This is a genomic window from Lactobacillus sp. ESL0703 (assembly GCF_029433435.1).
GTDB lineage: Bacteria > Bacillota > Bacilli > Lactobacillales > Lactobacillaceae > Lactobacillus.
This window is the reverse complement of sequence record NZ_JAQTIB010000004.1, coordinates 1-57,671: the sequence shown is the minus strand read 5'-3', so window position 1 is coordinate 57,671 and position 57,671 is coordinate 1. Positions and strand designations below refer to the sequence as shown.

Sequence of the window (57,671 nt, the reverse complement as noted above, 5' to 3'; positions counted from 1 at the left end):
CTTCACCAGCAAAAGTAGCTTGGCCAATATCCATCTTGCGCGTTTTGTTATTTAAAATAACTTCAGCTGCAGCTGCAATGCTATCACGCGGAATATGCAATGCTCGAGCATAATCATTGGTTGTCCCTGCTGGAATAATTGCCATCTTCGGACGTTTTTCCAAAAAGGCAATGCCGTTAACCACTTCATTAATGGTACCATCACCACCTGCAGCAACAATCAAGTCAAAGCCTTCAGTTGCAGCCCGCGTTGCTTCTTGCTGGGCACTCTTTTTTTCTGGTGTAGTTCTAAAAGCGCTCGCCTCATAGCCAGCACGTTCTAAGACGTCTAAAATATCAGCGACATTTTTAGGCATCTGTTCGTGACCAGATACAGGATTATAAATCAATCTTGCTTTTTTAGTCATAGTTACTACCTTATTACTTAAAAATCAACATTAACGTTTGTTTAATTCTTCATTCAACAGCTTGTTAATGACCTTTGGGTTAGCCTTACCGCGGGTCTGCTTCATCAATTGGCCGACAAGGTAACCGATGGCACGATCCTTACCGTTCTTGAAGTCTTCAACTGATTGCGGGTTGCTATCAACAACTTCCTTAACCATTGGTTCCAAGACACTAGTATCAGATAATTGCACCATGCCTTGATCTTCAACATACTTCTTAGGATCAGTACCATTAGCAATAGTTTCAGCGAAGACCTTCTTGGCAATCTTCGAAGAAATGGTTCCATCTTTAATCAGCTTAATCATTGCAGCTAAGTGTTCTGGTGTTAACTTAATGTCAGCCAATTCAACACGGTTATCATTCAAGTAACCATTAACTTGCGTGTTCATCCAGTTAGCAGCTAATTGAGGATCAGCACCTGCAGCAACTGCTTCATCGAAGAAGTCAGAACTTTCCTTAGTCTGCAATAAAACGTTGGCATCATAGTCCTTCAAGCCAAAGTCGTTAACATATTGGTTGTAACGTTCTTCAGCTGAACGTGGCAAAGTTGCCGCAATTTCATCAATCCACTCTTGACTGATATGGTCTGGAGCAAGGTCTGGTTCTGGGAAGTAACGGTAATCGGCGTCACCTTCCTTAACCCGCTCAAGAACAGTCTTACCAGTTGCATCATCAAACCGGCGTGTTGATAATTGTACACGACCACCTGACAGCAACACTTGAGCTTGACGTTTTTCTTCATAAGCTAGTGACTTACGAACGTGTTCAAATGAGTTCAAGTTCTTCATTTCAACCTTGGTGCCAAGTTCTTTTTGACCGGCTGGACGAATCGAAATGTTGGTATCAACCCGCATTGAACCTTCTTCCATCTTAACGTCAGAAGCACCAGTAAACTGAACAATCTTACGCAACTTTTCAAGGTAAGCATAACCTTCTTCTGGGTCAGAAATTTCTGGTTCAGAAACAACTTCTAGTAATGGCACACCCTGACGGTTCAAGTCAACATATGAAAAGCCGTTAGTCCCGTGCGTGTTCTTACCAGCATCTTCTTCGATATGCATTTCGTGAATACCGATACGCTTCTTCTTGCCATGAACTTCGATTTCAACATAGCCATCACGAGCTAATGGTTGGAAGAACTGCGTAATCTGGTAGGCCTTAGGACTATCTGGGTAGTAGTAGTTTTTCCGGTCAAAGTGCGTGGTTGGCAAGATATGTGCGTGAGTTGCTAAGGCAACCATAATTCCCAAGCGATAAACATCTTTGTTAACAAACGGCAAAACTCCCGGCATTGCCCAGTCGATAACGTTAGTTTCAGTGTTAGCTTCAGCACCATAACTTACTGGAGAAGGTGAGAAAATTTTACTCTTTGTCTTTAACTCGAAGTGGACTTCGAATCCAATCGTTGATTTAAAATTCATCAGTTAATCCTCCATTCCTGCTGGTGTTTTTTCATAAAACTTGTTCGTGCGTTCAATAAAGTCAGCTGTCTTAAAAATATTGCCTTCATCGAAGCGTTTAGCCATAATTTGGAACCCAACAGGCATCCCGTCAACTAAGCCAGCTGGAACACTAGCTGCTGGAATACCTGCTAAGTTAGCAGAAATTGTCAAAATATCGTTATTGTACATCTTAATTGGGTCAGAAATTTCACTGCCAATGCCAAATGCTGGTTCAGTAGTTGTTGGCCCAACAATAACATCATTATTAGCGAAAATTTCATCAAATTCATCACAAATTAAGGTTCTAACCTTTGAAGCTTGTCTGAAGAAGCGGTCATATGAACCAGCTGACAAAGCAAATGAACCTAACATAATCCGGCGCTTAACTTCGGTACCAAAACCTTCTGAACGTGACTTAACATAAACATCAAGCAAGTTCTTAGTGTCGTCAGCACGGTAGCCGTAACGAATACCATCAAATCTTTGCAAGTTAGATGAAGCTTCACTTGAAGCAATGATGTAATAGTCAGGAACAACATATTTGGTTAATGGCAATGATACTTCGCTGATAATTGCACCAGCATCTTCTAAAGCATCAATTTGCTGTTGAATGACATCGTGCATTTCACCATCAACGGCATCCATGTATTCCTTAACAACGGCAACGCGCAAGCCCTTAACATCTTGACCAATAAATTGGGTAAAATCAGGGACTTCACGAGTTGACAAGGTTGAATCATGGTCATCGCTACCAGCAATAACATTTAATACTTCAGCAGCACTCTTGGCACGCTTGCTCATTACCCCAATTTCATCAAGTGATGAACCAAAGGCAATCAAGCCCCAACGTGAAACCCGGCCATAAGTTGGCTTAATCCCAAAAATTCCGTTAAAGGCAGCTGGCTGACGGATTGAACCACCAGTATCTGAACCAAGAGCTGCAACTACTTGACCGGAAGCAACAGCAACAGCAGAACCACCAGATGAACCACCAGGAACCTTGTCTAAGTTCCATGGGTTATGAGTTGCGCCAAAGTATGAATGTTCAGTTGAAGAACCCATTGCAAATTCATCCATGTTGGTCTTACCAACAAAAGTTGCTTGTGCCTTCTTCAATCTTTCAATAACCGTTGCATCATAAACTGGAATATAGTTGTCCAAAATATGACTGGCAGCCGTAGTCTTAACCCCATCAGTAATGATGTTATCCTTAACAGCAATTGGAATACCGGCAAGCTTATTCTTGGCAAAGTCTAAATCAGCAGCAGGCTTTGCATCTTCTTGAACAGTAATCCAAGCGTTCAGCTTGTCGTCAGTCTTCTTAATATTTGCAACAGTGTCTTGAGCAAGCTTTTCAGCTGACAAGTCGCCCTGTGCAAGTTTTTGGTTTAATGAGTCAATATCTTCATTTAAGTAGTTCATTACTCGTCCTCATCCTTATTAATAATTACAGGAACCTTAATGAAGCCATTGGCTTGTTCAGGAACATTCTTCATTAATTCAGCACGACTTTGCCAGTGTTCTGGCTTGTCTTCTCTGAAAACAGTGTCGCGATCAACGACCTGCACTGTTTCGGCAACACCATCAGTATCAACTTCTGATAATTGGTCGGCCATGTTGATAATTGAACTCATTTGTTCGGTAACTGTACCGATTTCATCTTCATTAAACTCAAGCCGTGACAAGGCTGCCACGTGCTTAATTGTGTCTTCTGTGATTTCCACTATTAGACCCTCCTTATTCACCGCCATAAATATGGACTTGATAACTACCATCTGCTGTTTCTTTAGCAACTAAAGCCTGAATATCATTAACAGAACCAATCTTAATTTCAACCGGCACGTTGTCTGGCAAGTACTTTTTGGCTGTTGATAAGACTAGCCGCGTAAAACTCTGCACTTGCTCGTAACCGTAAAACTGGGTGGTAATGGAAATATTTTCTTGACTTAACTTACCATTTTCATAGCGCAAAGTGGCTGTTACACCACTGATATTTGGAAAATAATCTTGAATTGATACCTTAAAACTGTTGAAACTCGAGGCATCACTACTATTAATTGCTTTTTTATTGCCAACAGTCGGCAACACTTCCGTTTGCGCGGAAATAGATTTCCATTTAGTTATTTTACTACTATTAGCAGCCGCTGTCCCGCTCAAAAAGTAAGTTCCGCCAACTAATGAGTCTTTAGCAGCCTTAGAAAAAAGACCAACGGTAATTGGGACATTTTTGAGTGCCTTGCGCTGACGCAGACGGGCAATAATTTGCTCAGCTGCCTTTTGCCCAGCTGCCTTTTGCTCAGAACGCGAAATTGCTGCTTGGTATTCAGCACCATCTTTAGTCTTTTGATAATAATCAACCGAGTTCATCGCCAGACCAATACTCATCCCATTAATATGGTAATTGGAACCTGACCCAGCCAAATAATCCTGCTCTAAGATTTCTTCTAAATAATACGGGTGGTAATTCTTCTTAGTACCTTCTTCTGGATTAAGGCCCAAGGGATTAGCCTTAGACTTGCGCCCCAGCCAATCATTAGCCGTTGCAGCACTAATATATTGACCTTCCTGAAAGACATTGGAATTAGTAGAATAGACGTCTTTTGAGATTTGAACTAGCCCGCGCTCAAGTTCACGTGTATCAACCGAATTATCATTATCAGTCGCCGTTAAGCCAGATATCGGGCTGGTAATGTAGTGACCGTTTTTTAATAAAACCGTATAGCCATTACTCCCCGTGTCAGTTGTTTGATAAGTCTTAGCCTTAGAATTAGACGAAGTTTTAGCATTATTGGCCAAGTCTGAATTTTTCAAATTACCACAGGCTGTTAAGGTTAATGCTGCTCCCAAAAGCGCTAAAATGTGCACATATTTTTTCAATTTAGTTATTCCTTCATTTGATTTGGGCAATTGCTTCTTCTTCCGTTAGAACTGGAACTCCAAGCTGCTGCGCCTTAGCAAATTTGGAGCCGGCATCTTTGCCATAAATCACGTAATCCGTCTTTTTAGAAACGGAGCCAGTTACCTTGGCACCTAATGCCTGCAGCTTCTTAGTAAATTCACTACGCGTAAAGTGGGCAAGTGAACCTGTCAGTACGACTTTTTTATCCTTAAAGTAATTATCTGGAATCTCAGCAGTTTCTTCTGCAGTTGCGCCCAAGTAATTCATATTGACCCCGCGTCTTGCTAGTTCCGCAATCAGTTCGTCAACTTCAGGCTGCGCAAAATAAGTCGTCAGTGATTCCGCAATCGTCATGCCTATTGTAGCGATTGCGGCAACATCTTGCACGCTAGCTGACATAATCTTTGTCATATTTTTAAACTTTTGGGCAATTAAGCGTGCAGCCTTGGCGCCAACATGGTCAATTCCAAGTCCCGTGAGCAGCAATTCCACCGAATTTTGCTTCGAATTAGCAATCGCCGTCAATAAATTATTAATGGACTTTTCCTTGAAATGATCTAACTTAGCCAAATCATCTGCGTCTAAGCGATAAAGGTCAGCAACATTATGAACTAAATCGTTCGTGATTAATTGCCGCACAATTTTTGGTCCCAAACCATCGATATTCATCGCCGGCCGCGACGCAAAATGCGTAATCCCCTCTTCAATCTGAGCCGGACATGACGGATTAACGCAGCGCAGAGCAACTTCGCCTTCTAAATGAATTAGCTTTTGCCCGCAAGATGGACAAGTTGTCGGAATTAGATACGGTTGTGAGTCCTTTGGCCGCTTAGCCAAGACAACTTGCGAAATTTCCGGAATAATATCGCCGGCCTTGTGCAATAGGACCGTGTCGCCAATGCGCACATCTTTTTCCTTTAACAAGTCGGCATTATGCAAAACCGCATGTGAAACTGTTGTTCCTGCTAATTGCACGGGGTCCATGATTGCTGTTGGCGTTACCACGCCAGTTCGACCGACTGTCCACTTAATCTCATGCACCACAGTTTCCTGCTCTTCTGGTGGGAACTTATAAGCAATTTCCCAACGTGGAACCTTGACTGTGTTACCCATATTTTGCTGCAGACTTAGGTCGTCAACCTTCAAGACAATCCCGTCAATACCGTATGAAAGTGTGTCGCGCTTGGCCGTATATTCATCAATAAAGGCAAAAACATCAGCCATCTTGGCTAATTTGCGACCAGTATCATTAGTATGAAAGCCCAGCCGCGCCATTTCACTAATGGCTTGATGCTGGCTAGTGATTTCTTCTGGCGGATTCACCCAAGTATAAATAAAGGTGCTCAAATTCCGTTCTTTAGTTACCTTAGCGTTTAACTGCCGCAATGACCCAGCAGCCGCATTACGGGGATTGGCAAAGGCCGCCTCACCTTTTTCATCGCGTTCAGCGTTTAACTTAGCGAAGGCCTCTTTACCCATATAACATTCACCACGCACTTCCGTCGTGATTTTTTCTGGTAAAACTTGTGGTATGTCAGCAATATAACGGGCATTAGCTGTCACATCTTCACCAACTCGGCCGTTACCCCGCGTTGAAGCCCGCACCAGCTTGCCATCTGTATATTCAAGGTCAATCGACAAACCATCGATCTTTAACTCAACATTGTAAGCAACTGGATGGCCCACTAGCTTTTGCACCCGATCATCAAACTCCTGCAGTTCTTTTTTGGAGAAGACATCCCCCATCGACAACATTGGAATTTCATGATCTACCTTAGTGAACTCAGAATCTACCTGCCCACCAACTTTTTGGGTAATCGAGTCAGGCGTTACCAGCTGGGGAAACTGCTGCTCGAGTTCAACCAGCCGCTGGTATTTTTGGTCATAAACATTATCTTCAACTTCGGGTGCATCCTTAGAATAATAGGCTTCTGCCCACTTATTAAGTTCTGCCCTTAGTCCCGTAACCTCTTTTTTGGCTTCATCAAGAGTTAAATCTGCCATTTTCTTCCTCCTGATTAATTCTTTAACTATTAATTTAATTATACCTTTTTAATTGGAGCGAATGCCGCTAAAAGCCGCTTAATTCCCTTACCATTGAAGGCAATATCAAGTTCCATATCCTCACCTGTGCCGTTGACCTTAGTCACGACACCGTGGCCCCAAGCCTTATGTTCAACTTGATCGCCGACATTCCAGCCCTTCTTCTCAGCACCAACAGCACCTGCTGGCTTAACCTTAGGTGTATAAACCTGTGCGCGAGCTCGCTCGTCGGCTTTGGCAAACGGCGCTGTCTGTGCTTGAAAGCCGCTGGCAATAATATTACCAGCGTTAGGATTTTCAACTTGCAGATCTTCGGCGTCAATTTCTTCCAAGAATCTTGACGGTGGATTGTTCTGCATCCGGCCAAACATCATGCGTGAATAAGCATTAGTCAAGAATAGTTCTTGTCGTGCCCGGGTAATCCCAACATATGCCAGACGCCGTTCTTCTTCTAATTGATCGTCTTCTAATAGTGCCCGTGATAATGGGAACAAGCCATCTTCCATCCCCACCAAAAAGACAACTGGGAACTCCAGTCCTTTAGCCGCATGCAGCGTCATTAAAGTAACCTGGTCATCATTATTGGCCAAATCATCTTGGTCGCTCAATAAAGAAACCTCTGCTAAGAAATCACTTAGCGGGTTGTTATCATCGCTTTCAGCTTCATACTGTTCATCAAAACGCTTAGTGACCGACAAAAATTCATCTAAGTTTTCTAAACGTGTTTCTGCTTCAATCGTATGTTCATTCTTAAGAGCTGCGGTATAGCCAAAGTCCTGCAGAACTTTTTCGGTTAAGCCAGTTACACTATGGTCTTGGGCAAACTTAATGGCATCACGCAATTTAGCACCAAAGTCACTTAATTTAAGTGCAGCACGAGTCGAAATTCCCGACATTCCCAAATGGTCAAACGTCTCAAGCAGCGATAAGTTGTTTTCTTGGGCAAGTGCCATGAACTTATCAATTGTTACCGCACCAATTCCACGTTTCGGTGTATTAACAATCCGGTTAAAACTCATGGCATCACTTGGATTGGCCACTAATTTTAAATAAGCCATGATATCCATAATTTCTTTGCGGTCATAAAACTTATGACCACCAACAATTTGATACGGCACATTGGACTTCACAAACGATTCTTCGACTGTTCGCGACTGCGCGTTTGTCCGGTATAAGACGGCAAAATCATGATAAGAACGATGTTTTGCTTTAACTTCTTCTTGAATTTTACCAATGATGAAGTGCGCCTCATCGTCACCGCTTTGAGCCTTATAATAAGTAATCTTGGCCCCTTCACCTTGGTCAGTCCACAAGTTCTTTGCTTTGCGGTTGCGGTTATTTTTAATTACGGCATTTGCGGCAGACAAAATATGACCAGTCGAGCGATAATTCTGTTCCAGCTTAACGGTCTGCACGCCAGCATCCTTGTAATCATGTTCAAAGTTCATGATATTTTCCATATTGGCACCGCGCCAACCATAAATTGACTGGTCAGCATCCCCAACCACACAAATATTCTGGTATTGCGCTGCTAATTCATGGCACAACTCGTATTGTGCCTGGTTAGTATCCTGATATTCATCAACTAATAGATAGCGGAACTTGTTTTGGTAGTAATGCAGTACGGTCGGATCTTGTTTAAACAATACCAGTGTCTGCATGATTAAATCGTCAAAGTCCATAATTTGATCGTGTTTAAGCCGGCGCTGGTATTCTGCATAAACTTTGGCAGCCATTTTTTCAAAGGGCGAACTTGCACTTGCCTTGTAAGCCTGCGGCGTTAATAAGTCATTCTTCGCATTTGAAATTGCCGACAAAATTCCCCGCGGTTCATACATTTTAGGGTTAATGTTCAGTTCTTTTTCAAGATGCTTAACTAAGGTTAACTGTTCGGATGAGTCAGCAATAGAAAAGTTATGGCTATAACCAATTTTATCGGCATCGCGGCGTAAAATACGCACACACAGAGCATGGAACGTTGACATCCAAATATCATTGGCACTTGGACCCAACAATTTTTGTTCACGCTCGCGCATCTCCTTGGCAGCCTTATTGGTAAAAGTAATTGCCAAAATATTCCACGGCAATACACCCTTAACCTCAACTAGATAAGCAATCCGTCTGGTTAACACCGAGGTCTTGCCAGAGCCCGCACCAGCAACGACTAACAGCGGTCCCTCAGTAGTCTTGACGGCCTTTTCCTGTTGCGGATTTAATCCTGCTAAAATTGATTCTTCGCTCATTCTAATTCCCTTCACAAAAATTTTTTCATAACTGTTTTATTGTACCAAAAATAAAGGCCAAAGCTGGAAGCCCCCGCCTTTTAATTATCATATTGGTCAAGATTGTACTGCTTAATTAGGTTAATCAGCTTATCCGCATAGTTAGGGTCCGTGGCGTAACCGTCTTGTACCAGAGCTTGTGCCTGCTTGCGGTAGTCTTTGGCCGCTAAAACATGGCGATACTGCTTATTATTCCAACTGGTACCCTTTTGGAAAAGTTCCGCATGTGCCCTAATTGACGCTTCATAGGAATCATAAATTTGAAAGCGTGCCTTAACAACAATCCATTCACCCTTAACATATTCCTTAGTTGTTAAAATCGCGGAGGTATTAGGATTAGTTCCCTTAACACCAAACAAATTATTATATTTTTGCGATAAACTACTCTGGCCATAGTCACTTTCAAGACAGGCTTGTGCAATCGTAATGCTCGGCAATAGGTCATAAGACTTGTCAACTTCCTTGGCAATTGGCCCAATTTTTTTAATAAACGCCTTATGCTGCCTGATAACCTTTTCGCGTGCTTCTTCACGGGCCAATTGTTCCTGCCGAATTTGTTCGGATTGAATGGCCTGCCTGCGATAATACCGAAAAGCAGCGAAGGCAATAATTAACAAAAATAAAATAATAAATGCCCGCAAAATAATCTGCCAGCTAGATTGTGCCTTGTGTTTACGTCGTCTTGCCATAAAATTTTCCTTACTTAAAATATTAGTACCCTAAGTATAACCTGTCTTGGTCGTAAATTTTGCAATGTAATTAATTTTTAAAATAAAAAGAGCTACTCTATCCAGAATAACTCTCTAAAACAAAAAATGGAGCCGTAGCTCCATTACTTAGTGCGGGCAAGAAGACTCGAACTTCCACGATCTAAAAACGATCACAAGATCCTTAGTCTTGCGCGTCTGCCATTCCGCCATGCCCGCGACACAAAGAATACTATAACGCAAAATTGACTTTTGCACAAGAGTTTTCTGTGTCTTTTTTTGAAAAACTAGTCAACCATTTGTTCCTGAACATAACGCGCATACAGTTTATGAGTTGCCATCAGTTCACTATGCGTACCATGCCCGGTAACCTGCCCATGCTCAACAAAGTAAATTTGGTCAGCGCCAACAATTGTCGCTAATCGATGGGCAATAACCAGCGTCGTTCTGCCGACCATTAGTTGGTCAAGTGCCTGCTGAACTTTGCCTTCGGATTCTGAATCAAGACTAGCGGTAGCTTCATCAAGCATCAAAATTTTCGGGTCCCGCAGAAAAGCCCGTGCAATTGCCAGGCGCTGCTTTTGACCACCCGATAATTTAATTCCCCGTTCACCAATTTCGGTTTCTAATTGGTGCGGGAATTCTTTAACAAACTGGTCGGCATACGCCAAGGATAACCCCCGCCATAAATCTTCATCACTCAAGTCTTTTTCTAACCCATACTGCAAATTATCGCGAATTGTTCCTGAAAAGATGGCACTGTTTTGCGAAACATAGCCAATCTGTGAGCGCCAATCACGCAAGTCAATCTCAGCAATATCTTGCCCAGCAACCGTAATTTGCCCGCTATCGGGTTGATAGAAGCGCTCAAGTAAAGAAAAAATTGTTGACTTACCAGCACCACTGGGACCAGCAAAAGCGACAACCGTATTCGGCTCAGCCGTAAAAGAAATTGACTTCAGCACTGGTTCTTCTGGAAGATAGCTGAACTGCAGATTGCTGGCAACTAAGGTCTTACCCTCAACATCAAGTTGCTGGTGCGTCAGCCCTTTTTCTGGCTGCAGCCGCAAAATTTCCTGAATACGTTCAGTTGAGCCCATTGCCTTTTGCAGCTGCGAGAAGAAGGTCGCAAAGCTGGCAACTGGAGCAATCACGTTAAACAAATAAAGAATAAAGGCAACCAAAGTCCCTGAAGTTAACGTGCCTTGACTGAGGCGGACAATCCCATAAGCCAAAATCCCCGCAAAAACACCCATCATCACGGTGGTCATAATCGGCTGTAAAATTGCTTCAACTCTGGCATCTTTAATTCCAATCGTAAAAATACGGCCGATAAAATTTTTACCGCGCTGTTCTTCGAATTGTTCCCCATTGCTTGCCTTAATCAAGCGAACCTCGGACAATTTTTCACTAACGTCACCATTAAAGTCAGCTGTCGCTGCCTGCATCTGGCGACCAAGACGGGCCATGATTTTCCCAATTGGAATCAAAATAATAACTACTACCGGCACACTAATAAACATTAACGCCGCCATGCGCCAATCCATGATAAACAAGATAATAACGGAAAACAGTAATTGAATCGCTCCGGTAATAAAATTAGGAAACTGTGAAGTAATCAAGTCTTTAATAATTCCCGTGTCATTAACTAGCCGTGAGCTGCTTTCACCAGCCTTATTCACGTCAAAATAAGAAACTGGCAGGCGTAACAAGTGGGTCCATAACTTTTCACGTAATTTTTTCACGGCACTCTCGCCAAAATAACGCAAAATATAACCGCCAATGGTTCCCAAAATCAATTGCACGACAAAAATCACTATTAAAATCAGCAACACTTGCATATTAAATTTTGCCAGACTGCTCGTATCCACCAATTGCTTGGTTAACAGCGGTAATAGTAGATTGGCACCGCTAGTAATCAAACTGAAAATAAGACCCAGGATAAACAATCCTTTTTTCAGGTCTAGTCCCTTTAACAGCTGAAAAAAGTCTTTCAGCTTAACCTCTTGTGTTTCATTCTTGCGTGATTTCGACGCCATCTAATTACCGACTTTCTCTTAAACTAAACAAAAAGTTTTTCACTCGCGGAAAAACTTTTAATCATTGTTTTTAATTATATTTCATTATCCTCATTATGCCAAAAATTACGCCAAAAATCGTGGTCATATTCATGCTTATAATGGTGGTCATTGTAGTCAAAATCATGGCAGCGCCGGTGCCAGCCGTGCATTTTGTGGCAAAATTCATCTCGCTCTTTTCGTGAATAATTACGCTCACGCATTTGCGTACGCCACTTATTCATCTCTTTCATCTTAGTCGTTGGGTCGACAAACTGTTGTGCCTGCTTTTTGAAAGAATCATCCCAGCCCGCCGCAATTTTTTCTAAATAATTACTAAACTTAGCTTGCTCCTCAACCGTTAGCCCAGCAAAAAAGTCAGTCTCAGTATTTTCTTGGGACTGTTCATTTAAATTTGCAACCCGCTCTTTGCCAGCAGCGGTCAAATAAACCCGCTTAACTCTACGATCATCAGGATCAGTTTCGCGCCTAATCTCGCCTTTTGTTTCCAGCTTTTTTAGCAGTTCCGCTAACGATCCCGGCTTAAGGGCCAGAACTTCTGCCAAATAATTTTGTGTCAATCCGTCTTCCAAATTTAAGACAGCCAAGACCCTTTTTTGCCCAGAAAACGGCTGTTTATTTTGGTACATAAAATAGCGACTGGCACGCATAATAAAAGTTAGTTGCTTCATTAAGTTTTGATTTGTTGCACTCATAATTAATCGTCCTTTTAAGTTTTGTTAGGTACCTAAACTTACTACTTTGAATTATAGTTTGGTGCCTAACAATCTGTCAAATAAAAAAAGCTATTGGCTGCCTAAGTCTAACCCAATAACTGTTTTACTAATTTTAGCTTGCCGCCGCACTTACCGCAGCCATAACGGCGCACGTTAATTTGCCGAACACGCCGATATTCTTGACCGCATTTTTGGCAAGAATACAGATACTTACGCTGCCGCCTTTTACCTAGACCAATATCCGGCGCAAAACGTGAACCGCCAACCTGATTTAATAGCTGTTTGAAGTCTTGGTCGCGATGACGATAGCCTCGACCAGATAAGTGCAAAAAATAATGCGTTAACTCATGCTTAATAATTCCAATTAACTCGTGGCGGTACTGCGGAACCAAAAAATGCGCATTAATCTCAATCCGATGGTCTTTCAACTGGTAACGTCCACCAGTAGTAGTCATGCGGTAATTGATTTTGACTTGATGCCTAAAGGACTGGCCAAAATATTTCACAGCAATTTCTTCAACCAGCTTTTGTAATTCTGCTTCAGTCATTACTACCTGAAACAGCGCGCATACAAGGCTGCTTCACGCCTCGTTTTAATCCGAACCTTTAGCGCCGTTACCAGTTTGCGCTTGAATGGTTTGTCTCCTTCCATCCAAGTCCCCGTGAAGACATGGATTGTCTTACTATTAGCTGACGGATTGCACAAAACACCATCAGGATAAACATGGATGCCGGTTTGCAGAACTTGCTCCTGATTGTTGGCAACCGCACCATACTTTTCTTTTAAAATATCAGCAACTGACACCGTATTAACACCAGCCATCTGATCCTGACTGTCAAAGGTAAAGTTGCGGTCATCATAATACGCCAGCATGTCTTTTAACAACGGATGCTTGGGTTCAGCGCCAAAAACCGCCGTAAACGGATTATCCTGATTTTCAAACCCTACAAAGGCATGATTATTTAATAATGAGGTCAAATCATCTAATACCAACACATCAGTATCTAAATAAATCCCACCCATCTCGTAAACGGCCTTTGCACGAATATAATCGGAAACAAAGGCCCATTTTTTAGCCTTGTAAGCCTGCTCAACGTACTTATTTTCGTGAATATCGAAATTCTGCTCGTTCCACTCAATAAGCTGATAGCCCTTAAGGTGCTTTTGCCAAGTTCGCATGCACCGCTGAATATTCTTGGGCTTCGGATTGCCGCCAACCCATACATAGTGAATAATTTTAGGAATCATCTTTAACCTCGTTTGAGAAAATTTTTAATTAACTGCACAATATCCTGATTAAAATCAAGCCGCATCATAAACATTAATGCCATGTAGAGTACAAGCATGATAACTGACTTAATCGTCATATTTAGAAAAGCCGACGACACCAGCTGTGGCATTAACATCCCTACCGCCAAAACAATCGCCGCAATCACAAAGTACTTCGGGATTTCCTTGAAAGAATATTTAAAATCATAGCCGTCACGGACAATCCACAACCGCAAAATCAAAACGACAAATTCAGTAATTAAAATTGCGACCATTGCACCAGTAGCCCCATAAAATTGGTCTAAAAAGAAGCTCAACGCCACTTCCAAAATCGCACCAACAATTACCGGCAGTGCATAATCGCGATCGCGGTGGTTGGCTAAGGCAAACTGATTGGCAAAGACCCCACCTGTGGGAATCATGACAATTGTTAACGTAAAAAAGAACATCAATGGCACCATCGGCGTAAACTTTGCGCCAAAAAAGAACGGTACAAATTCTCGCGTGTTAGCCATGATAATCACCGCAAACATGGTACCCAGCCAGACCGTCGCCTCAAGCGACTTTTTCAAGACAAGACGCTGCTCATCTTTACCCTCACTCGCCATTTTGGGCATAATTACCAGCGAAATACTGGTAATTACTCCCAAAACCATATTCGAAATCCGCTGTGAATTGTCATAGAACGCCACTTGAGTTGAATTTTTGAAAATTCCCAAAATTGGTTTATCTAATGACGTATAAATTTGCGTGGCAATCTGCGGAATTAGTAGGGTAATAATAGCCTTAATTGTCGTTTGGTACTTATAAAAATGCTTGACTGGCCCACCAACAAAGCGGTGAATATCAAACCAAAAGACAAATGATCCAAGCATTGTAGACACCGACATAATCAGCATATATTTCCACAAGTCACTGGGACTTTTGACCCAAAGCAAAATTAAAACTACCGAGACTAATTTAACCGCCGTGTTTTTCAAAACGACCCGGCCAAACGCCGCCAGCCCCTGAAAGAACCACGAAATATCCACTTGCGCTGAAATCAAATACGGCAGCATCAATAGCAGGTAATTCCAGTACTTAATATGGAATAAACTTGCAGCAATAACGACTATAGCAATTGTCACAACACTAGCTAATGCCTGAAAGTACCATAACCCCCAAAAAGCATCGGTTAATTCCTGTTTAGTCCCAAAGGCGCGCACTTGCGCAATTGTCCGCATACCAATATACGAAATCGATAATGTGCAAAAGATCATTAAGAATTGCATGATATTATTCACATTACTGTAAATGCCGTAGGTTTTCGGTCCCAAAATCCGTGACAAATAAGGCACCGTAATTAACGGTACCAAGACAAGGAAAATTTGGTAAACCGCATTATATAAAATATTTAAAAATGTTTTTTTCACAATTTTTCCTCTAATAGTTTTGGGTCATGAAAGTAAAAATTCTCTCGCAAGCTGATTGAGCAGAGACTTGATTAGTTAAACGGCGCCAATATTGTCGCTTTGGTTGATAATTGTCCTCACCTCGTGCCAACTGCCCCAGTGCCTTAATCAATTCTACTTGCTGATTAACACACTGCCCCGGCACAACTTCTTCATACGGCCCCATGAGCAGTCCCCGCGTTTGTTCATACTGCTTGAGATAATTAGTAATAAAAATCTCGGGTTTGTCCAAATTTAGATAATCAAAATAAATTGACGAAAAATCCGTTAGCAAAAAATCTGTCGCGCCAAGCAGCTCATACAAATCATAATCGTTTTGAACTAAATAATCATTATTTAAAAAGGCAATATTAGAGAATTGACTGCTTAAATGGTTAAACAGCTTCATCTCATAAGGATGCAGTTTCACAATTAAATATTGGTGCTGCTCTTTAAGCGCCGCATTTAAGGCCGGCGCATCAAAATCAGCTAAGGTCAAAAAATTCCCTGCCTTAATCTGCTCAATGACATTTTCATCATCTAATTCATAGCGAAAAGTTGGCATGTAAATCCCAACTTGGGCATGGTCAGCAACTGCCCCAAACAGGTCGCGTAGCAATTGCTTTTGACTGACTGCTGGATGCTGCAGGGCATCAAGGCGCGGAAAGCCAAGCTGGCGGTATTGGTTAGCACTAACTCCAATGCAGGCGCTCATTAAGGTTTCATATAAATCCGAACTTGAACAAACAATATCTGCGGTTTTGCGCCACAATGTCTGATTGCGCTTGTTATCTCTAGCCTTAGTATTGTTGGCCATAATGCCCATTCGTTTTAAAGGTATCCCGTGCCAAAATTGCACGTTAATCTGACCCTTGCGAACCTTAAAGGGCTGATGCGTCGTCAAAACAAATTTAGCCGCGCCGATTTCCCGCCAAGTTGCAAAAGATAAATGTGAAGACGGCCATGGCTCAACTAGTGTGACCGTGTAATCTGGATGGTATTTTTTTACATATTTAGCAAACAGGTAACCATTGGAACCTGAACGGCCTGCCCCGTTGAGCACGACAATCTTTTTGTTATTTATTCTGGTAAACCGTGCCCACAGCTTCATCACTTGCAGGTAAAGCCGAAACAAAAAACTTTTCATAATCAATCTTTCCTAAATAATCTCTCTTTAGCCTACAAAAAAAGCTTGAGCAAACTCAAGCTTTTTCGCGTTATTTTTTAAAAATTTATAGTTTAGAGCAATTACGACAGCCTCTTACCAATCTGATTACCAATCACTGACAACGTGAAGCAGACGATAAAGTAAAGCACGGCTAAAGCCGCAAACATCGGCAAGATATAGTTGGCATTTTGCCCATAAATAACTTGCGCGTGCTGCATCAATTCTGGCACCACAATAATTGTTGCTAGCGACGTATCCTTAATTAAGGATACAAACTGACTAATAATTGTCGGGATCATATTCTTATACGCCTGCGGCAAAACAACGTGCCACAATGCCTGCACAAAGCTCATCCCGGTTGAACGGGCACCCTCCATTTGACCTGGGTCAACTGACTGAATACCTGAACGCACAATTTCCGCAATCATCGTTGATTCAAAAACGGTCATTGCAATAATCGCCGCAGGAATTGTTTCGGGACGCAAGCCAAAGTTCGGCAATCCGAAATAGGTGAAGAAAATAATCAATAGCAGGGGCACATTACGGATAATATCAATAATAAAGCCGACAATTTTGGAAACAAATTTAATCTTAGAGTAGCGAATAATCCCCAAGATTGAACCCAAAATAAAACTCAGAATTACCGAAATTACCGAAATATAAATTGTCACCCAAAGGCCCATCAGCAAAAAGCGTACATTGAGCCACGAAAGAGCATTAATCCAATTTTGCATTTTTCTGCACCCCCTAGGCCAATTTCTTCTCTAAATGCTGCATGTAATAGCTAAGCGGCAATGTAATAATCAGATACAAAACGCCAACCACTAGATAGCTGTTAATCGTATCAAAAGTTGTCGAGGCAATTGAGTTGGCTTGATACATGAGGTCAAAGCCAGCTACAAAAGCCAATACCGACGAATTTTTCACCAAATTAACAAACTGGTTGCCAAGCGGCGGAATAACAATCTTAAAGGCCTGCGGCAAAATAATATAGCGCATTGACTGCCAATAGGTCATCCCAGTTGAGCGGGCACCTTCCATCTGGCCTCCGGCAACTGATTGAATACCTGAGCGGACTGTTTCCGCAATAAAGGCAGAAGTGTACAGCGTTAGTCCAATCGTACCAGCAGTAAAGCCGTTAATCTTGACCACATACATTGGAATTACAAGGTAAAAGAACATTGTAATTACCAACAACGGAATGTTACGGAAGATCTCGACATAAGCACGTCCAATTGTCCGCAAAACCTTGTTCGGTACAATCTCCATAATCGCAAAGACAGTACCAATGATTAGACTGAAGAATAAGGCAATCACGCTTGACAACACAGTCCAACCCAAGCCAACTAGCAGTTGACTACTAAAATGAGAGAAAATATTAATCATTTGCGATACAACTCCTTATACTTAAATCCTGGTACATTACCAAACCATTTTTTAATCAAGCGGTTGTATTCGCCATCGTGCTGCATTTCCAAAACCGCCTTATCAACGGCCTTAGTAAACCCAGTCTGACCCTTATTAACGGCAACACCATAAGGTTCCACGGTAAACGTGCCGCCGCGAACCTGATAGCCCGGGTTCTGCACTGCTAAACCAAACAAAATCCCGTTATCAGTTGTCAAGGCATCACCTTGGTGAGACTTAAGTGCGTTCATTGCCTGGGCATAATCCTGCAATTCGATTACGCGGGCCTTTGGGGCAACCTTCTTAATGTTAGCCACTGAATTGGCACCAACTACGCCAATAACTGTCTTGCCGTTAAGGTCCTTGACACTATGGATTGGTGAGTTTTTCGGCACTAATAGCGATTGCCCCGCGTCAAAGTAAGATTTAGAAAAAGAAATTACCTTTTCCCGTTCTGGCGTAATCGACATGGTTGCAATCACCGCGTCAACGTTACCGTTCTTCAATAATGGCACCCGTGATTGTGAGGTAGTCGTTGTAAACTCAGCTTTACCTGTTGGTCCTAAAATATGCCGCGTGATTGCCTTAGCCATATCGACATCGAAGCCCTTGGGTTGACCATCTTTAACGTCAATCAGACCAAACAGCTTAACATCACCCTTAACGCCCCAGCTAATTGTATTGGTCCGCTTAACATTGTCCAAAACTGACTGGTCACTTAAGCTGCGGCCACAACCGGTTAACAAGAGCAAACTAGCTAATAGAGAAACCAACCAAAATCTCTTTTTCATGATTGCTCCCTCCTTAGTGTGAAATAATTTTACTCAAAAATTGCTGTGCTCTTTCCGTCTTAGGCCGTTTGAAGAAACTTTCACTAGCGTCATCTTCCACAACTCTCCCTTGATCCATAAAGATTACCCGATTGGCAACTTCTTTAGCAAAGCCCATCTCGTGTGTAACGATCAGCGATGTCATGCCGCTATCAGTTGTAACCTTCTTGATAACCTGCAAAACATCATCAATCATTTCTGGGTCAAGCGCAGAAGTTGGTTCATCATATAAGATCAATTTTGGCCGCATGGCTAGCGTTCTAGCAATTGCCACCCGCTGCTTTTGACCACCAGAAATCTGTGACGGCATGTTGTGTGCCCACTTTTCCAGACCAACCATCTCTAATAGATGCATCGCCTGCTCTTTGTTTTCTTTTTCAGGCATATGACTGACAATCCGCGGTGCCAACATGATATTTTCTAACACATCTTTATTCTTATATAAATTGAAATGTTGGAAAACCATACCGACGTCCCGCCGCAAAATATTTAAGTCAGTTTTGGGATCGGATAAGTCATGATTATTAACAATCAATTGGCCTTTTTGAATCGATTCAAGGCCGTTGACGGTTCTTACCAAAGTACTCTTACCTGAGCCAGAAGGCCCAATTAAGACAACCGTTTCCCCCTGATCGATCTTCAAATTAATGTCGTGCAGTGCATGAAAATGGCCATAAAATTTTTGCACATCATGGAATTCTATCATCGACATTGTTATCGCCTCTTTCATTATCATTGCAATAAAATTTAATATATAACTAAGTCTATTTTACTATACCAATTAATTTTTTAGAAAAATTAAGCCTTATTTTAAGTTAAATATTAAATAGTTAATATAAATTTAATTATATTTGTAAAAAATAACTTTTACCTCAAATTAAAAGATAAAAGTTATTTAGTAGTATTATTTTTTAAGCATCAAGATCTTTACTTGGCGTTCTTGAACCAAAATTAATTCCCAATAAGACACCAACAACAGCTAACGCAAGGGTAAAGAACAAACCATAGTGGACTCCGTTAGTGAACCGAGCAGCACTATCAGCGCCTTGATAAGCTGCTTGTCCTAATCCGAGCAAGCTAGTTGCTAAAGCAGTTGCCAAGGCACCAACGATCTGTTGCATGGTATTCAAAATCGTACTGCCATCAGCCGATTCTTGCCCCTGCAGAGAATTCAGAGCGTAAGTTTGGGCTGGTGACATTGCTAGCGGACAGCCAACCATTAAAATGATGTGCGCTGCCACAACGTAAGCCAAGCTGGAATGACTGTTAGACATTAATAACATCACGATCCCAACAATAGCCAAGATAAAACCAAGTACCGCTGGAATTTTTGCGCCAAGTGAATCATACATTCTCCCAGCAAAAGCTGAAACAGCGGCATTAATAATTCCGCCCGGCAACATGATTAACCCAGTAATCGCAACTGGCAGTGATAACCCTTTTTGCAAATATTGCGGTAATAAGTACATTGCCGACAAAATAATAGCAAAATCGACCATTACACTTAATGCACCCAATGTAAAGGCACGTTTATTGAACACATGTAAGTTCAAAACCGGCTCGGTCAAATGCAATTGACGCTTGCCATAAAAGAACAAAACAATTAAGCCAAGAACGAGTAATCCTAAGACAACAGGTGAACTCCAGCCCAAGCCACTTGCCAAACTAACTGACATAACTAAACTTGAAAAGCCAACTACTGATTCGATTACAGATAAGAAATCAACGCGTGGCTTAGTAATTTGACCAACATTTTTTAAACCAAAGATGGCTAAAATCAACGCAATAACCAAGAATGGTACGAATAGCCAGAAAACATAGCTCCACGATAACTTGCCTAAGATAATTCCAGTTAAAGTTGGGCCAATTGCTGGTGCCAGCATAATAACCAAACTGCAGACACCCATTGCTGTTCCCAGCTTATATGGTGGGAAAATCAACATCGCAACCGTAAAGGTAATTGGCAGGATTAAGCCCGTGCCAATTCCTTGAATCATTCGGCCAGTCAATAAAATGGCAAAATTAGGTGCCATAGCTGAAATAACTGACCCAATAATAAAGGCCAATAACCCAGTAATGACAATTTTTCGTGTGCTAAACCATTTAGTTAATAAACTTGAAAATGGCAAGATAATCCCAATAATTAACATGTAGCCTGTTACTAAAAATTGAATTTGTGAACTGCTAACGCCAAAAATTTTCATTAATTGGGGCAATGCGATGTTCAATGATGTTTCTGACAGCATCCCCACAAAGGTGCCGATTAACATCCCTGCCATTACAAGCCAAGGTTTTTCCACCTTGACAATTGCGTCCATTTTTTTCATCCAAATTCCTCCTATTTCGTCCCTAATTTTTAGACGACTTATTTAGAATAGCAAAATAAAATTAGTTTCGTAAGTTTGTTATCGTTTTCAAATTTAACAAACTAGTTTACACTAACGTTAATGAGGAGAAATAAATGAATAAACAAGAAAATTATCAACTGCTGCTTGAGCAGGCCAAGAGCTTACTTACAGGTGAGCATGACTTAATTGCCAACATGAGTAACATTAGCGCATTATTGTTCAGCGGTCTGCCTAATGTCAGTTACGCCGGTTTTTACCGCTATCAAAATGGCGAATTAATTTTAGGGCCATTCCAAGGTCCTGTTGCCTGCATGCATATTAATTTGGGCAAGGGCGTTTGTGGTACGGCTGCTGCAACTCGGCAAACGCAAATTGTCCCAGATGTTCATCAATTTGCCGGTCACATTGCCTGTGATGCCGCAACTAATTCTGAAATTGTCGTTCCTATCATCAAGAACAATGAGCTGATTGCAGTTCTAGACTTGGACAGTAATGATTTCGCGACTTTTGACGAAGTCGACGCGGAATATTTAGCAAAAATAACGATGTTAGTAATCGCTTAAATCTTTCACCAGCAAAAAATCCCCCTTACAGAAGCAATTCTGCAAAGGGGATTTTTTCATGATTTTTTAAAACTTACTTTTCGCCCAATCTTCTTTCAAAGAATTTGACAATTTCCACAATTACAATCATGCAGATACCAGCTAACAGAACAATTAACCACTGCACGCCGTTCAATTCCGTTACGTCAAAGAATTTCGTCATGAACGGCAATTCTACTGCCGCCATTACCAATGCAGATACCAGGATTGCCCAGTTAAACCACTTATTAGCAAATGTCTGCTTCGTGAAGATTGACTGGTGAATGTACTTGGAATTAACCGCGTGGAACAGCTGAATTAATCCTAAAGTCAAAAAGGCCATCGTTAATGCATCCTCATGCTGCAGGGTACTATTAGCAAGATGTGGGCCAAAATTAAGTCCCAACTGGTAAGTTGTCAACACTAATATGCCTTCCAAAACACCTTGATAAACAATCGAACTGGCAACTCCGCCGCTGAAGAACGTCGATTTCTTCCCCCGCGGGCGCCGATTCATAATGCCCTTTTCCACTGGTTCAAGTCCTAATGCAATTGCCGGCAACGTGTCTGTTACCAGATTAATCCACAATAATTGCACAGGTGCCAAAATATCCCAGCCAAGCATTGTCATCATAAAGACAGTTAAGACTTCACCAACATTACAGCTCATCAAATATAGAATTGCCTTCTGAATATTGCTGAAAACTTTTCGTCCTTGCTTAACCGCTTCAACAATCGTGGCAAAGTTATCATCAGCCAAAATCATGTCGCTGGCACCTTTAGAAACCTCGGTTCCTGTGATCCCCATACCAATACCAATGTCAGCTTGTTTCAAACTCGGTGCGTCATTCACACCGTCGCCAGTCATTGCCACAATCTTGCCTTGTGCTTGCCATGCCTTAACAATCCGCACCTTGTGCTCCGGTGAAACACGCGCATAAACGCTATAATCACCAACATGCTCTTGCAAGTAGTCATCACTTATTTCATCAAGTTGGGCACCTGTAATCACTTGCTGGTCTTGCCCCGGCTCAATAATCCCCAGCCGTTGAGCAATTGCTTGTGCTGTTACTTGAAAATCGCCCGTAATCATTACCGTTCGTATGCCAGCCTGCTTGGCTTCCGCAATCGCCGCTTTAGCTTCTGGTCTTTCTGGGTCAATCATCCCAACCAACCCAGCAAAGATAAGGTCTTGCTCAACATTGTCAGTTGTTGGCTCATCATACGGCTGCTTGACAACTTTATAAGCCAATGCTAGTACACGTAATGCTTGTTCAGCCATAGTTTGATTAACTGCTAAAATTTCTTGCTTTTGGGCCTCAGTAATCGGAACAATTTGCCCATCTTTCTCAATCTTAGTGACCCGTTTTAATAATTGGTCAGGTGCCCCCTTAACAGCCACCAAAAAATGATCGCCATCTTGATTAACAGTACTCATCAACTTACGTTCTGAATCAAAGGGAACTTCCTGCACACGTTGATGTTGTGCCAACAATTCTTGGACATTAATTTTTTGGTTAATTGCATACTGAACCAGAGCCGTTTCGGTTGGATCGCCCAAAAGCTGCTTATCACTAATTTGCGTATCATTTGCTAGCAGCATTGCCAACAAAGCATGATTTTTTGGAGTAATTGCTTGTTCAGCCTGATGAACTTGACTGTCATAATAAACTCGTTCAACTGTCATTTTATTCTGCGTCAGTGTTCCTGTTTTATCAGAACAAATAACGTCTGTTGCTCCCAATGTTTCCACAGCGGGCAACTTGCGCACAATTGACTTGTGCTTAGCCATCACTTGCGTGCCTAATGCCAAAATAATGGTAACAATTGCTGGTAAACCTTCCGGAATTGCCGCTACAGCTAACGACACAGCTACCAAAAACATGTCAATCGCTAACTTGTCGACTGGCTCTGTACCTTGCTTGGTAAAGAAGCCAACAGCAAACACAATCGCACAGATTACCAAAATCATAATCGTCAGTGTTTTTCCCAGCTGATTCAGATTTTGCTTCAGCGGCGTATCAGTTTCATCGGTATTATTAAGCAGCGTCGCAATTTTACCAACCTCGGTATGCATTCCCGTCTGGGTAACTATCCCTTCGGCGCGGCCATAAGTAACATTGGTATTTGCAAAGGCCATGTCGTCTTGGTCAGCCAGAGCAACCTGCGCGTCTTCTAGCGGTGTGTCCTGCTTGTCAACTGGGACAGATTCGCCCGTTAATGCCGATTCCTCAACCTTTAAGCTGTTGACGCTTATTAAGCGCAAATCAGCTGGGACCACATCACCGGCCTCTAATAAAACAACGTCCCCTGGTACCAATTCAGTGCTGGGAATTTCCACAACCTGACCATTACGCCTGACGTGCGCGCTTGGCGTTGCCATTTTTTTCAACGCATTAATTGCTTCTTCTGAACGTGCTTCTTGAAAAACGCCCAAAATTGCGTTCAATAAGACAACAATCATAATTATTGCCGCATCAGTCCATTCTTGAGCAACAAATCCTGACAATAACGCCGCAATAATCAAGACAATAATCATAAAATCTTTGAATTGAGCTAAAAAACGTTGCCAAAGGCTAACTTTCTTCTTTCCAGCCAAACTGTTAGCACCGTATTGCTCTCGGCGCTGCTTAACTTGACTTGCAGTCAATCCTTTGCTTAGTGACGTGTCTAATTCACTGGCTACTTCTTGAACCGCTTGTCTGTAATAATCTTGGGCCATTTTTACCTCCTAATAAAAAAGAGACTTATATGCATACTGCACACAAGTCTCACTAATTAAGATAAGTCCAGAAAGTTTCACTTTCGGCTGTTGGGCTTATCGCAAGTAATTGCTGTTACTCCCTTATGATTAAGCTAATTATAAATAATTTATTTTATTTTAACAAGGAAAATCAATTAAAAATTAATATTAAATTGCAAAAGGCATCGCTTGTTCACAATACTAATCCCATGCTATAATATCCATGAGTAATAAAAGACGATCCTACTATCAATAAGATCGCCAGCACTCAGAATCATCGCTTATTAGCGGTGGCATTACATTAATTATTTCACAAAATAACCGTTGCGATGCGAACGCTTAGCGGTTATTTTTGTTTGGTAAAAAATTTTACCAAACTCATTAGCAGATCATGCAAAATCGCCATTTCAATCAGATCAGATAATAAAATATTAATTTGCTTAATAATTATATCGATCATCACAATTAGCGATATTATTGACCAGCCAACTCTCAATAAAGTACCCAGCAAGGTACTCGGCTCCTCCCTTCTTTAACAAGAATTCTGCTGCATGGTTTTGTTACACCATACGCATCATCTCCTTAGAATCAGGATTTGCCACCGCGTTCAAGCTATCTGAATGTTACTTTTATTATATGTCAATGCACATTATAATTCCATAAATTTATTAAACGTGTATTACATTTTTATCAAAAAGAACCTAGTTTCAATTGAAACTAGGCTCTTCTCTATTTAGAGGGATATTTGATTAGTTAAATTATTTCAAACCGGTCCATTGCCATTCGGTAACTTCTGGCATATCTTCACCATTATCACGAATATATTGGTGGTGCTTAGCAAGCAGCTTGTCCATCTTAGCTACAAAGCCAGCACTCTTATCAGCCAGCCGTGGTACGCTCAAAACAGCATCTTTAGCTAAGTGGAAACGATCAAGTTCGTTCACTACCCGCATATCAAATGGCGTGGTAATGTCGCCTTCTTCTTCGTAGCAGTGGATATGAATATTATCACGTTTACGACCAAACCAGATTGATTGCATCATTGCTTTAAAGCCGTGCCATGCAAAGATAACTGGCACATCACTTGGGAATAAGCGATCAAATTCTTCATCAGAAATTGCATCTGGATTATCCTTAGTATTCATTAACTTCATAATATCAATGATATTAATGTAACGCATCTTCAAATCTGGAAATTCCTTGTGCAAGATATCAATCGCAGCTAACGATTCCATTGTTGGTTCAGTTTCAGTCGAAGCAAAGACAACATCTGGCTTAGCATTTTGGTCAGTTGAAGCCCAATCAATGTATGACAAACCATGTTGTGCAATCTTAGTTGCCTCATCAATCGAGAACCATTGTGGCCGCGGCTGCTTAGAAGTAACCAAAATGTTGATACATTCACGGTCAGTAAAGGCCTTTTGCGAAATTGCCAATAATGAGTTAGTGTCTGACGGCAGATATTCATGAATCAAATCTGGCCGGTTCTTTTCGTACATATGGGTCAAAATACCTGGGTCTTGGTGAGTATAACCATTGTGATCTTGTTGGAATACAGTAGAAGTAGCAACAAAGTTTAACGATGGGTAATCATGACGCCAATATTGTTCTTTGGCCTTACGCAACCACTTCATATGTTGGGTTAACATTGAGTCAACAACACGACCAAAGGCTTCATAAGTAGCAAAAAAACCGTGACGACCAGTTAGAACATAGCCTTCAAGCCAACCTTCATCTTGGTGTTCTGACAATTGTGAGTCAATAATTCGACCACTTGGTGCCAAGTTTTCATCATTTGGCTCATGAATTTGCTCACCCCATTGCCGCTTTTGGTCATCAAGCAACTTGAACATTCTGTTGGATTTAGTTTCATCTGGACCAAAGCCGCGGAATGTATCTGGGTTCATGTCAGCAACTTCACTCAAATATTTTGCCCATTCAGCCATGTCTTGAGCTTCAACTGAACCTGGCTTGTCAAACTTCAACGCATACTTACGATAGTCAGGCAAAGCCAAACGCTTAGGATTTTTACCACCGTTGGTAATTGGGTTCATTGCCATTCTTTGGTCGCCATGAACCATATTCTGCTTAACGATTTCAGTTGGTGCACCATTTTCATCAAACAATTCTTCTGGTTTGTAACTCTTAAGCCAATCAACCAGCATGTCTTTGTGTTCCATATCATCTTGTTCAACAGGAATTGGAATTTGGTGTGCTCTAAATGAGTTTTCAATTGGATTACCATCAAGGTCAAACTTAGGACCAGTCCAACCCTTAGGTACTCTAAAGATAATCATTGGCCAATGTGGCAAGGTAGCATCATTATTTTCACGAGCATGCTTTTGGATTGCCTTGATTTCTTCAATCACAGTATCCATTAACTTAGCCATTTCTTGGTGAACTTGCATATGGTCCTTGTAACCATCAAATTCGCCGCCATTATAAGCAGAAATAATGTATGGGTGCCAGCCCATGCCTTCAAAATACTTAGTCAGTTCTTCATCAGTCATCCGTGAAACGATGGTTGGATTAGAAATCTTGAAGCCATTAATTTGTAAGATTGGTAAGACGGCACCGTCTTTAATTGGATTGATAAACTTATCGCTGAACCAGCTAGTTGCCAATGGTCCAGTTTCTGATTCCCCATCACCGATTTCAACGGCCGCAATTACGTCTGGATTATCCAAAATCGCACCTGTACCGTGTGAGAGTGAATAACCTAACTCGCCGCCTTCGTGCAATGAGCCCGGTGTTTCAGGAGCAGCGTGTGAAGCTGAACCACCCGGAAAACTGAAGCGCTTGAACAACTTAGCCATGCCTTCTTCATCCTGCTTGATGTCAGGGAAGCGCTCGGTATATGAACCATCAAGATAGGCATTAGAAACCATTACTTGACCACCATGACCTGAACCTTCGATATAAAACATGTCCAAGTTGTACTTCTTAATTACCCGATTTAAATGAGCATAAATGAAGTTTTGTGGTGAAATTGTGCCCCAGTGGCCAATTGGCTTAGGTTTAACATCACTAGCTTTTAAGTCATGCTTTAATAGTGGATTGCTCATTAAGAAAAGCTGTCCAACAGATAGATAGTTAGCTGCGCGCCAGTCAGCATCGACACTCTTTAAATATTCTTGTGAATCGTAATCAACTGCCATTTTATTTCTCCTTTAGCAATTACTTACTTAATTTCTCTTTACACAATATATTATAGCAAGTTTTTCTAAAAGTTCAACCATTTAAAAAATTGGTTCGTTCCAATTTTAAAAATCAGTATTTAAAATACTTAATAGTTGCTGCATCAAGCTTTATCCAGTTAATTATTTTTATTTATCAGTATTTTATTGCCAAAATACTGATAAATGCTGATAAAAATTCTGACTTATTAATTAAAATATTTATAATAATCTCTAAACATGATAAATTTATTTTTGGAGGAAGCAGAATGACACAGGAGCAACGATTACATGAAATTAGACAAATGCTTGTTAGGCAAAACCATCTGGTTACCCGTGATTTGGCTGAGCACTTCAATATTTCGTTTGATACTGCTAGACGTGACGTAATTCGGTTAGTTGCCACTGGCCAAGCAATTCGCGTCCACGGCGGATTAATTAGAAACACTGATGATGAAGGTCTGCCATTTTTAACCCGCAACCAGATTGACTCGCCAATTAAAACCCAAATGGCACAAATGGCACAGCACTTCATCCATACCAGACAATGCGATTTTATTGGACCATCAACGATCCTTAAAAAGTTGTGTCAGTTAATCAGTGGTACTAATTTACAAATCGTTACCAATTCAATTGATAATTCGCTTGAACTAATGCGGTCGGAATTTCCCGAGGTTTTACTTTTAGGCGGGATAATTAACAAAGAACACCGGTTTAATTACTCCGTTCACGCACTTGACTTATTAAAAGGAATTAGTTTTAATAATGCTTTTGTTGGTACGGCTAGTGTAAAAAGCGATGGTATCTACCTACCTAAAATCAACGATGCCGAATTAATCAAAGTCGCAACTTCGCGGGCGAAAAGAATTATCGTTGTCGCCGAAAAGCATAAGTTTAACAATCCGAAAATTGCACCTTACATGGCTGTTCCTCTTAGTCAGATTGATGTGCTTATCACTGATGAGCCATTGCCTGACGAGATTAAGCAAAACTTTGCGCCAACAACGCAAATTATTTCAGTTATAAAGAAAAAAGTTAGCTAAACAATAATTTTCTTCTTTAAATAATATGTATCCTAGCAAAAAGAGCAAGCTCAGGCTTGCTCTTTTGTTATTTATTCAAATTAACGAACGTATTAAAACGCATGTACTGATAATGAACTCGCATTGTTGAAAATTCAAACGGGGTACCATCATCTAAAAAGAAAATTCCTTCCATGACGCCAACTGGCTCAGTTGCCTTCAATTGCATCTGCTCTTGATCGTCAGCACTTGATGGATCAACAGTAATATTCAAAAATGCCTTGGTAACAACCTTATTTTGAGTATCTTCCAAATAATTAAACAGTGAACTCTGTAAATGCTGCGGCTTTAATTCCGGCACAATTTTGATTGGCAAATAGCCAGTTTCAATTAAAAATGGCTGTTCATCCATTAACCGCAGCCGCCGAAATTCATAAACAAAATCATTTTTGCTTAAAAATAAGTCTTGTGCAATGCTTTCGGGGGATTTAACAACGTGAAAATCAAGCAGCTTAATTTTTTGCTGTTTGCCAGGGACTTTTAAACTATCAGTCAAGCCTAGATTAGAACCCTCATAACGAAATAAGGACTGATTTTTCAAATAAAGTGGGTTAATAAAAGTGCCGCTGCCGCGTTTTTTAAAGACAATTCCTTGTTGCGACAACAATTCCATTGCCCGCTTCATCGACGAACGACTAACCTGGTAGTGTTCGGCCAAGCTGCGCTCATCAGGCAATCTCATCCCATCATACTTATTATTTAAAATATTCTGCTTAATATCGTGCATCACAGTCCGATAAACAAAATCTGCCATTTACTGCCTCACTAATTTGCTTGTTTAATTGCCTGAATAATCCAATCAGAAAATACGTCTTGATCTATCTTAACACCAACTTGGGCATTAGCAGGTTTACCAAAGAAGTCATTGAAGTCCATGATTGACGCACCATACGCATGTGGGCTCTTGGTATCAACCACAATGTAAGCTGGCTTAAAGGTGTACATCTTAGGATTTAACAGCATCCCTGCAGCCAGGGCATCATAAATCTCGCGGCCATCAGTCTCGGTTTCATCATGCAGATTAGTTAAAATACGATACAACATATCACCAGTTTTACCCAAAACTTTTATCTTCTGCAGCGTTTCTTGGGTTATAAATGCTTGGTGGCCCAATTCTAGTGGTGCAACCTTGATTGGTACGCCGCTGTCAAAGACAATCTGAGCAGCTTCAGGATCACCGGCAACATTATATTCACTATATGGTCCCCAATTGCCGCGGCCAATTGCACCGCCCATAATGACTAATTCCTCAATCTTAGCTAGGTCATCAGGATATTGTCTGAAGTATAAGGCAAAATCTGTCGCTGGACCAATCTGCATCAAAGTTACCTTGGTCTCGCTCTTAGCAACTACTTCATGGATTGCCTTGGCAGCTAAACCTGGCACCAATAATGTCTCGTCAGCTTCAGGAAAATCATAGCCAGCCATGCCGGACTTACCATGAACGCTTGAAGCATCAATTGCTGCCCGCAGCAGCGGCCGCGTTGCCCCAGCGACAACTGGTACCTTAGTTTGCAAGAAGGCTTCTAATTTTAAAGCATTCTGCAAGGTTTTGTCTAAAGTCACATTACCCCAAGTTGCCGCAATTAACTTGACGTCTAATTCTTTGGCAAATAAAGCAATGGTAATTGCCACTGCATCGTCAATTCCGGGGTCTGTACTGATAATCAAAGGTTTTCTTGTCATTAAATTTCCTCTTTTAAAAAGTTTATATGTCAATCATACCAAATCTCGACACCAGTTGCTTCTTTTAAAAGAAAAAATGAATTGTCAATAACCAATTTATCAACAATTCATCCCTAATTTTATTTTTTGCGGTCTTCAATCTCACCATTGCGATGAGCAATAATAACTTCATCACACATATCAAGGAATAAGCCGTGTTCCACAACCCCCACAGTGTGGTCAAGATAATCAGCCAAACCATGTGGCACAGGAATACGGTCAAGGTCTAAGTCAATAATGTAATTAGCGTAATGGGTGACGAAGCGTTTGCCAGCAGTCATTCGCCACTTGGGCTTTAGCCCTTCTGCTTCAAAACGACGGAAAGTTTGTTCACATGAAATCGGCAGAACTTCCACAGGCAGTGCAAAACCACTCAAGTGGTCGACAACTTTCGATTCATCAACTATCCACATTACTTTTTTCGAATTAACGGCAACATTTTTTTCTAGTGTTAACGCGCCACCGCCGCCTTTAATCCCATCAAAGTTAGTCGCAAAACGGTCTGCGCCGTCAATTGTTAAGTCAAGCTGGTCAATTTCAGCAAGCTGGTTAACTTTAAAGCCCCAACTCTCCATCTGCTTTTTGCTTCTACTAGAAGTAGTGGCAATGGCAGCTAGCTCCAAGCCTTCTTCTTGCTTGCGTTTACCTAAAGCATCAATCAAAAAGGCTACGGTTGAACCAGTACCAATTCCTAATTTCATTCCCGGCTTAACCAGGCTAGCAGCTTTAATTCCAGCTTTTTGCTTTAATTTATCCTGTTCTTCTTTATCCATCGTCATACTTTCCCACTATTAAATCATTACCAACTCATCAATCAACCTTATTATAGCAAAATTTTCTATAAGTAATCACAATAAAAAAGAGTAGTTTAGCAAAACTACTCTTTAACAATTATTTTTTATTCTGGATCAATTCCTGGTGCCTGATTAATCTCTGCAGACATCATCCAAATACGCTTTTCAACTTCTGTGTGACAAGTGGTGAACATATCATTAGTTGAATAATCGCCTTCTTCATCGCTGACTTCCAAGCCCTTTTGGTAGTCTTGCTCCAATTGACGATAACCAGCAATAATCTTGCTGTAACGCTCATCAATTGTCTCGTTCCAGTTTGGTTCTTCGTCCTTGATGTTAGTCATTTTAGCAATGTCGCTAAGTGTTGAAACTGGTGAACCATCTAAAGTAATCAATCGCTCTGCGACTAAATCTTGTTGGTCAGACAATTCATCCATTACTTTATCAAGGTATGGGTGCAACTTCAAAAAGCGTTCACCGCGCATGTACCAATGGTGTTGGTGCACAATCATGTGCATTTGCGTCAAATCTGCTACTAATTGATTTAAAACTTCTTTTGTCTTAGGATATTTCATAATAAAATTCCTCCTATTCAAACACTCTTGGTTACATTTTTATCATAACAAAAAGTGAGTTGGATTACTTAAAACTTGTTTGTGAAAAAATGAGAGCCACTGTAATTTTTTAAAACAAAAAACAGTTAGTACCAAACTAACTGTTTTTATTCACACACTAACTTCTAAGCATTTTCTTGTGCAGCAGCTTCTTTTTCTTGCTTCAATAACATATTATCGTAATGTTTAATAAATGGATACCATATTACAAATGCAACAATTGCACAAATGATTGACAAAACTCCACCTTGCCAACTTCCCGTTGCAACCAGTCCGCCTAAACCAACTGGTGATGGCCATGGTTGTTGCGCAATAATTTTCGGTACCATGTGAGTGGCAATTCCTAAATATGCAACTAAGCTCGAAGCCATTGGTGCTAAGATAAATGGAATCATTAAGTTAGCATTGTAAACTACTGGTAAACCAAAAATCAATGGTTCATTAATATTAAAGATTGCTGGAACAATTTCTACCTTACCAATTTCCTTTAACTGTGCCGAACGAGCCCGCAAAACTAGCCAAATGGCAACACCTAAAGTTGCGCCAGAACCACCAATCGTAACAAACGCATTGGTAAACTCACCAGCAAATACATGGTAAGCACCTCCATGTTGGTTAGCTTGCAAGTTAGCCAATACAATTGGAGTATAGAAGGAACTGATAATTGTTGCACCATGAATACCAAACCACCATAAGAAGTGAATCAAGAACATGATAACTAGGATACCCCACCAACTATCAGCAATATTACTAATAAATGAGAATGGTACAAACAATACCTTAAATAAGTCTGTCCCCATTAATACCAATACCATATTAATTGCAGCAACAATAATTGATACACAAGCTGTAGGAATTAATGCACTAAATGAGTTTGATACCCCGGCTGGTACTGATGCTGGCATTTTAATTCGCCAATTATGCTTAATGGTATAGCGATAAACTTGAACCGTTAACCACGCAATTACCAATCCGATAAAGATCCCAACGGCACCAATCCGATAAATACCTGCAGTTTGTGAAGCTTGATAACCACCTGCTAGCATTTTATCTTTAGTAAACATGGTCACAAATTGAACTGTACCATTCTTCCAAATTAATTCTGGTACGGTAATAAAGAAGGCCATCAAGAACATCATTAGTCCATTAACTGGAACTAAATTAATGTGCTCTTCATCACGGTATATCTTAGTATATGAGTATGCAAAAGTCCCAGAGAAGACTAATGCCAAAATACCCATTGTGGCGTTATAAACAGCCTGATATAAATTATCAAAACGGCCAATCGTACTATTATAAAAACTAGTAAATCCAGGATTTCTAACTACATCAGGTAAAACTGTCAAAATTAAGAAAAATGCTCCGACAATAGTAAATGAAATTACACTGTAACCAGCATCCATGATTGCCCGTACAAATCTAGTAGCCGCAAACTTACCAATTAATTTAGATATTCGGTCTTTCATCGGCTTCTTCTCTTCTTCAGCCATAACGTTCCTCCCCTAACAGTAAAGTCCTTAATTGGCTTTAGTTATTCTTTTTAAACGTTGCAATTACTTTGGTATAACGATCTTTTCCGTTAAGAATATTTTTAATTCGTAGTTCACAACAGCCAGCAAGAACAATTCCAACTAATAAAATCGTTAAAATCAGCACTTTACTGCTTTGATCTGAGACAAATGGGAAAAGATACTTTCCAATTGGAAGCTGTAACAAAATAATCAACAAGATATTCACAACGATTTGAATCAAAAAATAAATTCTAGTTATCGGCACATCTAAGTCGCGATTGTGCATTTTACTTAGCTGCTCAATCGCTGCTGCCGCCGCAAAAATTGTCATTATTGCGGCAACGATAATCCCAGCTATTCTTTTGTATGGTAATGAAAATATCAACCAAAATATATTTGTAAATAAGTACGCAGAAACCGAATACCTTAACATTAGATAGCGACTAAAATAAAGATATTTCAGATTATCTTCATATTTTTTACGAGCTATTTCATCCTTTTCATCGGCCATTTATAATGCCCCTTAACCGTTAATTAAATCTTCGGCTTGTTTAAGGACTTTTTCGCCATTCATCATGCCATATGCTTGCATATCAATTACGGCAACAGGAGTATCGGCACCATCTTTACCCTTGCCTTTAACCTTGTCCTTCATATCGTCTTCCATATAACGAACTTGTGGCCCTAGCAATACACAATCAATGGTCTCTTGATCCAAATGTTGTGGTGCTTCTGAAGCGGGACACGCAAAAATCTTCACATCAATGTTCTGCTTTTTTGCAGCTTCCTGCATCTTAGTAACCAACAAAGATGTGCTCATCCCTGCCGCACAATTCAACATAATTGTCTGTTCTGCCATAATATATCCTCCTAAAATGTATCCTATAGAGTTTGTTCTATGCAATACATTATAAAGCGCTTTCAATAAAAGTGCAAATAAATGTTAATTTTTTATATATCTTAAAAATCTTACTTGTGATAAAAATCCATTGTTATAAAATGTTAGTTGTAAACGTTATCAATGCTAACAGATTTTATAAGTGAGGTTTTTTATGTATTCAGCAAAAATGCCAGATGACTTTTTATGGGGTGGTGCCGTTGCCGCTCATCAATTAGAAGGTGCTTGGGACGAAGACAATAAAGGTGTGTCAATGGCCGATGTCATGACTGTTGGTTCCGCTACTAAACCCAGAGAAATAACTGATGGCGTTATTCCGGGAAAAAATTACCCTAACCACAGTGCAATTGACTTTTACCACCATTACGATGAAGACATCAAATTAATGGCTGAAATGGGCTTTAAAGCCTTTAGAACCTCAATTGCTTGGACTCGGATCTTTCCTAACGGCGACGAAGCAGAACCAAATGAGGCTGGACTGAAATTTTACGATAAATTATTCGACACTTGCCATAAGTATGGTGTTGAACCAGTCGTTACTTTATCCCACTTTGAAATGCCGTTTCATTTAGCCAAGAAATATAATGGCTTCACTAATCGAAAAGTAATTGATTTCTTCTTACGCTTTGCTACAGTCTGCTTCAAACGTTACCAAAATAAAGTTAAGTATTGGATGACTTTTAACGAAATTGACAATCAATCCGATTTCGGCAATGACTTCTCAATGGCCACTAATTCAGGCATTCTATTCAAAAAAGGAATGACGGATCAAGAAAAAGAAGCAGCCATGTTCCAAGCAGCTCATTATGAATTAGTTGCTTCGGCTCTAGCTGTCAATGTTGGTCATAAAATCAACCCTAACTTCCAAATTGGCTGCATGATTAATTACTCACCAGTTAGACCGTTAACGCCATCTTCTGACGATGTTTTACTAGCTGATAAATTTGAACAACGGCGTAATTGGTTCTCAGATGTTCATGCTTTTGGTGAATATCCTAAAGAAGTCGAAGCCTACATTGAGCGTCATGGTTATCGTCCTGACATTACGGATGAAGACCGTGTCGTTCTAAAAGAAGGCACTGTTGACTACATTGGTTTTAGTTATTACCAAACAACGACAGTTTCTGCCAAGAAAGTTAAGCCTGATGAACTCAGTAACTTGGCACAAGCAGTTGACGTTAACCCAACACTTGAACGCAGCGACTGGGGCTGGGAAATTGACCCAGAAGGTTTGCGGATTGCTCTCAACCACTTAACTGACCGCTATCATTTGCCATTGTTCATTGTGGAAAATGGCCTTGGTGCTTATGATAAAGTTGAAGCAGATGGTTCAATCCATGATGATTACCGTGTTGACTACTTACGCAAACACATTTCAGAAATGGAAAAAGCCGTTGCCCTTGATGGTGTTGACCTAATGGGTTACCTGCCTTGGGGACCAATTGACTTGGTATCTGCTGGAACTGGTCAAATGGATAAACGTTATGGCTTTATCTATGTTGATAAAAACGATGCGGGCGAAGGAACTCTGAAGCGGTCACGCAAGGATTCATTCTATTGGTATCAAAAAGTTATTAAGTCAAATGGTCAAGATTTAGATTAATAATTTAAAGCACACAAAAAGGTTTCTACAATTAATGTAGAAACCTTTTTATATTGTAATTAACAAATGTCAATAATAATTATTAAGGCATTGGACAACATGTGACCAAAAATAGACATTTTAAGATCATTGCTTTTATAATATATGTATCCTAGTCCTAGACCTAGAGTGAACCATTCCATGAGCTTCCAATTTATTATTCCTTCATGCATAAATGCAAATAAAAATGCAGTTATAGGTATTTTTATCCAAGCAGGAGTATCTTTTAAAATACCATTTTGTAATATGCCGCGAAATAAGAATTCTTCTAAAATAGGTCCAACAATAACATTTTCTATTAAAAAGAAGGGCTGTAATGGAAAGCCGATTGAAATCGATATTAAATAATTAGTAGTAGCAGCACTATTCTTTGACAGAAGATTAATTAATATTTCTATCAATAATGCCCCAATAATAACGATAATCGTAAATATAATCCATTTTAACTTAAAAGAAAAAAGCCTAATAGCTGCGCCATTCACCTTTCTATAAACATAAAAAACACTAAAAAATGCTATAAGTATTCCAAAAATCAATACTACTAAATGATTTACTAAATTAATATTGTACTTAGTTTCATTGGAATACAAAAACTCCGAACCTGCTGGAAATTGGATAATAAAGGCTAAAGGGAGAAGTAGGATAATTTTTAATAAGGTTAAGATGTATTTTCCGAATTTCTGTTTGTACATTTTTATTCCTCACAAAATAAACTAGTTATCGTAAAAGATAACTAGCTTACTTTATCTATAATTATATTCTCTACTTACAATACCGCTTTATTCAAATATCTATTCACTATCTTTTTCTAATGCATTAGCCTGGTATAATTTTTCATACAAATCTACCATTTCGCCTGCCAAATCTCTAAAAGTAATGGCATTCATCAAATGATCTTGTGAGTGAACAACTAGCAAAGTAACTTGGGTATGCTCACCCTGCGCTTCTTTGGTTAACATATCTGTTTGTGAATTATGAGCTTGAAGCAAAGAATCGTCAGCTTCTTTTAGCTTAGCTCTAGCAGTATCAATATCACCTTTTTTAGCAGCGCGAATCGCTTCAAATGCTAAACTCTTAGCATTACCACCATTGGCAATTAAGCCCATCGCTGCCATTAACGTTGCTTGTTCCGGATCTTCTGGAGTTTCTTCTTTAGCTGTGTTTTTTTCTTCAGTCATATTATCAATCTCCTAAATGTAATAAACATTGAATTATATGCCTTAATTATAGCGCTTTCATATAATAAGTAAACTTTTTATCAGCAATTTAGTACTATGCTTTTAACAGCCGCTTAGCCAAAGCAAAATTACCAACAGTCGCTGACCCATTATCGGCAATTGCCGGCATCACAATATATTTAGCTAAGTCTGGCACTTCAACATAACCATTTAACATCTTGGCAAAATCTCGGCGTACTTTTTGTAAAAATGCTTCACTAGTCACACCCCCGCCAAAGACAACCTTATCTGGTCGTAAAATCAGAGTTACTTGTAAAACGGCTTGTGCCACATAATAACTCATAATATCCCAGACAGGATTAGTCAATGGCACGTCCTTGCCCGCTTTGCCTAAGCGAGCTTCAAAAGTCGGCCCAGAAACAAGTCCCTCAAGGCAATCCTGATGATATGGACATACACCCTTAAAATTCAAGTCGTCTGAATGGCGCTTGAGTAAGACATGTCCCATTTCAGGATGCCCCAGAGAGCCAACCAGCTTGCCGTCAATAATCGCGCCACCGCCGACACCAGTGCCAATTGTGTAATAAACGAGTGAATCAATATCTTCATTGGATAATAATGACATGACATATTCGCCATATGCAGAGCCGTTAACATCCGTTGTAAAAAAGATCGGCACATTAACCTGCTGTTTAATGAAGCCAACAAAATCTGTATTTTGCCAGCCCTTCTTAGGAGTTGTAGTTATATAGCCATAATTAGCTGCTGTCTGGCGAATTTCAATTGGACCAAAAGAAGCAATACTAATTGCTGTTACCGGAAATTGCTTAAAATAATCTGCAGCTTTTTGCAAAGTTTCTTGGGGTGTGGTTGTCGGAAAAGTTATCGTATCTTTAACCTGATAATTTTCATTACCCACCGCACAAACAAACTTAGTCCCGCCAGCTTCAATTGAACCTAATAACATACTTTATCTCCTTCATTTACCAAACAGCAAACTTATCGCGTCTGTTAACAATTGCACTTTCATGTTACCTATTTTATAAAGCCCTTTCAAGTACAGATTTTATCTTTTATTGCAAAAATTATTGACCAAAATCGCAAAATATCGCCTGTTTTAGTGGTATTACAGCAAAAACTACAGTAAAATATTATTTGATAAAAAGGAGAGTCTGAATGTCTAAACTTGAAAAACCCGTCGTAATTGGGATTACCGGCGGTTCGGGTAGTGGTAAAACAACGATTGCCCACAAAATTGTTGACCAAATGCAAGAAAATGAACACGTCCTAATTATGACGCAAGATTCATACTACAAGGATAATACCGGTATTTCAATGAGCGAACGGATGAATATCAATTATGACCATCCTGATGCCTTCGATATTCCATTACTTAAAGCCCAAATCAATGACTTGCTTAACTACAAGCCAATTGAAATGCCCGTTTACGACTTTAAGGAACACACCAGAAGTGATGAAACTATTCACATTGAACCTGCTGATATCATTATTCTTGAAGGAATTTTGGTTTTAGCAAATGAGGAAATTCGGGACTTAATGGACATCAAAGTTTACGTTGATACCGATGACGACATTCGCTTTATCAGACGACTTGAACGAGATATTGATGAACGCGGGCGCTCAATTAACTCCGTAATTGAACAATACTTAGGCACAGTTAAGCCAATGTACCATCAATTTATTGAACCTACTAAACGTTACGCTGACATTATTATTCCCGAAGGCGGCGAAAATAACGTTGCAATCGACATGTTAACCACTAAGGTTCACGCAATTTTAAGAAAAGAAGCAGCTATCTAAAAAGGCCGAGGTAATTATCCTCGACCTTTTTGTTTAAAATCATGCTACTTTCGGCTTTAATGCGCGATCAAACAGGTTAGTAATTAACTTAACTAGTACCCCATCAAATAAAACTGACGAAAGGATACTGACAAAGAACATCACAATTTGCACCTTAACGGCAAATTTATACCAGCCATACATCAGATAACACGGAATAAAAAAGCCAAAACTAGCAAAAAATGAACCTGTCAGAACACTTCGCCATGAAAATCTTTGGTAGCGGGACTTTTTCGGGAAAAAGCCAATTTCATTGGTTAGTCCCTGCATTAGTCCCGAGACTACAGTGGTAATCCCCCATTGTCCACCGCAAGCCATCTCCACTATTGAAGCGAGCAGCTCTCCTACTAATCCTGAACCTTTTGTGGGGACAAAATACATTGCAAGAGGCGCGGCCATTAACCACAACCCTGCAAAAAAGGCGTCGGTTGCCGGGGCGTACCCTGTCGGCAGTAGTAACATTTTAACTAGGTTATAAAGGTCATTAGTGCCATAGGTATAAAAGATACCCATGAGAATACCAATCAAAGCAACCAAAATTACCGACTTAACATTCCATTTTGATGATCGTGTAAACATGATTTACCTCAATCTATGCCAGTCGCGGCTTCAATGTGCGATCAAACAGATTAGCGATTAATTTAACCAGTACGCCGTCAAAGACAAGCGCCGAAACCATATTGGTAATGAACATTACAATCTGAACCGTCATGTTAAATTTGCCCCAACTGTAAAGAATATATGACGGAATAAAAATTCCTAGTCCTGCAAAGAAGGCACCAATCATAACACTCTTCCAAGAAAATGCTTGATAACGTGAATTCTTGGGGAAAAAGCCGATTTCGTTAGTTGCACCTTGAATAAGCCCTGAAATAACAGTAATCGCGCCCCATTGACCGCCGATTGCCATTTCTACGATTGAAGCTAACACTTCGCCAATTGTCCCAGAACCAGCCGTTGGTACAAAATACATTGCTAAGGGTGCTGCCATTAGCCATAGGCCCGAAAAGACCGTGTCGGTCACTGGGGCGAAACCCGTAGGGACCAGTGCCATTTTTATAATGTTGTAAGCCCAATTAAAGCCGTAGGTATAAATTACCCCCATAATAATTCCAATCAACGCAACCAAAATTACCGATTTAACATTCCATTTTGATGATCTTGTGAACATAAAAAATACTCCTAACTAACTATTAAGTCAGAAGGAGTACAGTTAAATGCTTATTCAAACACTTCCCTAACGCAGGCATTGTCCTGTTCAGGTTCCAAGGGTAATTCTCAGCTAAGCGCACCCCTAGTGACTAAAATCTATTTATAGGTAGTATACCACAATGATAATTATTATAAAACCATTCTTTTACTTCACTAATTATTTGCCAGCTTTTTCAATCCAGGCAAGCTAATCATAATTATCAAGCTGATAATGTATAAACTTGATAAGAAACCCATGACAACCGTTAAGTTGTAGTGATCCATCAAGATACCAATCACAACTGATGAAAACCCGCCAATTGCACGGCCAATATTAACAATAATATTGTTCGCACTCGAGCGAATTTCTGTTGGGTACAGCCGGCTAATTACCGCACCGTAACCACCGAACATCCCATTAGAAAAGAAGCCGACAATCGCCCCAATGATAAGCAAAGTTACCATGTTGGTGGCCAAACTTAAAGTATAAACCATAATGGCTGAACCAATTAAGAAGATACCGAAGGCCCGCCGCGGACCAAAATGATCGAAAATGGTGCCGAAGGTCATCATTCCAATGCTCATTCCAATAATCGTTGCAATCATCCATAAACTTGAATTGGCAACATTCAAATTTAATTGCTTCTGTACGATTGTTGGCAGCCAGTTCATTAAACCAAAGTAACCAGCAATTTGGACTGTCATCATAATCATCAAGCCAATACTCTGCCAAGCAAGCCGCGGTGTTGCAAACATCTTGCGGGCAACATTGGTTAACAGTGAACCCTTTTCTTCTGCCTTAGCCGTTAAAAATTGCTTACTCTCATGCAGGTGTTTTCTAATGAAAACCGTTAAGACTACCGGCACAATACCAACTAAAAACAACATGTGCCAGCCAGCAGTTGGAATAATCCATGCCGCAATTAGCGCCGCGAAGATTGCCCCCACCTGACCGCCAACTGCTGCAATTGAGGTCATTTTACCAATTTCCTTCTTCGGAAAAGCCTCGGCAATTAATGCAATCCCAACACCATATTCACCGCCAGCACCAATTCCGGCCAAAAAACGGAGGGCATAAATCAAGTAGATGTTATTGGCAAAGGCCATACAGGCTGTCGCTACCGCAAAAATAATCACGGTATGGCTGAAAGTTTTAACGCGGCCGATTTTATCGCCCAACATACCAAAGGCAATCCCGCCAAACAACATCCCCAAATTAGTAATCGACGAAATTAACCCTGCAGCACCACCAGATAGGTGCAGGTCAGCAATCATCGAACTCATCGCAAACGATAGAAAAAGCACATCCATGTTCTCTAACATAAATCCCGATGAAGTCGACGCGATGGTCCACTTCTGATCTGTAGTTAGTGCATGACTGTGCTCATTAGTTGTATCCATATTTAATTCCTCCGAAACAAGCGCTCTCTGTCGCCTAATTATTTCTTTGGAACATTATTTTACTCGTTTAATAATTTTTTGCAACTAAAATATTAAATTTACTTAAAATTGGCTGAAACTAGCTAATTTTTCAGTAGTTAAATCACGAATAATTGCCACTGTCATTTCAACAGCTGCCTTGAAATCTTGGTAGGCACTAAAGCAATACGGTGAATGCTCGTAACGAACTGGAATACCAATTACAATTGTCGGTGCCCCATTTTCATAATAAATTGCGGCACCATCTTGGCCGCCACCAGTTCTAACTGACCGCGTATAAGGAATGTGATTCTTATCAGCTACATCACAAGCATATTGCTGGAACTTAGGATTAGGCAAGAATGACGTATCCATGTCACGCATCATTGGTCCGTGCTTTAAGGCAGTTTGTGAAAGCCAATCAGGAGTAAAGGTATCATCAGCTGGACAAGATTCCAGCACGATACCCAAGTCGGGCTTAACAGTGCGAGCTGTAACATAAGCTCCGCGCAAGCCAACTTCTTCTTGACTTGACAGTGCAGCGACAACGTTAAATGGCGTTTCTTCGCCATCTAATGTTTCCAAAACATCAGCCATGGCTGCAGCACCAAAACGGTCATCAAAGTCCTTGCCAAAAAACAAACCCGACTTTTCGTTATATTCACACTTAACATCAACAAAAATTGGACAACCAGTGTCAATCTTATAGTCGTTCAATGTTTCTTCACGTGAACTCGAACCAACATCAATCGACATATCAGCTACATCGGGCACATTATTGCGTTCAGCTTCCGTCATAAAGTGTGGTGGCTTAGTGGCTACAACGCCGGGGATATATTCACCATCACGATTTTTAATTCGAACCCGCAGTGCTGGAATATTATACTTAACCCAGCCGCCTAATGGAACAAACTTAATCATGCCGTTAGGTCTAACTGCCTGAGTGATAAACCCGACTGAGTCTGAGTGGGCATCAAGCTGAATAACGGGCCGCCCCGCCTTATTTTCCTTCTTAGAAGCATAAGCATTTAACATGCCGTCAACCTTAACGTTGGCAAAATCTTTGACTGTTTCGGTAAACAACTTAACAAACTCTCCTTCAAATCCTGAAGTTGAATTTGCATCCGAAAAAGCTTTTAACATTTTTATTTCTTGTTCTTTTTCCATTCTGCTTAACCTTTCATGCAAAAAATATTTACTTATATTGTAGCAAAAATAGTCACGTAAAATTAAAATATTTAAGTTATTTTTCAGATAAAAAGCGATTTTTTAATTTAAGTAAAATATTAGCAATTAAATCCGCGCAAACCCCCGTAAAAAGTGTAAATCTAGCTACTTTTTATGCAAAAGAATGATATAATCGAATCTATTAGGAATCTTGAATTAGTTGAAGTGAAGGGTAGATAAATGCCAAAAAACGACAATATTAATAGAATTATTGACCATAAATTATTTACTGAAGACGATATTCACCAAATGTGTGTCCGCCTAGGCAAACAATTGACTGAAGATTATGCCGGCAAGAAGCCGCTGATTGTTGGGGCACTTAAAGGTGCGATTTTCTTTTTAACTGATTTGGTCCGTGAAATGGACGTTGAAGAAGAAATCGACTTTATGGACGTTTCCAGTTATGGCGATGGTTTTGTTTCTTCAGGTAAGGTTGATTTAATTACCGACCTGACTACTGATGTTAAGGATCGTGATGTCTTAATCGTTGAAGATATTGTCGACACTGGGCTTACCTTAAAATATATGAAAGACATGCTTAAAGAGCGCGGCGCTAAGAGTGTTAAGTGCTGCGTGCTTCTTAACAAGGAAGCTAACCGCGCTACTGATGTCGAAATTGAATATTACGGCTCAAAGGTTGGCAATGAATTTGTCGTTGGTTATGGTCTAGACTTCATGAATGCCTTTCGCAATATCAAATATATCGGCGTTTTAAAGCCCGAAGTAATCAAGCTAGCTGATAACAAATAATTTTATAATAAAAAAAGCGTTACTTAATCAAAGTAACGCTTTTTTGTTAGCCTAATTTTATTCTTCTTTATTCATTGCAGGCTCTTTAGCTAACCGTTTGACGATAAACCAACGCATAAAGCCCTGTTCAATATTATCTAGTGTGAACGAAAATCCTTCAAACTCAACAGATTCATCCTTTTTTAAGTCTGGATAATGTTCCATCATATAACCACCAATAGTGATGATATCACTATTTTGAAAACTCTTTAAATCAGTTCTGAAATAGCGTTCAAAATCATACAAGGTCGTTTTCCCAGAAACATGAATATTGCCTTCCGCATCCTTAATGATGTAATCATCGGAAACGTCATCAATCTCATCCTTAACTGTACCGAATAATTCTTCATAGATATCTTTATCGGTCACAACGCCGCTGGTACCGCCATATTCATCGACAACCAAGACAATCGGCGTGTGTTTCTTAATCATTAAATGCAAGACATCCTGAATTGGCATCGACTCCGGCACCGTAATCATTGTCCGAATAATCCGCGTCACTGGCACGTGGGCATCAATGCGGCTCTGTTGAACCACATCAAAGGCATAAATATAACCAACAATATCGTCCTTATTATTATCACGAACTACCGGCAGCCTGCTTGCGCCTTCTTCAAGATACATTTCTAACGCCTGAGCAATTGTATCACTCGAATCAATCACAATTAACCGTGTCCGATCCGTCATAATGTCCTTAGCGACCTTATCGTTTAGTTCAAAGGCACGTTTCATGTAGGTTAAATCATTTTTATCAAGAGAGCCGCCGTGCACGGCTTTACGCGATAACTTGATAATTTCGGATTGTGAATAAACCTGATTTTCTTCATCAGCGGGTTTAAAACCCAAAACCTTTAACAAGCCATTCGAGCTAGTATTAAGCAGCCACACGAACGGATAAACCAAGGTATGAAATGCCTGCAGTGGCGTCGCTAATTTCAGCAGCATTTTAACCGGCATATCAATGGCAATATTTTTAGGGACGATTTCCGTAATGACAACCTCTAAATATGTCAGTAGAATAACGCCTAGCAGTGCGCTTACCGACCTGACAAGCGAAGGGTTTAGATGCGCTAGATTTAATAAATCTGCAAACAAAGTTGCGAATGTATCAGCAGAAAACCAACCTAAAACAACCCCCACAAGCGTTGTCCCCACCTGCGTGGTTGATAAGTATTCATTTAAATTGTGAACCATGTGCAACGCGCGCTTTACCTTGCGGCGATTGCCGGTATTATTTGTCAGCATATCTTCCAGCTGACTTGATCGAGTTTGGACTAATGCAAACTCTGCGGCAACAAAGAACGCCGCAAAGACAAAAATCACCAAAGTCGCTATTAAGTAAGTAATTATTTGGGCTATACTCAAAATTTGTCACCTTTTTGTCAAAAAATTCTATCCTTTATTTTAGCATCAATAGCGCACTTTTAATCATCAAAATTAATCTTACTTGACAAACTTATAAATCTTTTCGAATGGCAATCTTGCTGGGTAATACTTCGGATCATTAACTTCCGCCGCATTATCTTTATAACCTAGACCAATAGCCATGCCCACAAGTTCATTTTCCGGAATTTGTGCATATTTACGCACCAGTTCTGGATAAGCAACCATTGAGTGCGCCGGCATCACTGCCAGTCCCTCATCAAGTGCCAAAAGCATGATACTTTGAGCAAAAATACCTAAGTCAAACACCGACCATGCAGGCGAAGTCCGCGGAATTGTCATGAATGCTACATCCTGAGCGTTAAACATCGTGTCATTAGATTGGGTAAACAATTCTATCTTATTATTGTAAAAGTACGGCTGCGATGCACCTACCGTTGCCAAACTTTGACTTGGATAAGCATCCCAGTTGAGCGACAAAATCGTAGCAAAATCTTCATGCGGGTCAACGCCTTCCTTAATCTTTTGCATGACTTCTTCTTTCAAGTTGCTCAAGGCATCACCGGTTACCATATATATCCGCCAAGGTTGTGAATTAAGTAATGACGGTGACAGCTGGGCCTTTTTAATAATTTTCGCAAGCAGCTTCTCGTTAACCTTCCGATTGGAAAACTTACGCGTCACGCGTTCATGATTATATACGTCCTTAAATTCCATTTAAAATTCAAATCCTAACATTTTAGTTTATTAAACATTATTTTCTCTAGTGAAACAACATAACTCTATTATACCACCGCTAAAATTTGGCTTAATCCAATATTCAACTAAAACAATTTAACAATCTTATTGCTTAACTTATGAGCAATATATACAATGACAATATTAACAAATGATACATGATTATGCCAAAAAATAACAGTCACAAAATAATTTTTTTGGTAATTGAATAATTACAATACCTGCTTAAAATCTAATTGTAGTCGTCGAACTAGCTATTAACAATATCTTGCCATATGCAAAAAGAAGTTTGATTAGTATAACTAATCAAACTTCTTTTTAAACTTTATATTGGCGTCGAAGCTCACGCTCCTGATCGCGTTTTTTAATTGTTTCGCGCTTATCATATTGCTTCTTACCCTGACCAACACCAATTAGAATCTTAGCAAAGCCGTGTTTCAAATACACTTTAAGTGGAACAATTGTTACCCCACGCTCAGCTTGCTCTTTAGCTAGTCGCGTTAATTCTTTTTTATGTAAAAGCAACCGGCGGCTGCGCAAGGGTTCATGATTATAACGATTGCCTTGCTTATACTCGCTAATATGCACATTTTCTAAAAAAGCAGAACCATTAATTACCTGCACGTAGCCGTCACGCAAACTAATCCGCCGCGCACGCACCGACTTAATTTCTGTTCCCGTCAGTGCAATCCCGGCTTCGTATGTTTCCTTGATGAAATAATCATGATGCGCTTTTTTGTTTTGCGCGATTAAATTTTCATTTTTTTCTTTCATCGGCTTGTGGTCCTAATGCTTGTACTTACTAAAATGCGGATGGTTGCCATTCTTACGGAAACCATTCCGGCTGCTGCCGTTATGACCGCCGCGATGGCCGTGGTCGTTATGGAAGCCGCGGCTGCCGCGACGCCGATTATTGTTACCTCGATCATGATGTGGATGCTTTGGCGCATTTGGATCATAAACTTCAAAGTCTAATTGATGCTGCTCAATGTTGGCATTAATTAAGGTGACCTTGATCGGCATCCCAACACGATATTGCTTATGCGTGCCACGCCCAGTTAAGGTTAAGCTCTTCTCGTTAAAGCTATAAAAATCATCATTCAAATTCGAAATATGAATCAAGCCTTCAACCGTATTTGGCAATTGGATAAACATCCCAAAACTTGTTACCGAAGAAACCACCGCATCAAAATGTTGGCCAACTTGATCGGCCATGAACTCGGTCATCTTCAAATCATTAACTTCTCGCTCGGTATCAATCGAAACTCGTTCTTGAGTTGAAGTTTGATCGGCAACATCCGGCAAGTAGCTAGCAAAATGCTGCTGAACTTCCTTACCAGTTCCTTGGTCGCTGTATGCATGGATCATACGGTGAACCATCAAATCAGAATACCGTCTGATTGGCGAAGTAAAGTGGGTATAGAATTTCGCAGCCAAGCCAAAGTGGCCTAATGCTTCTTCTGAATAATGTGCTTGCTTTAAGCTGCGCAACATCATCATTTGAACGACTGCTTCCTCAGGTGTTCCCATTGTCTTAGCAACTACCTTTTGCAAGTCAATTGGCTTGATGTGGTTCGGGTCAGCCTTAATATCCAACCCAAAGGCACTACAAAATTCAAAGAAGTTCTTAATCCGTTCACCATCAGGAGTTTCATGAACCCGGTACAAAAATGGCACGTGCTTTTTGAAGAAGTCTTCAGCTACAGTTTCATTGGCCACCAGCATGAATGATTCGATCATCTTTTCAGCAGTACCCCGATTATGCAAAACGATGTCTGTTGGCTTGCCTTGCTCATCAACAATAATCTTAGCTTCTGGCTCTTCAAAGTCAATCGCACCGCGTTGGTGACGCTTTTGATATAACGCATTGTGCAATTCTGCCATGTCTTGCAGCATCGGCCACAATTTAACATATTTTTCTTCTAACTCGTCAGTGTTATCAGGATCAAGTGCTTGGTTAACCTTGTTATAAGTTAAGCGACCATGTGACCGCATCACGGATGAATGGATCCGGTAATTTACCCGCTCACCTTCTGGGGTAAATTCCATTTCACAGGATAAAACCAGCCGGTCTTGGTCTTCATTAAGTGAACAAATCCCATTTGATAACCGGAATGGGAGCATCGGGATTACGCGGTCAACCAAATAAGTACTGTTGCCACGCGCAAAAGCTTCCTCGTCCAGCGGCGTTTTTTCCTTAATATAATGAGATACATCGGCAATATGAACACCCAAATGATAATTGCCGTTAGGTAATTTCCATAAAACTACCGCATCGTCGAAGTCCTTAGAATCATCACCGTCAATTGTGACAGCTGGCTGATCGGTAATATCTTCGCGGTTATCCCATTCCTCTGGCTCAATATGGTCAGGAATAGCATTAGCCTGATCCATTGCATCTTGAGGCCATTCAGTGCGAACATCATGTGCAGAAACAATGGACATAATATCAACGCCGGGATCGTTCTTGTTACCAATAATCTCAATTACCACACCAGCCATTGAGTCCGGATTGTCTTCACTCGGATAGTTAGCAATTGAGACCTTAACCATGTCGCCCATTTGCGGGTGCAGGCCATTTTCACCAACATAAACGCGATACTTATGCAGCTTCTTATTGGTACTCAAAACATACCCTAAAAAGTGACTAACCTTAACTTGCGCATCAGTTATTGGGTGAAATTCACCAACTAATGTATCCAGACTGCGCTCAATAATTTCCTGAACTTGACCTTCTGGTCCCTTGCCATTCCAAGGATTACCACCAGCCGTAATCTTAACGCGGACCTTGTCGCCGTCAACAGCGTACGCGGTATAATCGCTGGCAATAAAAATATCATCGGCTTCTTCATCTTCTAGTTTGACAAAGCCAAAGCCCTTATCATTAGCCCGAAATGACCCTTCAACAATGGTATTTTCTTCGGCTAATTGATAATGACCATTACCGTCAGTAATAATTTTCTTTTCTTGTTCCAAAAAGGAGAGTGCCTTGACAATATCAGAAAAACTGCCGAGGCGATCACGCCGCAGCATTCTGTCAATTTGCTCTACTTGGTATTGTTTTTTGGGATTATGGCGAAAGATTTCTAAAACATTAGCTAAAATTTTTTCGTTTTGTGCCATGCACTAATCTCCATTCCTTATTAAAAAATATAAAAAAAGTCCTCCCCAACACACTTGATCGGGAGGAACTAAAACTTACTTTGAAGACAAATAAGCTAACACAATAGCAAAAGCGAAAAAGAGAACCAACAAAACTGCTGTAACTTTTTCCATAAATGCTTCAAAACCACGTTTCTTCGTTTGGCCACTAAAAACTGCGCCGCCTGATAGGGCATTCAATGCATCCTGCTGCTTTTGCGGCTGCATCATTGTTGCAATAACAATTAAAATTGAAACAATAATTAGTAGCGTCATAAATAAATTGTACAATGCGCTGCCTCCAATATACAGATCGATTACTTACAAAGTTTATCATAAAAGACGGCTTTTTTCGAGTATTTATTTTTCAAGTTCCGGCGCATCCGTCTTAAATTGTTTCTGCGTCGTCTTCTTATGATTTTGGTACCACAAAGAAGTTTTGTTAGGACTAAATAGCTTCTTTAGTGCCTTGTCCTTATTATAGTCATAATCATTAGCTTTGACCTTTTTAAACCACTTAGGCTTATAAAAGCGCAGCAAATTACCATCAATCACTCGATCAGACAAGGATAACTGCGTGGTTACCCGATTAGAAATTGCCATCAAATGCAACTTCAACTTCTTATCAGGGTCCACAATTTCCATGCCCGTCTTAGTATCATAATAGGTCCCGCCAACTTTAGCGTATTGCGGCGTAATGAAGTCGCCGTTACGCTGCGCCACAATCTGTGGTGCCTGCTTGCTAAGCAAGTCATGGCCAAATTGAATCGTGCCTCTGTCATTAATTCCTAATAGGTTAAGCAGAGTTGGCAAAACATCAATTTCACCGCCATAAGTCTTATCAATGCCACCTTTAAGTCCCGTCATATGAAACATCAACGGCACCCGTTGAAACTTCAAATTGTCAAAGTCGGTGAATTCATCCTGCTTTAACAATTGGGCACTAGCCTTATGGTGGTTGCCGGAAATACCGTAATGGTCACCGTACATCACAATCAGGGTCTTTTTATCAAGCCCTGTTTTCTTCAGCCAATGCATTAACTGACCAATTGCTTGATCCAAATAATGCGCGGTCTGAACATAACCATCAACGGTTTCATCCCCCGTATCCGTTTTATCAATCGACTGGTTTTTCTTGTCAATCTCATACGGATAGTGGTTCGTTACCGTAATCATCTTTAAGTAGAACGGCTGCGGCAGACGCTCAATGTACTTAATCGACTGGTTAAAAAAGATCTTATCCTTTAACCCATAACCGATATAATACTTTGGTTTATTTTGATAATATGACAACGGCATAAAATACTGGTAACCGAACTGCTTGTAGGCGTTATTCCGATTCCAAAACGAACCTGCGCCGCCATGCATCACGGCTGTCGTATAACCACCTTGCTGGTTTAAAATTGCCGGCGCACTTTCAAAGGTGTTTGACGTGCCGTAACTTGACATTGCCGACCCTGACTGCAGGCCATAGAGTGAATTTTCCAACATCATTTCCGCATCTGATGTCTTCCCCTGACCAACTTGGTTATAAAAATTAGCAAAGCTCAAGGTATCTTTGGCATGATACAACTTGTTCAGGTTAGGCGTAACTGCCTTGCCCTTCCACTTGTAGCCAATTAAAAACTGTTGAAAACTCTCAAGGTGGATTACTAGAACATTTTTGCCCTTAGCAACGCCGGTATACTGCGAATTAGGCTTCACATAGTTGGCCTTCAAATATTTTTGGACGGAGCCAAGATCGGAAACATTGGCCTTGGCCATCTGTGCGCTTGTTTGGGCAGTTTTAAAACCGTCATAAACAGCATACTCGTTCATTCCCAGATACTTAACAATGTAGTTATTGTCAAACGTCCTTGTTAATAATCCCGACCGGTCTTTTTGCGCCATTTTTAGGTTTAGACCAATCATCATAATTGCCAAAACCTCAACTAACACGTTGAACCTAAGTTTAAGCGGCCGCAAATCATACTTAATGACTTTACCGCATAACAACCCAATAATCACTGCAACATCGAGTAAGGCTAAAAAGTCGGTTGCATGGGTTATCCCCACGATACTCTTCCCTAAGTTATCCGCGGTCGAGCCTGAAGTCTTAATAATTGATAAGGACAAAAAGTTGGAAAACTCACGGTAGTACAAGATGTTGGCAAACAGCCACAGACTTAATACCAGGTCAATCACAATAATAATCCAATACGACTTGCGTCCCTTAAAAAACAGGCCGATCCCTAATAATAATAGTCCCGCTGGCAGCGGATTAAGCAGGAGCAAAAAGTTCTGCATTGAGCCAACTGCACCCAAGTTGAATTTCGTTAAGTAAATTGCATATGTTTTCAGCCAAAAGGCAACTAAAACAGTAATGAAAAAGCCTAGCTTGGTTTCTGTCAGCCATTGCAAAAAAGACTTGATCCGTGTCATTCTATTCTCCTCTCACCATGCTAATATACTACGCTAAAGCTTGATTAAACAAAGTGATTTTAGCAAAAATTAATTATTTGGGGGACTTGGAATCTTCCGTGGTTTAAAAATCCAGCCAAAGATTCCCAATATCATTCCAAAGAAGTAGGTCACAAACCGCCACAAGAACATCCCCAAAATCAAGGTACCATTTGACGAGATAAAAGTTGAAAACAGTGTTTGAAAACTGTATTCAGCCCCACCAGACGCACCGGGAATTGGAATAATTGCCATAAACATGATAATCATAATATTCATTTGCGTGACGCTGACCCAATCGGCCGGAACATTGAGTGCCACCAGCACCATGTAGGGAATTGAATAAAAGCATGCTAGCTGCAAAACGGTAAATAGCGCGCTCAACAGCAGCTTCTTTTTTTCTTTTTTTAATTCTTGGCTTTCACGATAAAAGGTATCAATCTTCGCCATCGTGTTTTGCCGCCAAACAGCCACTCTTTCAGGATTAACCACTTTAGCCAGCAAGTTCATCATCCAGTTAGCCGCATTTTTGGTCCACTGATAAGCAAATAAAGCCGCCAAGAGAAGCACAATGGAACTGACGTGAATTAAAAAGCCAATAGCGATAAAAAATGCTAACCCGCCAAATTTAGCAGCTACCATGTGAAAGCCGCTAATGATCGTAACAACATAGGCAATAAAAACCACGATTTGGTAAATGATAAACTTCATCAATAGCAATGAAGTTGCCCGACCGCCTTCGATTCCCATCTGCACCATTGCCGCTAACTGCGACGGTTGACCACCAGTAGACATTGGGGTAATCGCATTAAACAGTGCTTGAATTATTGGTATCCGCAAAAATGACCAGCTGGAGCGTTTCGGCTCGTTTTTACGTTTTGCTAAAACCGCCAAAATACTAGCTTCAAAAACGTACGACAGAAGCATTAAGCCAAATACTGCAATAAGTCCCCAAAAATTAATATTCTGGGCCGCTGCACGCAACTGAGCAACAGGTGTCTCCTTTAAATCAACAAATAAAACACCACCGCTGATAAGTAAAACAATTAGGATGCCCCATAAGTGTTTTTTATTCATTAGCGAATCTGCCCCAACTTTTTACCCAAGTCGTATTGTTCATGATAAAATTCATTCCAAATTTCGGCTAAATGATCTTCAGAGTATTTTTGGCTGGCCAAATCTGATAGCTTACTGTACTTATTAAGTAGAGCCTGGTCGCCAGCTGCGCGCTGCAATTGAGCATTCATCTCAGCAAAATCATGACCGCTCATGTAATAGCCGTCAATAATTGCTTGATAGAGGTCCAAATCACGCAACAGAACCGGCGTACCACAACTAAAGGCTTCCAGTACTGACATTGGGAATAACTCGTCATAGGACGGTAAAACAAACAAATCAGCGATATTCAAATAATCAACCAATTTTGCCCGGTCAATAATTCCGGTAAATTTAAGGTTTTGCGGCGGATCATCAACTAGCGCCTTGAAGTGCTCGTAGCCATCGGTAATCTTACCAAAGGAAAAGCCACCGGCCCAAATAAACTGAATATCAGGATTTGCCAGTGCCATTTTGGCAAAATCATCAACGCCTTTACGTTCCTGAACTTGTCCGTCACCAAAAACCACAAACTTATCTCGCGGAATACCTAATTCATGACGAAAAGCGTCCTTTTGTTCTTGACTCTCGGGATAAAACTCGTCCTTAGAAACAAAATTAGGAATGTACTTAACCCGCTCGCGTTTAATGCCATACTTAACTAATTTATCGATAAAAATCGGATTAACAACGACAATCTGATCCATGCGCTTATAAAAGTCAATGACATAGCGATAAAAGACGCTTTTGGCAACCCCTGGCAACTTAATTGAACCTTCCAGCGTTTCTGGCAAAAAATGGACATAACCAATTTTACGGCCGCGGCTGTGTGAAAAGCTGTTAGCAAAATAAGTCGGATTAATCGTATGGTAATGCGTTAAGTCGCTTGCACCATACTTATTATTTGTCACATAAAATTCGTCAACTAATCGCGTTCTTAACAGGCTTAATAATTCGTTATAGGCCGAGCCAACGCCCTGCCCCTCAACTGATGCAGCCTGTGAGAACATATTTATTCTAATCATTTGAATCCTCTTTGCGCTTTTCTTGATAATTAGCAATCACATCTTGATAAAACTCACAAACACAATTACCAAAATGTTCTGCCGAAATCTGCTTAAGTTTGTTATCCAATTTAGCCTGTGGAATTTGAAAATTGCCCTTTTGCAAATAAGTCAAAATCTCCTTGAGCATCTCGCTTTGACTGGTAAAAACCTGTCCCAAATCAGGATCATCAAAGACATGTTCCGTATAATCAGTATCATAGACAACAGACTTCGTGCCTGCTGCTAAAGCTTCAATGTATGTTAGGCCTTGAGTTTCCGTATCACTGGCTGAAACAAACAGGTTCGCCATCTGATAATATGAACCAACATCTTCATGCGGCACATTTCCGGCGAAAATCACGTAATCTTCAAGTGTCAGCCGCTCAACCTGCTGCTTTAATACGGCAACGTCGGGACCATCACCGGCAATCACCAGCCGAATCTTAGGAAATTCATCAACGATTTCTGGCATAACATTTAAAATGCGGTCAATCTTTTTCTCGCCAGCAATTCGGCTTAACGTTAATAACACTGGACTATCGGCAGCGATGCCTAATTCCTGCCGAATATCACGAGTCGGCTTCTGGTTCATCTCATTAACGGCTACACCGGTCGGAATAACTCTCATTGGTATAGTTACACCATAGCGATGCAATAACGCCTCTACGCGCTCACTAGGCGCGATTACGCCGTCCATATTTTTGAGAAAGACATTGGTAAATTGCTTAACGTGATATGGCCTAAGTAAATGACCGTTCAAAACGTAATGCAAATAGTCCTCATACATCGTATGATAAGTGTGGATTGCCGGGATTTTAAGTTGATGTGCAACATATTTGCCAATCATTCCCAGTGCAAACTCTGTTTGCGTGTGGACAACATCCAATTTAACTTCCCGTGCTACCTTAGTAGCTTCAAAAAAGCCACGGAAAGCAATTCGCCGATCAGTAAACGAAATAAAGGGAATACTGCTAAACCGAAAAACGTTAGCTTCAACTGTTCCCTTTTTGACATGTGGGTCAGTTGTCGTAAAAATAAATACATTGTGTCCCTGAGCCTCAAGTGCATCTTTGAGTGTCTTGATTGATGTCGCAACACCACTAATCTGTGGGAAATATGTATCGGTAAAAATACCAATATTCATTTGCCTACCTCCATATACTGGTATTATAAAGATTCCGCATTACTTGTGCAATTTTTATAAGCAAAATTATTAATTGTAAAACAAAAGCAGCTCCCAGATGGGAGCTGCTTCTAATTTATAGCGGTGATCGGGGTCGAACCGATATGTCCGAAAAGGACACCAGATTTTGAGTCTGACGCGTCTGCCAATTCCGCCACACCGCCATGATATTCAATTATTAATCAATAGTTCTAGCAATGAACCATAAGGCGGGGATCGGATTTGAACCGACGATTAAGGTTTTGCAGACCTCTGCCTTACCACTTGGCTACACCGCCATCAGCTATTTTAAATAATAGATTGGGATAGCTGGATTCGAACCAGCGCATAATAGAGTCAAAGTCTAGTGCCTTACCGCTTGGCTATATCCCAATACTAGGGCGGAATATGGGATTCGAACCCATGTATGCCGGATCCACAAACCGGTGTGTTAACCCCTTCACCAATTCCGCCATGAAGGTAAACAGGGATAGTAGGAATTGAACCCACACTAGCGGTTTTGGAGACCGATGTACTACCTTTATACGATATCCCTATTATGGAGGAAGGTGGATTCGAACCGCCGAACTCAGAGAGAGCGGTTTTACAGACCGCCGCGTTTAGCCACTTCGCTATTCCTCCAGGCTGATGGCGCGGGACGGAATCGAACCGCCGACACAAGGAGCTTCAATCCTTTGCTCTACCAACTGAGCTACCGAGCCATCTTACGGTCCATATCAGATTTGAACTGATGATCTTCTCCGTGACAGGGAGACGAGATAAACCACTGCTCCAATGGACCATATTGCGGGAGATGGATTTGAACCACCGACCTTCGGGTTATGAGCCCGACGAGCTACCTAACTGCTCCATCCCGCGATGTTTTGAAAGGAGGATGTGGGATTTGAACCCACGCACGAGAAACCCGTCTAACGGTTTTCAAAACCGTCCCCTTAAGCCACTTGGGTAATCCTCCATAATGTAAAAAATAAAATACCAATATTGTTGGTAATGACCCGTACGGGATTTGAACCCATGTTACCGCCGTGAAAGGGCGATGTCTTAACCACTTGACCAACGGGTCATATTTGTTTTCTTCTTAATATATAAGACGCTTAATTATAATACCTAATATTGATTAAAAAGTCAACTGTTTTATTTTTGTAATTCAGAGCTATCAAGCGATACCTCAATCACAACGTTATTAATAATACAGGATTAGTCGTCATCTTGCAAGACTTTTATGCAAAAATATTTTGTTTTTTATTTAGAAAGCGCATTAAGCCTAATTTATCAATGCTTTTATATATCATTTTTAGCTAAGTTCCTAGAGCTAATAGCAATTTGGCTGCTAATTATTAGTGTCAACAAGATTATTTTACCTATAGAATTAATTTTTTTGCTGACTAATTTTAGTAACAAATTATTTTAGTTAAAAAGAAATTTCTAATCATTATCTATAATTGCTACTTAACAGTTTGTTTGCTTGCTTTGCTTCATAACAAATAAATTATGTATAACTTAATTTTAATGCCTTTTTAGCCATTTTATCTCAAAGCTCATGAATAAGCTTAATATTGCTGTTATTCTCCCCTATAAGCTATTAATAAGAAACAGAATAAGCAATTTAAAGTAAAGAAAACAAAAAAAGCGAATCTTGAATTAACAAGATTCGCTTATACTACGGAGACTGAGGGATTCGAACTCTCGCACCGGAATAACCCGATCTACACCCTTAGCAGGGGCGCCTCTTCAGCCACTTGAGTAAGTCTCCAATGGGCCTAAATGGACTTGAACCATCGACCTCACGCTTATCAGGCGTGCGCTCTAACCAGCTGAGCTATAGGCCCATTAAAGCGGGTAACGAGAATCGGACTCGCGACTAAAGCTTGGAAGGCTTTCGTTTTACCACTAAACCATACCCGCAACAAATTAATATAATATAATGGCGCGGGACGGAATCGAACCGCCGACACAAGGAGCTTCAATCCTTTGCTCTACCAACTGAGCTACCGAGCCATCTTACGGTCCATATCAGATTTGAACTGATGATCTTCTCCGTGACAGGGAGACGAGATAAACCACTGCTCCAATGGACCATATTGCGGGAGATGGATTTGAACCACCGACCTTCGGGTTATGAGCCCGACGAGCTACCTAACTGCTCCATCCCGCGATGTTTAAAAAATAAAAGTACAAAATCCAGTTTATGGACCTTGTAGGACTCGAACCTACGACAGGACGGTTATGAGCCGTCTGCTCTAACCAACTGAGCTAAAGGTCCAAGCTCTAGTATAGCGGCGGGGGGGATCGAACCCTCGACCTCCCGGGTATGAACCGGACGCTCTAGCCAGCTGAGCTACACCGCCAAAAAATATTAAAGTAATCAATATAAGATTACAATCGGGAAGACAGGATTCGAACCTGCGACCCCCTGGTCCCAAACCAGGTGCTCTACCAAACTGAGCCACTTCCCGAGATAATGCGCCCTGAAGGATTTGAACCTTCAACCTTCTGATTCGTAGTCAGACACTCTATCCAGTTGCGCTAAGGGCGCGTCATTATATGCCGAGGACCGGAGTCGAACCGGTACGATTGAAACCAATCGCGGGATTTTAAGTCCCGTGCGTCTGCCAATTCCGCCACCCCGGCAAGTAATGAAGCGGAAGACGGGATTCGAACCCGCGACCCCCACCATGGCAAGGTGATGTTCTACCACTGAACTACTTCCGCGTAATATATAAATGCCGATTATACGATTTGAACGTACGACCCCCTGTTTACAAGACAGATGCTCTACCAACTGAGCTAAATCGGCAAGATGTAAATATGGTATATAATATTGGCAAATACGGGTGGTGGGACTTGAACCCACACGTCCTGAAACACTAGAACCTAAATCTAGCGCGTCTGCCAATTCCGCCACACCCGCAAAATGGGGCCATGAGTCGTGACGGGCTTGAACCGTCGACCCTCTGATTAAAAGTCAGATGCTCTACCGACTGAGCTAACGACTCGGTATGGAGGATACAGGGCTCGAACCTGTGACCTCCTGCTTGTAAGGCAGATGCTCTCCCAGCTGAGCTAATCCTCCAAAGCACGGCAGCGTCCTACCCTCGCAGGCAGTCTCCCACCAACTACTCTCGGCGTGAAGAAGCTTAACTACTGTGT

The 57,671-nt window shown here is 40.7% G+C and carries 49 protein-coding genes, 28 tRNA genes and 1 riboswitch (1 of these 78 running past the window's edge); of the genes, 5 read left to right on the top strand and 72 right to left on the bottom strand.

What is annotated here, in order from left to right:
- The 20 genes from PT278_RS06490 to PT278_RS06395 form a co-directional block, all read right to left on the bottom strand.
- Positions 1 to 406, bottom strand: partial view of a diacylglycerol kinase family lipid kinase gene (locus PT278_RS06490; protein WP_277131101.1) — the 5' end (the start) only. It extends 515 nt beyond the left edge of the window; 406 of the gene's 921 nt are visible here — the first part of the coding sequence; the start codon lies at positions 404 to 406; the stop codon falls past the left edge of the window.
- A 30-nt stretch (positions 407 to 436) separates the two neighbouring features.
- Entirely contained in the window at positions 437 to 1,867 is a 1,431-nt protein-coding gene (gatB, locus tag PT278_RS06485) for an Asp-tRNA(Asn)/Glu-tRNA(Gln) amidotransferase subunit GatB (protein ID WP_277131099.1), read from the bottom strand.
- A gap of 3 nt (positions 1,868 to 1,870) precedes the next feature.
- Entirely contained in the window at positions 1,871 to 3,310 is a 1,440-nt protein-coding gene (gene gatA, locus PT278_RS06480) for an Asp-tRNA(Asn)/Glu-tRNA(Gln) amidotransferase subunit GatA (protein ID WP_277131098.1), read from the bottom strand.
- Positions 3,310 to 3,612: an Asp-tRNA(Asn)/Glu-tRNA(Gln) amidotransferase subunit GatC gene (gene gatC / locus PT278_RS06475; protein ID WP_277131096.1), complete on the bottom strand. Its 303-nt coding sequence runs from the start codon at positions 3,610 to 3,612 to the stop codon at positions 3,310 to 3,312. The genes gatA and gatC overlap by 1 nt, the downstream gene beginning before the upstream one ends.
- A gap of 13 nt (positions 3,613 to 3,625) precedes the next feature.
- Positions 3,626 to 4,765 carry a CamS family sex pheromone protein gene (locus PT278_RS06470; RefSeq protein ID WP_277131094.1) on the bottom strand — a complete coding sequence of 380 codons (1,140 nt, stop codon included), beginning with the start codon at positions 4,763 to 4,765 and terminating at the stop codon, positions 3,626 to 3,628.
- Positions 4,766 to 4,778: 13 nt separating this feature from the next.
- Entirely contained in the window at positions 4,779 to 6,791 is a 2,013-nt protein-coding gene (gene ligA, locus PT278_RS06465) for an NAD-dependent DNA ligase LigA (RefSeq protein ID WP_277131092.1), read from the bottom strand.
- A gap of 38 nt (positions 6,792 to 6,829) precedes the next feature.
- A complete protein-coding gene (pcrA, locus tag PT278_RS06460) occupies positions 6,830 to 9,073 on the bottom strand; it encodes a DNA helicase PcrA (protein WP_277131090.1) in 2,244 nt (747 codons plus the stop codon).
- 80 nt (positions 9,074 to 9,153) lie between these two features.
- On the bottom strand, positions 9,154 to 9,801 hold the full coding sequence (locus PT278_RS06455) for a glycoside hydrolase family 73 protein (protein ID WP_277131088.1): 648 nt from the start codon (positions 9,799 to 9,801) through the stop codon (positions 9,154 to 9,156).
- A 151-nt stretch (positions 9,802 to 9,952) separates the two neighbouring features.
- Positions 9,953 to 10,038: transfer RNA gene (locus PT278_RS06450), tRNA-Leu, on the bottom strand.
- Between the two features lie 68 nt (positions 10,039 to 10,106).
- Positions 10,107 to 11,858 (bottom strand): ABC transporter ATP-binding protein, encoded by a 1,752-nt coding sequence (locus tag PT278_RS06445; protein ID WP_277131087.1) that lies wholly within the window; start codon positions 11,856 to 11,858, stop codon positions 10,107 to 10,109.
- Between the two features lie 74 nt (positions 11,859 to 11,932).
- Complete coding sequence (locus PT278_RS06440) at positions 11,933 to 12,592, bottom strand: MarR family transcriptional regulator (protein WP_277131085.1); 660 nt, start codon at positions 12,590 to 12,592, stop codon at positions 11,933 to 11,935.
- A 107-nt stretch (positions 12,593 to 12,699) separates the two neighbouring features.
- Positions 12,700 to 13,161: a SprT family protein gene (locus tag PT278_RS06435; RefSeq protein ID WP_277131084.1), complete on the bottom strand. Its 462-nt coding sequence runs from the start codon at positions 13,159 to 13,161 to the stop codon at positions 12,700 to 12,702.
- 2 nt (positions 13,162 to 13,163) lie between these two features.
- The gene (locus tag PT278_RS06430; protein ID WP_277131082.1) at positions 13,164 to 13,862 is read right to left on the bottom strand and encodes a glycosyltransferase; all 699 of its coding nucleotides are present in this window, start codon (positions 13,860 to 13,862) and stop codon (positions 13,164 to 13,166) included.
- A gap of 2 nt (positions 13,863 to 13,864) precedes the next feature.
- Positions 13,865 to 15,295, bottom strand: a complete 1,431-nt coding sequence (locus PT278_RS06425) for an oligosaccharide flippase family protein (RefSeq protein WP_277131080.1) — start codon at positions 15,293 to 15,295, stop codon at positions 13,865 to 13,867.
- Positions 15,296 to 15,305: 10 nt separating this feature from the next.
- On the bottom strand, positions 15,306 to 16,460 hold the full coding sequence (locus PT278_RS06420) for a CDP-glycerol glycerophosphotransferase family protein (RefSeq protein WP_277131078.1): 1,155 nt from the start codon (positions 16,458 to 16,460) through the stop codon (positions 15,306 to 15,308).
- 101 nt (positions 16,461 to 16,561) lie between these two features.
- On the bottom strand, positions 16,562 to 17,215 hold the full coding sequence (locus PT278_RS06415; protein WP_277131077.1) for an amino acid ABC transporter permease: 654 nt from the start codon (positions 17,213 to 17,215) through the stop codon (positions 16,562 to 16,564).
- 13 nt (positions 17,216 to 17,228) lie between these two features.
- Complete coding sequence (locus PT278_RS06410) at positions 17,229 to 17,867, bottom strand: amino acid ABC transporter permease (protein ID WP_277131075.1); 639 nt, start codon at positions 17,865 to 17,867, stop codon at positions 17,229 to 17,231.
- Positions 17,864 to 18,679 (bottom strand): transporter substrate-binding domain-containing protein, encoded by an 816-nt coding sequence (locus PT278_RS06405; RefSeq protein WP_277131074.1) that lies wholly within the window; start codon positions 18,677 to 18,679, stop codon positions 17,864 to 17,866. Before PT278_RS06405 ends, PT278_RS06410 begins: the two co-directional genes overlap by 4 nt.
- Positions 18,680 to 18,692: 13 nt before the next feature.
- The gene (locus PT278_RS06400; RefSeq protein WP_277131073.1) at positions 18,693 to 19,430 is read right to left on the bottom strand and encodes an amino acid ABC transporter ATP-binding protein; all 738 of its coding nucleotides are present in this window, start codon (positions 19,428 to 19,430) and stop codon (positions 18,693 to 18,695) included.
- A 199-nt stretch (positions 19,431 to 19,629) separates the two neighbouring features.
- Positions 19,630 to 21,036, bottom strand: a complete 1,407-nt coding sequence (locus tag PT278_RS06395; protein WP_277131294.1) for a DHA2 family efflux MFS transporter permease subunit — start codon at positions 21,034 to 21,036, stop codon at positions 19,630 to 19,632.
- A 143-nt stretch (positions 21,037 to 21,179) separates the two neighbouring features.
- Here PT278_RS06395 and PT278_RS06390 point away from each other — a divergent pair, with 143 nt between their 5' ends.
- Positions 21,180 to 21,629, top strand: a complete 450-nt coding sequence (locus PT278_RS06390; RefSeq protein WP_277131071.1) for a GAF domain-containing protein — start codon at positions 21,180 to 21,182, stop codon at positions 21,627 to 21,629.
- Positions 21,630 to 21,702: 73 nt separating this feature from the next.
- Here PT278_RS06390 and PT278_RS06385 read toward each other — a convergent pair whose 3' ends face one another.
- Both PT278_RS06385 and PT278_RS06380 read right to left on the bottom strand, forming a co-directional pair.
- Positions 21,703 to 24,369: a calcium-translocating P-type ATPase, PMCA-type gene (locus PT278_RS06385; protein ID WP_277131070.1), complete on the bottom strand. Its 2,667-nt coding sequence runs from the start codon at positions 24,367 to 24,369 to the stop codon at positions 21,703 to 21,705.
- Positions 24,370 to 25,148: 779 nt separating this feature from the next.
- Positions 25,149 to 27,548 carry a phosphoketolase family protein gene (locus PT278_RS06380; protein ID WP_277131068.1) on the bottom strand — a complete coding sequence of 800 codons (2,400 nt, stop codon included), beginning with the start codon at positions 27,546 to 27,548 and terminating at the stop codon, positions 25,149 to 25,151.
- 287 nt (positions 27,549 to 27,835) lie between these two features.
- Between PT278_RS06380 and PT278_RS06375 the strand changes: the two genes are divergently transcribed.
- The gene (locus PT278_RS06375; RefSeq protein WP_277131066.1) at positions 27,836 to 28,609 is read left to right on the top strand and encodes a DeoR/GlpR family DNA-binding transcription regulator; all 774 of its coding nucleotides are present in this window, start codon (positions 27,836 to 27,838) and stop codon (positions 28,607 to 28,609) included.
- A gap of 67 nt (positions 28,610 to 28,676) precedes the next feature.
- On the opposite strand, the gene PT278_RS06370 is transcribed toward PT278_RS06375, so the two are convergent.
- The 7 genes from PT278_RS06370 to PT278_RS06340 form a co-directional block, all read right to left on the bottom strand.
- Positions 28,677 to 29,402 (bottom strand): GntR family transcriptional regulator, encoded by a 726-nt coding sequence (locus PT278_RS06370; RefSeq protein WP_277131064.1) that lies wholly within the window; start codon positions 29,400 to 29,402, stop codon positions 28,677 to 28,679.
- Positions 29,403 to 29,413: 11 nt separating this feature from the next.
- Complete coding sequence (locus tag PT278_RS06365; RefSeq protein WP_277131062.1) at positions 29,414 to 30,334, bottom strand: nucleoside hydrolase; 921 nt, start codon at positions 30,332 to 30,334, stop codon at positions 29,414 to 29,416.
- A 119-nt stretch (positions 30,335 to 30,453) separates the two neighbouring features.
- Entirely contained in the window at positions 30,454 to 31,146 is a 693-nt protein-coding gene (gene rpiA / locus PT278_RS06360) for a ribose-5-phosphate isomerase RpiA (protein WP_277131060.1), read from the bottom strand.
- A gap of 125 nt (positions 31,147 to 31,271) precedes the next feature.
- Positions 31,272 to 31,742, bottom strand: coding sequence for a DNA starvation/stationary phase protection protein (locus PT278_RS06355; RefSeq protein WP_277131058.1), 471 nt, complete (start codon positions 31,740 to 31,742; stop codon positions 31,272 to 31,274).
- A gap of 164 nt (positions 31,743 to 31,906) precedes the next feature.
- The gene (gene celB, locus PT278_RS06350; protein ID WP_277131057.1) at positions 31,907 to 33,271 is read right to left on the bottom strand and encodes a PTS cellobiose transporter subunit IIC; all 1,365 of its coding nucleotides are present in this window, start codon (positions 33,269 to 33,271) and stop codon (positions 31,907 to 31,909) included.
- A 37-nt stretch (positions 33,272 to 33,308) separates the two neighbouring features.
- Positions 33,309 to 33,803: a PTS cellobiose transporter subunit IIA gene (locus PT278_RS06345; RefSeq protein WP_277131056.1), complete on the bottom strand. Its 495-nt coding sequence runs from the start codon at positions 33,801 to 33,803 to the stop codon at positions 33,309 to 33,311.
- A 12-nt stretch (positions 33,804 to 33,815) separates the two neighbouring features.
- Positions 33,816 to 34,151 carry a PTS sugar transporter subunit IIB gene (locus PT278_RS06340; RefSeq protein ID WP_277131054.1) on the bottom strand — a complete coding sequence of 112 codons (336 nt, stop codon included), beginning with the start codon at positions 34,149 to 34,151 and terminating at the stop codon, positions 33,816 to 33,818.
- A 193-nt stretch (positions 34,152 to 34,344) separates the two neighbouring features.
- Between PT278_RS06340 and PT278_RS06335 the strand changes: the two genes are divergently transcribed.
- Positions 34,345 to 35,793 (top strand): 6-phospho-beta-glucosidase, encoded by a 1,449-nt coding sequence (locus PT278_RS06335; RefSeq protein ID WP_277131053.1) that lies wholly within the window; start codon positions 34,345 to 34,347, stop codon positions 35,791 to 35,793.
- A 59-nt stretch (positions 35,794 to 35,852) separates the two neighbouring features.
- Here the strand turns inward: PT278_RS06335 and PT278_RS06330 are convergent, their stop codons facing one another.
- The 3 genes from PT278_RS06330 to scrK form a co-directional block, all read right to left on the bottom strand.
- Positions 35,853 to 36,524, bottom strand: coding sequence for a CPBP family intramembrane glutamic endopeptidase (locus PT278_RS06330; RefSeq protein ID WP_277131052.1), 672 nt, complete (start codon positions 36,522 to 36,524; stop codon positions 35,853 to 35,855).
- 99 nt (positions 36,525 to 36,623) lie between these two features.
- On the bottom strand, positions 36,624 to 37,010 hold the full coding sequence (locus tag PT278_RS06325; protein WP_277131051.1) for a PTS lactose/cellobiose transporter subunit IIA: 387 nt from the start codon (positions 37,008 to 37,010) through the stop codon (positions 36,624 to 36,626).
- Positions 37,011 to 37,104: 94 nt separating this feature from the next.
- Positions 37,105 to 37,977 (bottom strand): fructokinase ScrK, encoded by an 873-nt coding sequence (gene scrK, locus PT278_RS06320; protein WP_277131050.1) that lies wholly within the window; start codon positions 37,975 to 37,977, stop codon positions 37,105 to 37,107.
- 209 nt (positions 37,978 to 38,186) lie between these two features.
- On the opposite strand from scrK, the gene udk reads away from it, so the two are divergent.
- Positions 38,187 to 38,831 carry a uridine kinase gene (gene udk, locus PT278_RS06315; RefSeq protein ID WP_277131049.1) on the top strand — a complete coding sequence of 215 codons (645 nt, stop codon included), beginning with the start codon at positions 38,187 to 38,189 and terminating at the stop codon, positions 38,829 to 38,831.
- 39 nt (positions 38,832 to 38,870) lie between these two features.
- Here udk and PT278_RS06310 read toward each other — a convergent pair whose 3' ends face one another.
- The 4 genes from PT278_RS06310 to PT278_RS06295 form a co-directional block, all read right to left on the bottom strand.
- Positions 38,871 to 39,449 (bottom strand): ECF transporter S component, encoded by a 579-nt coding sequence (locus PT278_RS06310; protein ID WP_277131048.1) that lies wholly within the window; start codon positions 39,447 to 39,449, stop codon positions 38,871 to 38,873.
- Between the two features lie 13 nt (positions 39,450 to 39,462).
- Complete coding sequence (locus tag PT278_RS06305; protein ID WP_277131047.1) at positions 39,463 to 40,041, bottom strand: ECF transporter S component; 579 nt, start codon at positions 40,039 to 40,041, stop codon at positions 39,463 to 39,465.
- Between the two features lie 46 nt (positions 40,042 to 40,087).
- Positions 40,088 to 40,176, bottom strand: a riboswitch (TPP riboswitch).
- Between the two features lie 59 nt (positions 40,177 to 40,235).
- Complete coding sequence (locus PT278_RS06300) at positions 40,236 to 41,462, bottom strand: MFS transporter (protein WP_277131046.1); 1,227 nt, start codon at positions 41,460 to 41,462, stop codon at positions 40,236 to 40,238.
- A 102-nt stretch (positions 41,463 to 41,564) separates the two neighbouring features.
- On the bottom strand, positions 41,565 to 42,647 hold the full coding sequence (locus tag PT278_RS06295; RefSeq protein WP_277131045.1) for a M42 family peptidase: 1,083 nt from the start codon (positions 42,645 to 42,647) through the stop codon (positions 41,565 to 41,567).
- A 240-nt stretch (positions 42,648 to 42,887) separates the two neighbouring features.
- Here PT278_RS06295 and hpt point away from each other — a divergent pair, with 240 nt between their 5' ends.
- The gene (gene hpt / locus PT278_RS06290; protein WP_277131044.1) at positions 42,888 to 43,457 is read left to right on the top strand and encodes a hypoxanthine phosphoribosyltransferase; all 570 of its coding nucleotides are present in this window, start codon (positions 42,888 to 42,890) and stop codon (positions 43,455 to 43,457) included.
- A gap of 57 nt (positions 43,458 to 43,514) precedes the next feature.
- On the opposite strand, the gene PT278_RS06285 is transcribed toward hpt, so the two are convergent.
- The 36 genes from PT278_RS06285 to PT278_RS06110 form a co-directional block, all read right to left on the bottom strand.
- Positions 43,515 to 44,861 (bottom strand): hemolysin family protein, encoded by a 1,347-nt coding sequence (locus PT278_RS06285; protein ID WP_277131043.1) that lies wholly within the window; start codon positions 44,859 to 44,861, stop codon positions 43,515 to 43,517.
- A 78-nt stretch (positions 44,862 to 44,939) separates the two neighbouring features.
- Positions 44,940 to 45,596 (bottom strand): nitroreductase, encoded by a 657-nt coding sequence (locus PT278_RS06280; protein ID WP_277131041.1) that lies wholly within the window; start codon positions 45,594 to 45,596, stop codon positions 44,940 to 44,942.
- Between the two features lie 339 nt (positions 45,597 to 45,935).
- The gene (smpB, locus tag PT278_RS06275) at positions 45,936 to 46,391 is read right to left on the bottom strand and encodes an SsrA-binding protein SmpB (protein ID WP_277131040.1); all 456 of its coding nucleotides are present in this window, start codon (positions 46,389 to 46,391) and stop codon (positions 45,936 to 45,938) included.
- Positions 46,392 to 46,403: 12 nt separating this feature from the next.
- Positions 46,404 to 48,740, bottom strand: coding sequence for a ribonuclease R (gene rnr / locus PT278_RS06270; protein WP_277131038.1), 2,337 nt, complete (start codon positions 48,738 to 48,740; stop codon positions 46,404 to 46,406).
- A gap of 75 nt (positions 48,741 to 48,815) precedes the next feature.
- Positions 48,816 to 49,049, bottom strand: coding sequence for a preprotein translocase subunit SecG (gene secG / locus PT278_RS06265; protein ID WP_038521563.1), 234 nt, complete (start codon positions 49,047 to 49,049; stop codon positions 48,816 to 48,818).
- A 69-nt stretch (positions 49,050 to 49,118) separates the two neighbouring features.
- Complete coding sequence (locus tag PT278_RS06260; protein ID WP_277131034.1) at positions 49,119 to 51,179, bottom strand: LTA synthase family protein; 2,061 nt, start codon at positions 51,177 to 51,179, stop codon at positions 49,119 to 49,121.
- 69 nt (positions 51,180 to 51,248) lie between these two features.
- A complete protein-coding gene (locus PT278_RS06255) occupies positions 51,249 to 52,274 on the bottom strand; it encodes a lysylphosphatidylglycerol synthase transmembrane domain-containing protein (RefSeq protein ID WP_277131032.1) in 1,026 nt (341 codons plus the stop codon).
- Positions 52,274 to 53,317, bottom strand: a complete 1,044-nt coding sequence (locus PT278_RS06250) for a glycosyltransferase family 4 protein (protein WP_277131031.1) — start codon at positions 53,315 to 53,317, stop codon at positions 52,274 to 52,276. The genes PT278_RS06255 and PT278_RS06250 overlap by 1 nt, the downstream gene beginning before the upstream one ends.
- On the bottom strand, positions 53,310 to 54,482 hold the full coding sequence (locus PT278_RS06245) for a glycosyltransferase family 4 protein (RefSeq protein WP_277131029.1): 1,173 nt from the start codon (positions 54,480 to 54,482) through the stop codon (positions 53,310 to 53,312). Before PT278_RS06245 ends, PT278_RS06250 begins: the two co-directional genes overlap by 8 nt.
- 118 nt (positions 54,483 to 54,600) lie before the next feature.
- A tRNA-Leu gene (locus PT278_RS06240) sits at positions 54,601 to 54,685 on the bottom strand.
- A 43-nt stretch (positions 54,686 to 54,728) separates the two neighbouring features.
- Positions 54,729 to 54,799: transfer RNA gene (locus tag PT278_RS06235), tRNA-Cys, on the bottom strand.
- 22 nt (positions 54,800 to 54,821) lie between these two features.
- Positions 54,822 to 54,893 (bottom strand) — tRNA-Gln (locus PT278_RS06230).
- 7 nt (positions 54,894 to 54,900) lie between these two features.
- Positions 54,901 to 54,973, bottom strand: a tRNA-His gene (locus tag PT278_RS06225).
- Positions 54,974 to 54,985: 12 nt separating this feature from the next.
- Positions 54,986 to 55,056: transfer RNA gene (locus tag PT278_RS06220), tRNA-Trp, on the bottom strand.
- A gap of 4 nt (positions 55,057 to 55,060) precedes the next feature.
- Positions 55,061 to 55,142: transfer RNA gene (locus tag PT278_RS06215), tRNA-Tyr, on the bottom strand.
- Between the two features lie 7 nt (positions 55,143 to 55,149).
- Positions 55,150 to 55,222 (bottom strand) — tRNA-Phe (locus PT278_RS06210).
- 6 nt (positions 55,223 to 55,228) lie between these two features.
- Positions 55,229 to 55,302: transfer RNA gene (locus PT278_RS06205), tRNA-Asp, on the bottom strand.
- A 3-nt stretch (positions 55,303 to 55,305) separates the two neighbouring features.
- A tRNA-Met gene (locus PT278_RS06200) sits at positions 55,306 to 55,379 on the bottom strand.
- Positions 55,380 to 55,389: 10 nt separating this feature from the next.
- Positions 55,390 to 55,476: transfer RNA gene (locus PT278_RS06195), tRNA-Ser, on the bottom strand.
- Between the two features lie 36 nt (positions 55,477 to 55,512).
- Positions 55,513 to 55,584 (bottom strand) — tRNA-Glu (locus PT278_RS06190).
- Between the two features lie 600 nt (positions 55,585 to 56,184).
- Positions 56,185 to 56,274, bottom strand: a tRNA-Ser gene (locus PT278_RS06185).
- A gap of 2 nt (positions 56,275 to 56,276) precedes the next feature.
- Positions 56,277 to 56,350 (bottom strand) — tRNA-Ile (locus PT278_RS06180).
- A 5-nt stretch (positions 56,351 to 56,355) separates the two neighbouring features.
- Positions 56,356 to 56,426, bottom strand: a tRNA-Gly gene (locus PT278_RS06175).
- 20 nt (positions 56,427 to 56,446) lie between these two features.
- Positions 56,447 to 56,519: transfer RNA gene (locus PT278_RS06170), tRNA-Phe, on the bottom strand.
- A 6-nt stretch (positions 56,520 to 56,525) separates the two neighbouring features.
- Positions 56,526 to 56,599 (bottom strand) — tRNA-Asp (locus PT278_RS06165).
- Positions 56,600 to 56,602: 3 nt separating this feature from the next.
- Positions 56,603 to 56,676 (bottom strand) — tRNA-Met (locus PT278_RS06160).
- 34 nt (positions 56,677 to 56,710) lie between these two features.
- Positions 56,711 to 56,784 (bottom strand) — tRNA-Ile (locus PT278_RS06155).
- Between the two features lie 11 nt (positions 56,785 to 56,795).
- Positions 56,796 to 56,869: transfer RNA gene (locus PT278_RS06150), tRNA-Met, on the bottom strand.
- Positions 56,870 to 56,903: 34 nt separating this feature from the next.
- A tRNA-Pro gene (locus PT278_RS06145) sits at positions 56,904 to 56,977 on the bottom strand.
- Between the two features lie 6 nt (positions 56,978 to 56,983).
- Positions 56,984 to 57,057 (bottom strand) — tRNA-Arg (locus tag PT278_RS06140).
- A gap of 9 nt (positions 57,058 to 57,066) precedes the next feature.
- Positions 57,067 to 57,152, bottom strand: a tRNA-Leu gene (locus PT278_RS06135).
- Positions 57,153 to 57,161: 9 nt separating this feature from the next.
- A tRNA-Gly gene (locus tag PT278_RS06130) sits at positions 57,162 to 57,233 on the bottom strand.
- Between the two features lie 12 nt (positions 57,234 to 57,245).
- Positions 57,246 to 57,318, bottom strand: a tRNA-Thr gene (locus tag PT278_RS06125).
- Positions 57,319 to 57,350: 32 nt separating this feature from the next.
- Positions 57,351 to 57,432: transfer RNA gene (locus PT278_RS06120), tRNA-Leu, on the bottom strand.
- A gap of 12 nt (positions 57,433 to 57,444) precedes the next feature.
- A tRNA-Lys gene (locus tag PT278_RS06115) sits at positions 57,445 to 57,517 on the bottom strand.
- A 4-nt stretch (positions 57,518 to 57,521) separates the two neighbouring features.
- A tRNA-Val gene (locus PT278_RS06110) sits at positions 57,522 to 57,594 on the bottom strand.
- Positions 57,595 to 57,671 lie beyond the last annotated feature (77 nt).

Bases quoted from the DNA above. Each gene is read 5' to 3' on its own strand.
- gatB (WP_277131099.1), bottom strand. From the start codon at position 1,867: ATGAATTTTAAATCAACGATTGGATTCGAAGTCCACTTCGAGTTAAAG.
- gatA (WP_277131098.1), bottom strand. From the start codon at position 3,310: ATGAACTACTTAAATGAAGATATTGACTCATTAAACCAAAAACTTGCA.
- ligA (WP_277131092.1), bottom strand. From the start codon at position 6,791: ATGGCAGATTTAACTCTTGATGAAGCCAAAAAAGAGGTTACGGGACTA.
- pcrA (WP_277131090.1), bottom strand. From the start codon at position 9,073: ATGAGCGAAGAATCAATTTTAGCAGGATTAAATCCGCAACAGGAAAAG.
- PT278_RS06455 (WP_277131088.1), bottom strand. From the start codon at position 9,801: ATGGCAAGACGACGTAAACACAAGGCACAATCTAGCTGGCAGATTATT.
- PT278_RS06445 (WP_277131087.1), bottom strand. From the start codon at position 11,858: ATGGCGTCGAAATCACGCAAGAATGAAACACAAGAGGTTAAGCTGAAA.
- PT278_RS06440 (WP_277131085.1), bottom strand. From the start codon at position 12,592: ATGAGTGCAACAAATCAAAACTTAATGAAGCAACTAACTTTTATTATG.
- PT278_RS06435 (WP_277131084.1), bottom strand. From the start codon at position 13,161: ATGACTGAAGCAGAATTACAAAAGCTGGTTGAAGAAATTGCTGTGAAA.
- PT278_RS06430 (WP_277131082.1), bottom strand. From the start codon at position 13,862: ATGATTCCTAAAATTATTCACTATGTATGGGTTGGCGGCAATCCGAAG.
- PT278_RS06420 (WP_277131078.1), bottom strand. From the start codon at position 16,460: ATGAAAAGTTTTTTGTTTCGGCTTTACCTGCAAGTGATGAAGCTGTGG.
- PT278_RS06415 (WP_277131077.1), bottom strand. From the start codon at position 17,215: ATGCAAAATTGGATTAATGCTCTTTCGTGGCTCAATGTACGCTTTTTG.
- PT278_RS06410 (WP_277131075.1), bottom strand. From the start codon at position 17,867: ATGATTAATATTTTCTCTCATTTTAGTAGTCAACTGCTAGTTGGCTTG.
- PT278_RS06405 (WP_277131074.1), bottom strand. From the start codon at position 18,679: ATGAAAAAGAGATTTTGGTTGGTTTCTCTATTAGCTAGTTTGCTCTTG.
- PT278_RS06400 (WP_277131073.1), bottom strand. From the start codon at position 19,430: ATGTCGATGATAGAATTCCATGATGTGCAAAAATTTTATGGCCATTTT.
- PT278_RS06395 (WP_277131294.1), bottom strand. From the start codon at position 21,036: ATGGACGCAATTGTCAAGGTGGAAAAACCTTGGCTTGTAATGGCAGGG.
- PT278_RS06390 (WP_277131071.1), top strand. From the start codon at position 21,180: ATGAATAAACAAGAAAATTATCAACTGCTGCTTGAGCAGGCCAAGAGC.
- PT278_RS06385 (WP_277131070.1), bottom strand. From the start codon at position 24,369: ATGGCCCAAGATTATTACAGACAAGCGGTTCAAGAAGTAGCCAGTGAA.
- PT278_RS06380 (WP_277131068.1), bottom strand. From the start codon at position 27,548: ATGGCAGTTGATTACGATTCACAAGAATATTTAAAGAGTGTCGATGCT.
- PT278_RS06375 (WP_277131066.1), top strand. From the start codon at position 27,836: ATGACACAGGAGCAACGATTACATGAAATTAGACAAATGCTTGTTAGG.
- PT278_RS06370 (WP_277131064.1), bottom strand. From the start codon at position 29,402: ATGGCAGATTTTGTTTATCGGACTGTGATGCACGATATTAAGCAGAAT.
- PT278_RS06365 (WP_277131062.1), bottom strand. From the start codon at position 30,334: ATGACAAGAAAACCTTTGATTATCAGTACAGACCCCGGAATTGACGAT.
- rpiA (WP_277131060.1), bottom strand. From the start codon at position 31,146: ATGGATAAAGAAGAACAGGATAAATTAAAGCAAAAAGCTGGAATTAAA.
- PT278_RS06355 (WP_277131058.1), bottom strand. From the start codon at position 31,742: ATGAAATATCCTAAGACAAAAGAAGTTTTAAATCAATTAGTAGCAGAT.
- celB (WP_277131057.1), bottom strand. From the start codon at position 33,271: ATGGCTGAAGAAGAGAAGAAGCCGATGAAAGACCGAATATCTAAATTA.
- PT278_RS06345 (WP_277131056.1), bottom strand. From the start codon at position 33,803: ATGGCCGATGAAAAGGATGAAATAGCTCGTAAAAAATATGAAGATAAT.
- PT278_RS06340 (WP_277131054.1), bottom strand. From the start codon at position 34,151: ATGGCAGAACAGACAATTATGTTGAATTGTGCGGCAGGGATGAGCACA.
- PT278_RS06335 (WP_277131053.1), top strand. From the start codon at position 34,345: ATGTATTCAGCAAAAATGCCAGATGACTTTTTATGGGGTGGTGCCGTT.
- PT278_RS06330 (WP_277131052.1), bottom strand. From the start codon at position 36,524: ATGTACAAACAGAAATTCGGAAAATACATCTTAACCTTATTAAAAATT.
- PT278_RS06325 (WP_277131051.1), bottom strand. From the start codon at position 37,010: ATGACTGAAGAAAAAAACACAGCTAAAGAAGAAACTCCAGAAGATCCG.
- scrK (WP_277131050.1), bottom strand. From the start codon at position 37,977: ATGTTATTAGGTTCAATTGAAGCTGGCGGGACTAAGTTTGTTTGTGCG.
- udk (WP_277131049.1), top strand. From the start codon at position 38,187: ATGTCTAAACTTGAAAAACCCGTCGTAATTGGGATTACCGGCGGTTCG.
- PT278_RS06310 (WP_277131048.1), bottom strand. From the start codon at position 39,449: ATGTTTACACGATCATCAAAATGGAATGTTAAGTCGGTAATTTTGGTT.
- PT278_RS06305 (WP_277131047.1), bottom strand. From the start codon at position 40,041: ATGTTCACAAGATCATCAAAATGGAATGTTAAATCGGTAATTTTGGTT.
- PT278_RS06300 (WP_277131046.1), bottom strand. From the start codon at position 41,462: ATGGATACAACTAATGAGCACAGTCATGCACTAACTACAGATCAGAAG.
- PT278_RS06295 (WP_277131045.1), bottom strand. From the start codon at position 42,647: ATGGAAAAAGAACAAGAAATAAAAATGTTAAAAGCTTTTTCGGATGCA.
- hpt (WP_277131044.1), top strand. From the start codon at position 42,888: ATGCCAAAAAACGACAATATTAATAGAATTATTGACCATAAATTATTT.
- PT278_RS06280 (WP_277131041.1), bottom strand. From the start codon at position 45,596: ATGGAATTTAAGGACGTATATAATCATGAACGCGTGACGCGTAAGTTT.
- smpB (WP_277131040.1), bottom strand. From the start codon at position 46,391: ATGAAAGAAAAAAATGAAAATTTAATCGCGCAAAACAAAAAAGCGCAT.
- rnr (WP_277131038.1), bottom strand. From the start codon at position 48,740: ATGGCACAAAACGAAAAAATTTTAGCTAATGTTTTAGAAATCTTTCGC.
- PT278_RS06260 (WP_277131034.1), bottom strand. From the start codon at position 51,179: ATGACACGGATCAAGTCTTTTTTGCAATGGCTGACAGAAACCAAGCTA.
- PT278_RS06255 (WP_277131032.1), bottom strand. From the start codon at position 52,274: ATGAATAAAAAACACTTATGGGGCATCCTAATTGTTTTACTTATCAGC.
- PT278_RS06250 (WP_277131031.1), bottom strand. From the start codon at position 53,317: ATGATTAGAATAAATATGTTCTCACAGGCTGCATCAGTTGAGGGGCAG.
- PT278_RS06245 (WP_277131029.1), bottom strand. From the start codon at position 54,482: ATGAATATTGGTATTTTTACCGATACATATTTCCCACAGATTAGTGGT.